The sequence below is a fragment of the Janibacter cremeus genome, assembly GCF_029395675.1.
Classification (GTDB): Bacteria; Actinomycetota; Actinomycetes; order Actinomycetales; family Dermatophilaceae; genus Janibacter; species Janibacter cremeus_A.
Map to the genome: position 1 here is coordinate 1,368,232 of NZ_CP115184.1, position 56,645 is coordinate 1,424,876.

Here is a 56,645-nt window from a genome sequence, read left to right on the forward strand (position 1 = left end):
CGTTGGATCCCGGGTCGAAGTCCATGTCCCAGACCATGCCGAGCAGCTGCTCACGGGAGAGGACCTGGTCGGCGTGCTCGACGAAGGCCTCCAGGAGGGAGAACTCCCGGGCGGTCAGCTCCACCTCACGGTCGGCCGCGCGGGCGGTGCGCCGCCGGATATCGAGGCTGAGGTCACCGGCGGTCAGGGTCGCCTCCTCGGCGGGTGCGGCGCCCCCTTCGCGCAGTCGCAGCCGGACCCGGGCGAGCAGCTCGGCGAACTGGAAGGGCTTGGTCATGTAGTCGTTGGCCCCGCCCTCGAGCCCGGTGACCGTGTCATCGACGCCGTCCCGGGCGGTGAGGATGATGACCGGGATCGCGACGCCGTCCGCGCGCAGGCGACGCAGCACCTCGAACCCGTCGAGCCCCGGCAGTCCCACGTCGAGGACGAGCAGGTCGAAGGCGCCGGTGGAGGCCAGCGCCCATGCCTGGCGACCGTCGGCCGTCAGCGTCGTGACGAACCCGCTCGCCCGCAGCCCCTTGTCGATGAAGCTGGAGATCTCCTCGTGGTCCTCCGCGATGAGGATGGCGCTCATCTAACCCTCCGCTGTGCTCGGCACCAGGCCGTCCTGGCTGCTGTGGTCGTGCTCGACCGGGATGAGGAGGGTGAAGACCGCACCCTGCCCCGGCGCGCCGCCCACCCGGACGCGGCCATCATGCCCCTCCGCGATGGCGCTGACGATGGCGAGGCCGAGCCCGGCACCGCTGTGGCGGCGCCCGTCGGGAGGTTCGCCGTGGGTGAACCGCTGGAAGATGCGCTCCCGGTCGGCGACGGCGACGCCGGGCCCGGTGTCGCCGATGCTGATGGCCAGGGCGTGGCCCAGCTGCGGGTCGTCGATGAACTCCGACGTCAGGGTGATCGCGTCACCCTCGGTGGTGTGCTGGACGGCGTTCTGCGCGAGCTGGAGCACGGCCTGGGTCACCCGCTCGGAGTCCAGCCGGGCCTCGCCCTCGGCGATCTGGTCCACCCGCCAGCGGCGGTCGGCCAGCGCCGAGATCTTGGCCTCGAGGGCGACGGTGAGCATGGAGACGTCGACGCCCGCGACCGGGCGGATGAAGTCGGGACGGTCGGCCTTGGCGAGGGCGAGCAGGTCGGTGACGATCCGGCTCATCCGGTCCAGCTCCTGGGTGACGACGCGCATCGTCCTCTCCCGGGAGACGGGGTCGTCGTCCATGAGCTCGAGGTGACCGCGGATGACCGTGATCGGGGTGCGCAGCTCGTGGCCGGCGTCGTCGACGAAGCGCTGCTCCGCCCGGAAGGCCTCCTCCAGTCGGTCGAGCATCCGGTTGAAGGTCGAGGCCAGTCCCGACACGTCGTCGTCCCCGACGTCGATGCGCCGGGTGAGGTCCTGCTCGGTGATCTCCTCGGCCGCCGCGTGGACGAGCCGCACCGGACGCAGCAGTCGGCCGGCGACGACCCAGGAGACCACGCCCGCGAGGAGGAGGGCGAACACCGAGGCCATCACGAGCATGCGGACGGTCTGGTCCGCCTCGGTCATCGCCGGCTCCGTGAAGAACGTCACCAGGAGCACGGCGTCCTCGCCGTCGGCGACCTCGACGATGGTCCGGGCCCACCGCATCTCACCGGCCGGGGTCTCGTGGGTGCCGGACGCGGAGCGTGTGGTCCGCTCGAGCAGCTCCTGGTCACGGGTGAGGTCGTACGCCTCGGCCGTGGGAGCCCTGGCCCCGCGGGAGATGGTCACGGTGCCCTCGGTGCCCACGTACCCGACGAGCATCTCGTCGGGGCTGGGCTGCTGCCGGGACAGATAGACCTGCAGGAGGCGCTCGGCCGAGGTGAAGGGACGCGAGGTCTCGGGGTCCACCCCCTCCTGGGTGAACGTGCGGAACTCCTGGATCTCCTGGGTGACATCGGCGTTGGCACTGTCGGTCACCGACAGGCGCAGGGTCTCGTGCACGACGATGACCACGGAGAGCAGGGTCACGAAGAGGATGAGCACCATCCAGCCCACGATGGTCTCGCGGGACAGCCGGGGACGGCGTCGCCGCGTGGGCGCCTCAGTACTCATCAGTCGTCGTCGTCATCATCATCGTCCCGGTCGTCATCGTCGTCATCGTCGTCATCATCATCGTCGTAGACCGGCGGGGGCGGCGCCTGTGTTCGCGTCACGGAGGGCTGCGGTGTCCAGGTGGGCCGGGTCGTGGAGGTGGGCCGGGGCGTCGTCCGGGTGGTCGAGGTCGGGGCCGGCGCGGGCTGCGAGGTGGACGAGGGCGTTGATGGTGACGTCGGTGTGGATGAGGAGGACGTCGAGGGGGACGTCGAGGACGTGCCGGACGTCGGCGAGGACGTCGAGGACGTGCCGGACGTCGGCGAGATCGTGCTCGTCGTCAGCCGCACCGGCCCCTCCTCGACGGGCGGGGGGTCGGCCGGTGCGGCAGCGACGCGGAAGCCGAGGAACACGAGCAGGGGCACGCTGAGCAGCGCGACGAGCAGCATGCCCTCCCGCCCGATGCGCCAGCGGCTCATGACGCGGCCACGGTGGTGGTGCGGTCTGGACGGATCGTCACGGCGGGCCCTCGGTCGGTGTGTCGGTGAACCCGACCGTAGGAAGGGGTCATGAGCCGTGCGTGAAGGTCACATGAGGAGATCTTCATCAACCGCGGTCGGGCGGCCCGTCGGCCACGGGCAGCATCGGGTCCGGCACGGCCCGGGTGAGGAGGTTGACCCCGCGCATGAGGTGGAAGCACACGAGCGCCGCCGCGGTGCCCAGCGCGATGCCGGCGAACTGCAGCTGGCCGATCTGCCACGTGTAGTCGGCGACGCCGATGATCAGCGCGAGCGCCCCGGTCATGAGGTTGATCGGGTTGCCGAAGTCGACCCGCGCCTCGATCCAGATCTTGGCGCCGAGGAGACCGATCATCCCGTAGAGGACGGTGCCCGCGCCGCCGAGCACGCCCTGGGGGACGGTGGCGATGGCCTCGCCGAACTTCGGCGAGAAGGACAGCAGCAGGGCGACGACGGCGGCCACCCAGTAGGCCGCCGTGGAGTAGACGCGGGTGGCCGCCATGACGCCGATGTTCTCCGCGTAGGTGGTGGTGCCCGAGCCGCCGCCGCTGCCGGCGAGGGTGGTCGCCAGGCCGTCGGCGATGAGCGCGCGGCCGGTCACCGGGTCGAGGTCCTCACCGGTCATGGACGCGACGGAGCGCACGTGCCCGACGTTCTCGGCGACGAGGACGAGGACGACGGGGACGAAGAGCCCGGCGACCGCGATGTCGAGGTCGGGTGCGGTGAAGGTCGGCAGGCCGACCCACCCGGCCGTCTCGACCTTCGCGAAGTCGACCTCGCCGCGCAGCACGGCCGTGAGGTAGCCGGCAGCGACACCGACGAGGATCGCGATGCGGGAGAAGAGCGTGCGGGTGGCCACCGTGACGAGCACGATCCCGGCGACGGTGACGAGGCCGGTCACCGGGGAGGCCATGAAGTTGTCCTTCGCGCTCGGGGCGAGGTTGAGGCCGATGAGCGCGACGATCGCACCCGTGACCATCGGCGGCATGATCGCCCGCAGCCACCGGTCGCCGGCCACCTGGACGAGCACACCGATGAGCGCCAGGGTCAGCCCGGCCATCATGACGCCGCCGAGGGCGGTCGGCAGGTCGTGGCTCTGCGTCGCCGCGGTCAGCGGCGCGATGAAGGCGAAGGAGCTGCCGAGATAGCTCGGCACCCGGCCGGCCGTGATGACCAGGAAGAGCATCGTGCCGATGCCGCTGAAGAAGAGCGTCGTCGCAGGAGGAAGGTTCGTCAGCAGCGGCACGAGGAAGGTCGCGCCGAACATCGCCACGACGTGCTGGGCGCCGAGCCCGATCGTGCGGCCCCACGAGAGCCGCTCGCCCGGCATGACCACCTCGCCGGGCCGGACCGCGCGGCCGTCTCCGTGGAGGGCCCAGCCGAGGCCGAAGGGGGAACGGGTTCCGGTGTCGGGGCGTCGCGGCATGGGCCGAATGCTAACCGTCGGTGCCGATGCCTCAGCGACCGAGGATGCGCGACCAGAAGCCGCGGCCCCGCGGCATGACCACCAGCTCGGGCTCGGTCTCCGGGGTGGGCGGCTCCGCACGCAGGGGCCCGACGACCAGGGCCGACCCGGGCGCCGGACCCTCCAGTGTCGTCGGATCGATGCTCCAGTCCGCCGCGACACCGGGCAGGTCGTCCCGGGCGAGGTCGACCTCGCGCTGGACGGTGCCGCGCTCGACGAGGAGGCCGTGTCGCGACCCGTCGTCGGCACGGCCGAAGAGCTGCACCCCGGTGCCGAGCATGGCCGACAGCGTCGTGATCCGTGCCGTGGACGGGTGGGCCACGTCCTGACCGAGGACGAGCGTCCACCTACCGCCGACCCCCGGCAGCGGGGGCAGCACGGCCGTCGCGTTGCCGAGGGCCTCGCGGACGGCCGCGTCGACCTCGGTCACCCGGCCGCCGGTGAGGCCGAGCGCCTCGAGGACGACGCCCTGCGCCCGGTCCCGGACGGCCAGCCAGCTCTGCTCCGTGCCGAAGGGCACCAGCGTGCTCACAGCGACCTCGCCATGATCACGCCGTCGCGGTCGTCCCCCGGCGCCACGCGGAGCGCGCCCGGGACCCGGCCGACCTCGGTGTAGCCGTACTGCGTGTAGAACTCCCCCAGTCCGGTGCCGCCCCGGTAGTCCAGGGTCACCAGCTCGACGCCGCGCTCCCGGGCCGCCCGGTGCACGCCCGCCATGAGGAGTGCGCCGTAGTTGGTGCCACGTCGGGCAGGGTCGGTCATGATCCGCTCGATGTTCGCCCCGTGGCGCGTGAGCGGCCCCGTGGAGCCGACGAGGAAGCCGAAGCCGAGCAGCTCGCCCAGCGGGGAGTTCAGCGACACGCACACGGTGTCGCCGCTCGCCATCCCTGCCGAGTACCCGTCGAGCACCGGCGCGACGTCCTCCTCGGAGGCGCCGGGCAGGAAGCCCACCGACCCACCGGCCTCGGTGACCTCGAGCCACATGGCGAGCATCGCCTCCCGGGCCCGCGGCGGGGTGCGCTCGGCGACCCGCACGTACGGCAGCTCCAGGACGTGCCAGTCGCCCTCCTCGGAGGTGTGGTCGAGCTCCGGCACCCGCACCAGGCCCGCGGACCGGACGGCAGAGAGGGTCGCGGCGTCCTCCGGGGCGATCCGGATGCGCACCGGGAGGTCGGGCAGCCACTCGATCGCGTGTGCGGTGGCCAGGCGCAGGGCCCGCGCGCCGAGGTCCTCGCTGCCGGGCCCTTCGAGCATGCGCAGGGTGAGCCGGATGAACTCCGCGTGCCCACGCAGGCCGACGAATCCGGCGCTGCTGCCGTGGGCGTCCCGCACGATCCAGGTCCCGTAGCCGTGCTCGTCCCAGTGCTCCCGCCAGGTGGCGACGATCTGCGCCGGTCGCTCCGCATCGTCGGGGACATCCATCATCCGCGCCACGAGCGTGACGTCCTCGTCCACCGGAGCGTGCAGCGCGAGCGCGTCGGTGGTGACGGCGCGGGGCACCGCACGTCGGGCCTCGTTCGTCGTTAACTGCGAGTAACTCACGGGCCCATGGTGCCTCAGCGCCTCGTCGATGGCCACGGTGAGGTACTCGCCCTGTTGCGCCGGGATGATCGGGAGCACAATGGCAGGGGGGTCCGACACGGAGGTCTGACCATGACCGAGCACACCCTGACAGCGGATGCCCTCGCGGAGCGCTTCTTCGGCTCCGCCCTGGGAGCGGTCGAGCTGATGTCCGTCTACGTGGGAGACCGCTTGGGGTGGTACCGCACCCTCGCCGACGACGGTCCCGCGACGGCACCACGTCTCGCCGAACGCACGGGCACCCACCCCCGCTATGCCCGGGAATGGCTGGAGCAGCAGGCCGTCTCCGGTTTCCTGACCGTCACGTCCGACGCGAGCGTGGCGGACGGTGACGCACGCATCTACTCCATCCCGCCTGCGACGGTCGAGGTCATGACCGATGAAGGAAGCGTCAACTACCTCGCGCCCCTGGCCCGCATGTTCGGCGGGGTCGCGCCGCTCATGCCGGACCTGCTCGGGGCCTACCGCGACGGCGGCGGCGTGAGCTGGGCCAGCATGGGCGTGGACGCGCGTGAGTCGCAGTCCGACATGAACCGTCCGTGGTTCGAGAACCGCCTCGCCGACGCGCTCAGCCGGGCCGATGGCCTCCACGCGACACTCTCACGACCCGGGGCCGCCGTCCTCGACGTCGGGTGCGGCGGTGGTTGGTCGACGATCGCCCTGGCGAGGGCCTACCCGTCAGCGACCTTCCACGGCATCGACATCGATGAGGCGACCGTGGCCATGGCCAGGGACAACGTCACCCGAGCGGGCCTGGCGGACCGGATCCACGTCACCTGCGCAGATGCGGCCGAGCCCCTGCCCGGGCCGTTCACCGCGGCGTTCGCCTTCGAGTGCGTGCACGACATGCCCCAGCCGGTGGGGGTCCTCTCCTCGGTGCGCGACGCGCTCGCGCCGGGCGCACCGGTGGTGGTCATGGACGAGGCGGCGGCCGAGACCTTCGCCCCGGACGGTGACGAGGTCGAGCGCCTGCTCTACGGTTTCAGCCTCTTCGTCTGCCTCCCCGACAGCATGTCCCACGACCCGTCGGTGGCGACGGGGACCGTCATCCGCGAGGCGACGGTGCGCCAGATCGCCTCCGATGCCGGGTACGCATCCGTCGACGTGCTGCCGATCGACGACTTCGGCTTCTGGCGCTTCTACCGCCTCGGTACCGGGACCCCGGTGGTGCAGACCTGACCGGGACGTGACCGACCCGTGGTGGCCCCCCGACCACACCGCCTGCCACGATGAGGCCACGATGACGTCCACAGACACCGCGCCCCAGCACCTCACCATCCCGACCGGGACGGACCCCGACGACGTCTTCGAGCGCTTCTCGCGGTGGTCGACCGATCGGGGACTCAACCTCTACCCGCACCAGGAGGAGGCGCTCCTCGCACTGCTGGGTGACGACCACGTCGTGCTGGCGACGCCGACCGGCTCCGGGAAGTCGCTCGTGGCCACCGGCGCCATCGCGCACGCCCTCGCGAAGGACCAGGTCGCCTTCTACACCGCCCCGATCAAGGCGCTCGTCAGCGAGAAGTTCTTCGACCTGTGCGCGATCTTCGGCGCCGACAACGTCGGCATGCTCACCGGTGACGCCTCGGTCAACGCCGACGCCCCGATCATCGTGTGCACCGCCGAGGTCCTGGCCAACCTCGCCCTGCGCGAGGGCAGCACCGCCGACGTCGGGCTCGTCGTCATGGACGAGTTCCACTACTACGCGGAGCCCGAGCGGGGCTGGGCGTGGCAGGTGCCGCTGCTCGAGCTGCCGCAGGCGCAGATGCTGCTGATGTCGGCCACCCTGGGCGACACCCGCGCGATCGAGGAGGACCTCGCCGAGCGCACCGGACGTGACGTCGTCGTGGTCGACGACGCCGAGCGTCCCGTGCCGCTGACCTTCTCGTGGGCGATGACGCCGCTGCAGGAGACGATCGAGGAGATCCTCGAGTGGCGGCGAGCGCCCGTCTACGTCGTCCACCAGACGCAGGCCAAGGCCGCGGAGCACGCCCGACTGCTGCAGACGATGCGGCTGCTGACCACGGACGAGAAGGAGGCCCTCGCCGCGCGGTTGTCGACCTTCCGCTTCTCCGCCGGTTTCGGCCGCACCCTGTCGGCGATGCTGCGCCGCGGCGTCGGGGTGCACCACGCCGGGATGCTCCCCCGCTACCGGCGCCTGGTCGAGCAGCTCGCCCAGGCCGGCCTGCTGAAGGTCATCTGCGGTACCGACACCCTCGGTGTCGGCATCAACGTGCCGATCCGCACCGTCCTGTTCACCTCGCTGACGAAGTTCGACGGCACCCGCCACCGCGTGCTGCGGGTGCGCGAGTTCCTCCAGATCGCCGGGCGCGCGGGTCGTGCCGGGTACGACACCGAGGGGTACGTCGTCGTCCAGGCGCCCGAGCACGTCATCGACAACCACCGCTCGCTGGCCAAGGCCGGCGACGACGAGAAGAAGCGCAAGAAGGTGCAGCGCAAGAAGGCACCCGAGGGCTTCGTCGTGTGGACCGAGGACACCTTCACCAAGCTGACGACGGCCGCCCCGGAGACGCTGCGCTCCCGGATGAAGGTCGACAACGCGATGATCCTCAACGTCGTCGCCCGACCCGGGGATCCCGTCGCCGCCCTCTCCCGCCTCACGAGGGACAACCACGAGGAGGCGAAGGGGAGGTCCCGCCTCGCCCGTCGCGCCATCCGCCTGGGGCGCAGCCTCCTCGACTCCGGGGTCCTGGAGCGTCTCGACGAGCCGGACGGGACGGGCCGGACGGTGGAGCTGACCGTCGACCTCCCCCGGGACTTCGCGCTCAACCAGCCGCTCGCCCCCTTCGCCCTGGCCGCCCTCGACCTGCTCGACCCGGACGACCCGGCCCACGCCCTCGACGTCGTCTCGACGATCGAGGCCGTCCTCGAGGCTCCGCGAGCAGTCCTCATGGCCCAGCAGCACGCGGCCCGCGGCGAGGCGATCGGCGAGATGAAGGCCGACGGCATCGAGTACGACGAGCGGATGCGCCTGCTCGACGAGATCACCTGGCCGCAGCCGCTCGCCGAGGAGCTCACCGCCGCCTTCGAGACCTACCGGCAGACCCACCCGTGGCTGCCCGAGGAGGCGCTGATCCCCAAGTCGGTCGTCCGGCTCATGTGGGAGGAGGGGATGTCCTTCGCGGACTTCGTGCGTCGCTTCGAGCTCGGGCCGCGCGAGGGGCTGGTGCTGCGCTACCTCACCGACGCCTACCGGACCCTCACCCGTACCGTGCCCGACGCCCACTCCTCCGCGGAGCTGGAGGAGATCGTCGAGTGGCTCGGCGAGACCGTCCGCCAGACCGACTCCTCGCTGCTGGACGAGTGGGAGGCCCTGACCAACCCGGACGAGCACACGCCCGGCCTCGTCAGCCACGAGGAGGCGGCTCCTCCGCCGCGCCCGCTGAGTGCCCGCAAGGGTCCCTTCCGGGCGATGGTCCGCGGTGCACTGTGGCAGCGGGTGGACAAGGCCTCCCGCGACGACCTCGACGCGCTGGCGGCGATCGAGACCGCGGCTGCCGAGCTCGCCGACGACGGTCGCTCCCCCGTGATGCGCCGCGACGACTGGGACGTGGCGCTGGGCGACTACTGGGACGAGCACGACCGGATCGGCACCGACCAGGACGCCCGCGGACCCCACCACCTGCACATCGAGGAGGCGACCGGGCCGCCCCCGGGGGTCGACGACGCGAAGGACCCGGCGGACGTGCGGCTGTGGCTCGTGCGGCAGACACTCGCCGACCCGGCCGGCGACCACGACTGGGTCATCGAGGCCACCGTCGACCTCGACGCCTCCGACCGGATCGGTGAGGCGGTCGTGCTGGCGACGGCGCTGAGGCAGCTGTGATCCTCATCGACCCGCCCACGTGGCCCGGCTGGGGCCGCACGTGGAGCCATCTCGTCTCCGACTCCTCGATCGAGGAGCTGCACGACTTCGCCGGTCGGCTCGGGCTCCCGGGCCGGCTCTTCGACGAGGACCACTACGACGTGCCGGTCGAGCGCTACGACGAGGCCGTCGCCGCCGGGGCGGTCGAGGTCAGCGGGGCGCAGCTGATCCGCCGGCTGCTCGCCAGCGGACTACGGGTCACTCAGGCGCAGCGAGCCGGTCGATCTCCCGGGCCAGGTTGACCCGCGCGCGCTCGGTCCACTCCAGGTGGGCGTGGTCGGTCAGGTACAGCCGCTCGCGGGTGAGGAAGGGGGTCAGGACCGCGGTCCTGCCCCGCGCGTAGTCGGCGGCCCGCACCTGCCGGTACTCCAGGCGCACCTGGTGGCAGTAGGAGTCGAAGCGCTCGGCCGGCGCGGAGAGGATCCACAGGTCCGCGTCGTGGAAGGCCTTGGTCGCCGGGTCGTCCGTGGTCATCTCGTGGGTCGCACTCTCGCGCACCAGCCTTGCGACCCGCAGGACGTCGTCTTCGGCGAGACCGAGCTGTCGCAGCCGGTCCTCGGCCAGCCGCGCGGAGGCCTCCTCGTTGGCCCCGGCCTCCACCCCGGCGTCGTAGACGGCGTCGTGGAACCACGCGGCCAACCCCGCCAGGTGACGGTCGCGTCCGGGCAGCTCGCCGCCGTCGGCCAGCTCCTCCAGCGCGGCGAGCACCTCCGCCAGGTGGACCGCGTCGTGGTATCGCCGATGGTCCTCCAACCAGCGATCCAGCAGATCGGTGCCCGCGGCGAGCACGACGTCCCTGCCCGCGCCGGCGCCCAAAGCGTCGACGTCGGTGAGCCACCGGCTGCGGAGGGTCTCCACGAGAGCCGCCGTCAGCCCTGCGTCGCGTCCCCGGCGATGTTGACCATCCACGGCGTGCCGAAACGGTCGGTGAGCATGCCGAACTCGTCGCCCCACATCTGCTTCGCCAACGGCATGACGACGTCAGCACCCTCGGCCAGGGCCTCCCAGTAGCCGCGCAGCCGCTCGGGCTCGTCGCCGCTGATGCTGATCGACATGCCAGCACCCTCGAGCTTCGGGGCACCGGGCGGCGAGTCGCTGGCGAAGATCGTGTAACCGGCGTCGGTCTCGAGGCTGGCGTGCATCACCTGGTCGGCGATGTCACCGGCGTCGGGCATCGCCTCGCCGAAGGTGTTGATGACCAGCTCACCCCCGAGCACCGATCGGTAGAACTCCATCGCCTCGCGGCAGGTGGCGTCGAAGGTCAGGTAAGGGTTCAGTCGAGTTGCCATGAGAACCATCCTCGGGTGCGGCCGCGGGACCGTGCGGGCCCCTCGTGACCAACGCTAGTCGGCTCCGGCGACAGTCGGTGGACCCGCGCCCCGACGCGCGGGTCGCAGCTGCCGGGCGGCGTCGTGGACCGCTTCGCCCAGACGGGTCATCCTCGGGGTCCCGAGGGTCCACACCTGCCAGTACAGGGGGACGTCGCGGTGGGCGCGTCGGCGCAGCAGGACGAGCGCGCCGGTCTCCAGGTCGTCGCCCAGCTGCGCCTCCGGCACCATCGCCCAGCCGAGCCCGGCGCGCGCGGCCGCGACGAATCCCTCGGACGATGGGACCTGCGAGGACGGCGGGGCGGTGGTGACGCCGAGGTCGCGCAGCACGCTGCGCTGCAGGTCGTCCTTGGCGTTGAAGTGCAGCACCGGCATCGACCCCCAGTCGACCCCCCTGCCCCGGGCGAACCGCTGCGCCAGCCGGGGTGCGGCCACCGGCAGGTAGCGCATCGCTCCGAGCGGCTCGGTGCGGCAGCCCGCGACCGGGGTCGGGTCGGCCGTGACGGCCCCGACGACGGACCCGCGGCGCAGGTGGTCGGCGCTGTACTCCTCGTCCTCGACCTCCAGCTGGAGCCGGACGTCGTCCCACCCGGCGGCGACCCCGAGGACCGGCTCGAACCACGTGGCCAGCGAGTCGGCGTTGACGGCGACGGGAAGGTCGACGGCGGCGTCACCCCCTTCGCCCATCGCCGCGCGGGCGTCCTCCTCGAGGACGACCATCTGGCGGGCCGCTCGCATCAGCGCCTCACCCGCGGTCGTGGCGCGGCACGGCGTCGTCCGCTCGACGAGGACCCGGCCGGCGTCCCGCTCCAGTGCCTTGATCCGCTGGCTGACCGCGGACGGCGTGATGTGGAGGGTCCGGGCCGCGGCGTCGAAGGTGCCGTGGTCGACGACGGCCAGGAGGGCACGCAACTGATCGATCTGCATGAAGCAATGCTAATGATCGTGCAGAATCATTCGCTGGGCTGCATGCTCGGAACTGCTTAGCGTGGACCCGTGCTCACCACTGCCGTCGCCGGGACGCTCACCGGACTCGCCCTCATCATCGCCATCGGCGCGCAGAACGCCTTCGTCATGCGCCAGGGACTGCGTCGGGAGCACGTCCTTCCGGTGGTGCTCATCTGCATCGGCGCCGACGCGGCGCTCATCCTGCTCGGGACGGCCGGTGTCGGTGTCGTGGTCTCCTCCCACCCCGGGCTCGTGCGGGTGGTCACCTGGCTCGGGGCCGCCTACCTCGTCGGCTACGGCCTGCTCGCGCTGCGCCGGGCGGCCGCCCCCGAGGGCCTGTCGGTCGACGCCGCCCCGGCCTCGCGGGGGTCCGTCGTGCTGACGACGCTCGCGCTGACCTTCCTCAACCCGCACGTCTACCTCGACACGGTGCTCATGCTCGGGTCGATCGCCAACGGCTTCGGCGAGGAGCGGTGGGCCTTCGCCGGGGGCGCCGTGGTGGGCAGCGTCGTGTGGTTCACCGCTCTGGGCGTCGGCGCGCACGCGCTGGCCGGCCCCTTGGGCCGCCCCCGCACGTGGCGGGTCGTCGACGGCGTCATCGGGGTGATGATGATCGCCCTCGCGGTGCGGCTGACGACCGCCTGAGGTCAGGCGGTCGTGGCGACGAAGGGGGCCAGCTCGGCGGCGAGGTCGGGCATCACCTTCGCGCGCACCCGCGTGCCCTGGGCGATGTGCTCCTCGGAGACGAGGTCGGCCTCGTCGTGGAGCCGGCTGACGAGGTCCCCGCGTGAGTAGGGCAGGAGCACCTCGATGTCGATGTCCGGCCTGGGGAGCTCGGCGGAGACGAGCGCGAGCAGCTCATCGATGCCTTGCCCGGTGCGCGCGGACACGGCGATCGAGTACTTCTCGTGGCGCAGGATCCGGTCGACGACCTCCGGGTCGGCCAGGTCGGCCTTGTTGACGACGACGATCTCCTTGACGTCCGTGGCGTCGACGTCGGCGAGGACACCGCGCACGGCGGAGATCTGGCCCTCCGGGTCGGGGTGGGAGCCGTCGACGACGTGCAGGAGCAGGTCGGCGTCGGCCACCTCCTCGAGGGTGGAGCGGAAGGCCTCGACGAGCTGGTGCGGCAGGGCGCGCACGAAGCCGACGGTGTCGGTGAGCGTGTACTCGCGCCCGTCCTCGGTCTCGGCCCGGCGGACGGTGGTGTCCAGGGTCGCGAAGAGCTGGTTGTCGACGAGGACACCGGCGTGCGTGAGCCGGTTGAGCAGGGTCGACTTGCCCGCGTTGGTGTAGCCGGCGATGGCCACCGCGGGCACGGCGTGGCTGAGGCGCTGGGAGCGACGGGTGTCGCGGTGGGTCTTCATGCCCGCGAGGTCGCGCTTGAGCTTGGCGATGCGGGAGTTGATCCGACGACGGTCCAGCTCGATCTTCGTCTCACCGGGACCACGCGAGCCCATGCCGAGACCGCCGGCTGCCTGGCCACCGGCCTGCCGGGACATCGACTCACCCCAGCCACGCAGGCGCGGCAGGAGGTACTGCAGCTGGGCGAGCTCGACCTGGGCCTTGCCCTCACGGGACTTCGCGTGCTGGGCGAAGATGTCGAGGATCAGCGCCGTGCGGTCGATCACCTTGACCTTGACGACGTCCTCGAGGGCGCGCCGCTGGCTCGGCGCCAGCTCGGTGTCGCAGATCACGGTGTCGGCGCCCTCGGCGAGGACGATCTCGCGCAGCTCGGCGGCCTTGCCGGAGCCGAGGTAGGTGCTCGGGTCGGGGTTCTGCCGGCGCTGGAGGACGCCGTCGAGGACCTCCGAGCCCGCCGTCTCGGCGAGCGCGCCGAGCTCGCGGAGGGAGTTCTCCGCCTCCTCGACGGTGCCGTCGGTCCAGACGGCGGCCAGGACGACCCGCTCCAGGCGCAGCTGGCGGTACTCGACCTCGGTGATGTCCTCGAGCTCGGTCGACAGTCCCGCGACACGGCGCAGTGCGGTGCGCTCCTCGCGGTCGAGCTGGTCACCGTCGTACCCGCCGTCGACGAATCCGTCGGCGTCGTGGGTGGGGTCGGCGAGCGCGGAAGCCCGCCGGGAGAGGACCCGGTCGATGGTCGGGTCGGTGTCCGGGGCGACGGTGTCCGTGTCGTCGTCGCCGTACTGGTCGCTGCTCAGTGGTTCTGTCATGTTCTCCTCAGGGTCTCATCAGGGAACACCCCAGGGCCAGTGATTACTCCCGCGGCGGCCCCTCGACTACGTACTCTCGGCTCCCATGTCCGAGTCCCACGAGCTCTCTCGCGGCCTGAACCCGCGCCATGTGCAGTTCATCGCCATCGGCACGGCGATCGGCACCGGCCTGTTCTTCGGCTCCTCCGAGACGATCCAGGCCGCCGGACCCGCCGTGCTGCTGGCCTACCTCGTCGCCGGGTCCATGGTCTTCGTCGTCATGCGGGCCCTCGGCGAGATGGCGGTGCGCCACCCCGTCGCCGGGTCCTTCGCGCAATACGCAGGGTCCTTCCTCGGGCCCTTCGCCGGCTTCATCGTCGGGTGGGTCTTCTGGCTGGAGCTGGCGGTCGTCGCGATCGCCGACATGACGGCCGTGGCGACGTACATGGGGCTGTGGTTCCCCGGAGTGGCCGGGTGGGTCTGGATGGTCGCGGCGATCGCCGTCATCGGGGCGCTGAACCTCATGGCCGTCCGGGTCTTCGGCGAGATGGAGTTCTGGTTCTCGCTGATCAAGGTGGTCGCCATCCTCGCGCTCGTCGTCGGCGGGCTCGCGCTCATCCTCTGGGGGCGGGAGGTCGGCGGCACGACCCCGGACTTCGCGCACCTGTGGTCCCACGACGGCTTCGCCCCCTTCGGTCTGTGGGGCATCCTCATGAGCTTCAGCGTCGTCGTCTTCTCCTTCGGCGGCATCGAGACCCTCGGCATGACCGCGGGCGAGGCGGACGATCCCAGCCGCTCCATCTCCCGGGCGGTCAACACCGTGCCGTTCCGCATCCTGCTCTTCTACGTGGCCGCGCTGGCGATCATCATGTCGATCATGCCGTGGACCGAGGTCACCGGTGAGTCCTCGCCCTTCGTCGCGGTCTTCAGCGCCCTGCAGGTCCCGGCCGCGAAGCACGTGATGAACTTCGTCGTCCTCACCGCCGCGCTGTCGGCGATGAACGCGATCTTCTACGCCTGCTCGCGCACGATGTACGGCCTCGCCGAGCAGGGGCACGCACCGAGGTCCTTCCTGCACCTGTCCAAGCACGGGAACATCCCGGTCGTCCCGGTCCTGTCGATGTTCTTCACCGGGGCTGTCGGTCTCGTCCTCTTCCTCACGATCGACGAGCGGCTCTTCTTCTTCGTCGCGGCGATCGCAACCTTCGCGACGGTCTTCACCTGGCTGATGATCCTGCTCGCCCACTGGCGCATGCGGGTGCGGATGGCGCGGGAGGGCGCCGCGGACACCAGCTACCGGATGCCCCTCTTCCCCCTGCTCAACGCCGTCGCCACCGCGTTCATGGTCTTCGTCGTCGTGCTGCTGGCCACGACCGAGAGCGGCCGCGATGCCTTCCTCGTCGGGGCGGGGGCCCTGGCGTTGCTCACGCTGGCCTACGTCACCCTCGTGCGGGGCCGCGGGCGTGAGCGCATCGAGCTCCCTGGCCGCGAGACCAGTGAGGCGGCGACTCAGGCCTCGGGCGTCAGTTCCCGCGTGTAGAGCACCGTGCCCTCGCGGTCGCGCAGGGTAACGACGAGCACCCCGTCGACCGAGATGTCGGCGTGCCCGAAGAATTGGTTGCCGGCGCGCGGCGACTGGTTCGGGTAATCGGCGGCCTTGACGAAGTCGACCCTCGGCCCGAAGGTCCCGTCCATCTCGTTGGGCCCGAAGGTCCCGGCGTTGATCGGCCCGGCGACGAACTCCCAGAACGGGCTGAAATCGGTGAAGGCGGCGCGCTCGGGGCTGTAGTGGTGCGCCGCGCAGTAGTGGACGTCGGCGGTGATCCACACGACGCCGGGCACGTCCTTGATCTCCCGCAGCAGCCACGCCAGCTCGAGCTCGCGGCCGAGCGGGGCGCCGGGGTTGGCGTTGGCCAGTGACTCCTGCATGTCCCCGTCCGGGACGATGATGCCCAGCGGCAGGTCGGAGGAGATCACCTTCCAGGTGGCCCTCGAGCGCTGCAGCTCACGGGCCAGCCAGCGGACCTGCTCCCGCCCCATCAGGGGTGTGCGCTGCTGCTCGGTGCCGTCGGTGTTCTCCCCCTTGAACGTGCGCATGTCCAGGCAGAAGACGTCGAGGTGCCTGCCGCGCTCGATCTTGCGGTGGATGCGACCCTCCCGGTCGTGCTCGCTGCTGATCGGCTGCCACTCCCACCACGCCTGCTTGGCCCGGGCGGCCAGGACGTCGACGCGTCGCTCGAGGTCGTAGCGCGGGTCCTCGAGGACCTCGCCGGGCCACCAGTTGTTCGTCGTCTCGTGGTCGTCCCACTGGGCGAGGACGGGCACGTCGGCGTACATCGCGCGCAGGTTGTCGTCCATGTGGTTGTAGCGGTGACGTCCGCGGAACTGCGCGAGGGTCTGCGCGACGACCTCGACCTCGGGGATGAGCAGGTTGTGCCACACCTGCCCGTCGGGCTCGGTCACGCTCCGCTCCAACGGCCCGTCGGCATAGATCGTGTCGCCGCAGTGGACGAAGAAGTCCGGCCGCGTCTCGTGCATGGCCCGGTAGGCGAGGTACCCACCGATGTCGGGGTTGATCCCCCAGCCCTGACCCGCGGTGTCCCCGGTCCAGACGAAGGACTGCGCGGCCGGACGCTGGTCGGCGGTGGTGAAGCTCGCCGTGGCGGACTCGCCGATGTGCCCGTCCTCGGTCTCGAAGGCGAGGTCGACGGCGTAGTCACGACCGGGCGCCAGGCGGCACAGGTCGAGCGTGCCGGTGAGGTCGCTGGCCTCGTCGACCCATGGGCCGGTCACGACGTGGCGCGAGCGGCCGGGGCCGTGCACGGTGGCGACGAGGCGCGAAGGGCGGTCCGCCCGGGCCCACACGATCGCCCGGTCGGTCGTGACGTCACCGGAGGCGACGCCGCTGGTCAGCAACGGGCGACCGGACCTGGACTGGTACGGCAGGGCAACGGCCGTGGTCGGGACGGCGAGGGTCCCGGCTGCGGCGAGGGCGGACGTGACGACGGTGCGGCGGGTGGGATCGGCCATGAGCGGATGCTGACAGCGCCACATGGACTCCGGGTGTGACCGGGGTGACGCGCACGTGGCGGCGTGCTCACGCCTGGGTGGATGTGGGGCTGCTCACCCCTTCGCCAGCGTCCTGATGTCGGTGGCCTGGGCACGCTCGGCGTCGGCCCGCTCGTCCTCGCTCATCTGCTGCGAGTCGATCTCGGCCTCCACCCGCCGCAGGTAGTGGTCGATCTCGGAGCGGGTGCGATCGTCGTCCCACCCGAGCTCGTCGGCGAGGATGCGACCGGCGGACTCGGCCGCCTCGACGCCGCGGTCGGTGGTCTCGATGGAGATCCGGGTGCGGCGCGTGAGCAGGTCGTTGAGATGCAGCGTGGCCTCGTGGCGCGCGGCGTGGACGACCTCCACCGTGAGGTACTCCTCGGCACCGGGCAGCGGCGTGGCGAGGGACCGGTCCTCGTCGATGAGCGCGAAGAGGTCGACGGCGAGGGAGCCGTACCGATCGAGGAGGTGGGTGATCCGCCACGGCGGCAGGTCGTGGCGCCGGCTGAGGGTGTCGAGCTGGTTGACCAGCGCCTGGTAGCCCTCGGCGCCGACGAGGGGGATGTGCTCGGTGACGCTGTCGGGGACGCCTGCGGACAGGTCCTCGCGCGCGGCGTCGACGGCGTCGGCGGCCATGACGCGGTAGGTCGTGTACTTGCCGCCGGCGATGGAGATCAGGCCCGGCTGCGGGCGCGCCACCGCGTGCTCACGGCTCAGCTGCGAGGACTCCTCGCTCTCCCCCGCGAGCAGCGGCCGCAGGCCGGCGTAGACGCCCTGGATGTCATCTCGGGTCAGCGGGGTGAGCAGCACGCCGTTGATCTGGTCGAGCAGGTAGTCGATGTCCGCGGCGGTCGCGGACGGGTGGGCGCGGGAGAGGTTCCAGTCGGTGTCGGTCGTGCCGATGATCCAGTGGGTGTTCCACGGGATGCAGAAGAGGACCGAGGACTCCGTGCGCAGGATCAGCCCCGTCTCGGAGTTGATCCGGTCGCGCGCCACGACGAGGTGCACGCCCTTGCTCGCGCGGACGTGGAAGCGGCCGCGTCCACCGGCCATCCGCTGGATGTCGTCGGTCCACACGCCGGTGCAGTTGACGACGACGGAGGCGCGCACCTCGGTCTCCTTCCCGCTCTCCACGTCGAGGACGCTCGCCCCGACGACTCGCTCGCCGGCGTGGAGCAGGCCGGTGACCTTGGCCGAGTTGAGGACGGTCGCGCCGTAGGCCGCGGCCGTGCGGACCACGGTCAGCGTGTGGCGGGCATCGTCGCACTGGGCGTCGTGGTAGATCAGTCCGCCGTGGTGCGCGGAGGGTTTCAGGCCGGGCGCGATCCGGCGGACTCCCCCCTTCGTCAGCTGCTTGGTGCGCGGCACCGACCGGGCGCCCCCCATCGTGTCGTAGAGCGTGAGCCCGGCGGTGACGTACGGCCGCTCCCAGACCGGGTGCGAGAGGGGGTAGAGGAAGGAGACCGGCTTGACCAGGTGCGGCGCGATCCGGGTGAGCATCAGCTCCCGCTCCTGGAGGGCCTCGCGCACGAGCCCGAAGTTCAGCTGCTCGAGGTAGCGCAGGCCGCCGTGGAAGAGCTTGCTCGAGCGCGAGGAGGTCCCGGAGGCGAAGTCGCGCTGCTCCACGAGCGCGACCTTCAGGCCCCGGGTGGCGGCGTCGAGGGCCACACCGGCGCCGGTGACGCCCCCGCCGACGACCAGGACGTCGAGATCCTCCTCCGCGAGGCGGTGCCAGGCCGATGCGCGCTGCGCGGCGTCCAGGGGGGTGGCGACGGGCATGGTTCCTCCGATGGTCCGGGGCGAAGGGGGCGGCTCCCCTTGTCCGCCAACGGTACGTGCCGATCCACCCGGCCCGGGTGGGTGACCTGCGAGGATGCCGAGCATGAGCACCTCCACGACGTACGTGCTGGCCATAGACCAGGGCACCACGAGCACCCGCGCCATCGTCTTCGACCGCGACGGGGGCGTCGTCGCGACCGACCAGATCGAGCACGAGCAGATCTTCCCCCGGGCCGGATGGGTGGAGCACGACGCGCTGGAGATCTGGGAGAACACGCGCCGCGTCATCGGCGGCGCGCTCGGGAAGGCCAACCTCAGCAGCGGCCACATCGAGGCGATGGGCATCACCAACCAGCGCGAGACGACGGTCGTGTGGGAGAAGGCGACGGGACAGCCCATTTACAACGCCCTGGTGTGGCAGGACACGCGGACGCAGGCGCTCGTGGACTCGTTGGCGCAGGACGGGGGGACCGAGCGCTTCAAGGACGTGTGCGGGCTGCCGCTCGCGACGTACTTCGCCGGGCCGAAGATCTCCTGGATCCTCGACCACGTCGACGGCGCCCGGGCGCGGGCCGAGTCCGGCGAGCTGCTCGCGGGCACCATGGACACGTGGGTGCTGTGGAACCTCACCGGTGGCGCGGAGAACGAGGGCGTGCACGTCACCGATGTGACCAACGCGTCCCGCACGATGCTGATGGACCTGCGCACCCTCGCGTGGGACGAGGAGCTCTGCGCGGCCATCGGGGTGCCGATGCAGCTGCTGCCGCAGATCCGGTCCTCGTCAGAGGTCTATGGGGAGTGCCGGCCGGGCGTGCTCAACGGGACACCGGTCGCGGGGATCCTCGGTGACCAGCACGCGGCGACCTTCGGGCAGGCGTGCTTGGAGCCGGGGACGGCGAAGAACACCTACGGCACGGGCAACTTCATGCTGCTCAACACCGGCTCCGAGATCGTCACGAGCGACACCGGGCTGCTGACCACGGTCTGTTACAAGCTCGGCGACGCGGACCCGGTCTACGCGCTCGAGGGGTCCATCGCGGTCACCGGGTCACTCATCCAGTGGCTGCGCGACAACCTCGGGCTCATCTCCTCCGCACCTGAGGTCGAGGACCTCGCGACGAGTGTCGAGGACAACGGCGGGGTGTACTTCGTGCCGGCCTTCTCCGGTCTCTTCGCACCGCACTGGCGTCCCGATGCGCGCGGCGCGATCGTCGGGCTGACGCGGTTCGCGAACAAGGGGCACATCGCCCGGGCCGCGCTGGAGTCGACGGCGTACCAGACGCGCGACGTGCTCGACGCGATGCAGGGCGACGCCGAGCGGGCAGGCGGGCGCCTGACCGAGCTCAAGGTCGACGGCGGGATGGTGGCCAACGAGACGCTCATGCAGTTCCAGGCCGACATCCTCGGGGTGGACGTGGTCCGCCCGAAGATCGCGGAGACGACGGCCCTCGGCGCGGCCTACGCCGCCGGCCTGGCCGTCGGGTACTGGGAGTCGACGGACGAGATCACCGCGAACTGGCAGGAGGACGTGCGCTGGAGCCCGCAGATGGACTCCGACGAGGTGGCGCGACTGATGCGCAACTGGGCCAAGGCCATCACCAAGACCCTTGACTGGGTGGACGAGGACGTGGTCTGACGCGGCCGACACCCGGCCGAAGGGTCAGGCCGCCAACAGCTCCTCGTAATGGATCTCCATCGGAGACCGGGCATGTCCCACCGCAGCCCGGCCATGACCGAGCAGTGGAGCTGCCACGGAGGTGAACTGCGACCCCGTCGGCGTGGTGACTCTGACCGTGTGCGGCGTGCCGGCGCCGGGGTCCAGGCCGGTCGAGATGACCTCTGCCCTCCAGCCGGGTTCCTCCTTGACCAGGTTGTGCCGCTGGCAGCCGCCCATGGCGTTGGCCGCGGATGTGCCTCCGCCGCGAGCGAAGGACACGACGTGGTCGACCTGTCGGGCCGGGGCGTCGCACCAGGGCACCCGACAGGTCGCGTCTCGCAACCCGATCAGCTGCCTCAGCACGCCGCTGAAGAGTCGGCGGCTGGAGTCCATCGCCACGAGGTCGCGACCACCCGGAGCGGTCCACAACCGACGCAGCCACGTCTCGGTCCCGGTGTCGCACAGGCGAAGGAGGTGCTCGCGAGCCATGTCACCGGGGACGGCGCCCCAGCCGGGGATCTCGACCTCGTCCGCCAGCTCCTCGGCGTCACCCGGCCGACCAGTGCGCGCCCCTGCCCTCGGCACGACCGCGTCCTCGCGCATGACGAGCCCGACCTCGACCGGCTGGACCTGCCCCTCGTCCCGACCGGACAACAGCTCCAGCGCCGTGTCGGCCAGCCAGGCACCACGCCCCCGCTCATCAGCGGCTCGGGCGGCGTCGGCTTCGGGGTCTCCGGTGGCGACGTAGCGAGCCTGCTCGGCGGACGTGAGGGCCGCGTACGCGCCCACGACATCAGCGAGCGGCCCCAGGATGCTCAGTCGGGCCATGCCGTCCGGGGCCGGCCGGACACCGACATGGCGCGAGGCGGCAGCCCGGCGACGCCGCTCGACGATGGCCTCCTGATCGAGGTCGATGCACACGCGCTGGGCCGCGGCGGCGAGCGCTCGGTCACCCATGGTCGACAGGTCCCCCGCTAGACGCCGATCGGCCTCCGTCCGGTCCGCCCGCGAGAGGCAGGACGTCTCTCGCGCCACGATCAGAGCCCGTGACTCGCTGATGTCACCTGCCGTCAGCGCCGACATCGTCATCGGCAGGTCATGAACGAGGGCCTTGGCCGCTCCCACGTGCCGGTCCGCCTGCCACGGCGAGCACCGGCGGGCCAGGGCGACCTCCGCGCGGGTGGCGCTGCGTCGACACGAGGCGTCGCGCCGGGAGATCTCCTCCCGCACCAGAGCCTGCTGCGTGAGGGAGTCCCGGTCCTCGACGAAGCGCGCGGTGGCACGCGCCTGCAGCGCGGCAGCGGCGCCCTTCGTCGCCTCGAGAGTGGTGACGACGTGCAGGAGATCGGCCTCGGAGAGCCCGTCGACAGCGGCCCCGCTCAGCGCTCCGAGCAGGTCGTCGAGCTGGTCCGGCAGCACGGCAGAACCCTCGCCCTCGGGTGCTGCCTCTGGCGTCTGCTCGATCATCGCGTGGCCTCCTGTCACTCCATACTCGAACACCTGTTCGAACAAGTCAAGAGCTCGGCGCGAGCTTTTCCCGTCCTCTGGGGGGATTCGCTGCCCACCCCGAGCAGCGACGGGGCATCACCGACCACCACGCCTAGGGTGTCCTCGTGACCGAGCCGACCAACCACTACTTCACGGACTCCCCCGCTGCGGCGGATGCCGAGCGGCGGCAGCTGCACACCCACCTCGCGGGACGTGACGTGACGGTCGAGACGGCCGGCGGGATCTTCTCCCCAGGAGGTCTGGACAAGGCGACGGCGATCCTCCTCGACGAGGTGCCGGACCCCCCTTCGTCAGGGGACCTGCTGGACCTCGGCTGCGGGTGGGGCCCGATCGCGCTCACCCTGGCCATGCGATCCCCCGAGGCCACCGTGTGGGCCGTCGACGTCACCGAGCGCGCCCTCGACCTCACCCGCCGCAACGCGCAGGCCCTCGGCCTGGACAACGTGCGCGCGGTGCGGCCGGACGAGGTGCCGAGCAGCACTCCCTTCGCCGCGATCTGGTCCAACCCGCCGATCCGCATCGGCAAGCCGGCCGTCCACGAGCTGATGCGCACCTGGCTGCCCCGCCTGGCGAAGGGGGCCGACGCCCACCTGGTCGTCGGCAAGAACCTCGGTGCCGACAGCCTGCAGCGCTGGATCACCAACGAGCTCGGCCTGCCGACCGAGCGCACGGCCTCGAGCAAGGGCTTCCGGGTCCTCCGCGTCAGCCGCCCCGTCTGATCGGTCAGACGAGCGTCGTCGTCCCGTCCGCCACGAGCTCCGCCGGCCCGGCGAGCTCGACCTCGCGGCCGGGCAGCAACCGCACCTGCAACGTGCCACCGGGCACCTCGACCCTCACCCGCCCGGGAGCATCGACGTCCCCGGACCAGAACGCCATGCCGATCGCGGCGGCACACACACCGGTACCGCAGGAGCGGGTCTCCCCCACCCCGCGCTCGTGCACGCGCATGGAGATGTGCCCGGGGCCGAGCACGCGGACGAACTCGACGTTGCTCCCCTCCGGCGGCGTCGGGTTGACGACCGGCGGAGTGAGCAGCCGAAGACCGTTGAGCGAGACCGTCTCCGGGAGCGCGACGACGGTGTGCGGGTTGCCCAGGTCGAGCGAGAGCGCCGAGTACGGCTCGGTGACCGCCTCGGCCTCCTGGACGTGCACGAGGGCGTCGAAGCCGTCTGCGTGGGCCGTCGCCTCGTCGACGAACCGCCACGTCCCCATGTGCGTGACGACGTGGTCGCCCTCGAAGCGGATGCGCTTGAGCCCGGCCCGCGTGGCGAGGGCGAACTCGTCCCCGACCAGCCCCTCGCGCCGCAACCAGGTGGCGAGGACGCGCGTGCCGTTGCCGCACATCTGGGCCAGCGACCCGTCGGCGTTGCGGTAGTCCATGAACCACTCGGCCTCACCGGCCAGCGCGCGCACGGACTCCTCCGCGGCGGCGGCCGTCGGCACGATCCGGATGACGCCGTCACCACCGATGCCGGCGTGCCGGTTGGCGAGCAGGGCGGCCTGCTCCGACGTGAGCTCGAGCTCGGCGGAGAGGTCGGGGACGAGGACGAAGTCGTTCTCCGTGCCGTGGCCCTTGGTGAAGCGCAGCGTCATGGCGTCCATTCTGCAGGAGGATGCCGGGTCGGCCGTCCGGCGAGGGCGGTGGCCGTCTCCGCCAGGCCCGGGTCCGCGGCGTCGCGCCACTCGACCCGGTGGTCGGGCCGCCACCACGACTCCTGCCGTCGGGCATAACGGCGGGTGGCCTGCGCGGTCTGCGCGATCGCCTCCTCGCGGGTGATCCGGCCGTCGAGCTCGGCCAGCGCCTGCGAGTAGCCGATGGCCCGCGACGCCGTGCGCCCGCGACGCAACCCGGCGGCATCGAGCGCGCTCACCTCCTCGAGCAACCCGTCCGCCCACATCCGTGCGGCGCGGCGCTCGATCCGCGTGGTCAGCGCGTCCCAGTCGTCGCGCAGACCGATGACGAGCGAAGGGCGTCGGTAGCGCTTCGTCGGTGCCGTCGCCGAGAAGGGACGGCCGGTGATCTCCACGACCTCGAGGGCACGGATGATCCGGCGGATGTTGTTGGCCTGGATCGCCTCGGCGGCGGCCGGGTCCACGGAGCGCAGCCGGGCGCGCAGTGCGGCCACGCCCCCTTCGCCCTCCGCCTCGGCCTCGAGCCGGGCCCGCACGGTCGGGTCCGTCGGCGGGATCTCCAAGTGGTCCAGCGCGGCGCGCACGTACAGACCCGACCCGCCGGCGAGCACGGGCAGCCGCCCACGGGCGAGCACCTCGGCGATGGCCGTCTCGGCCCGCTCCTGGTAGTCGGCGAGGGTGGCCTCGTCGGTGACCTCGAGGACGTCGAGGACGTGGTGGGCGATCCCGCGCCGCTCGTCGACGGGCAGTTTGTTCGTCCCGATGTCCATGCCCCGGTATAGCTGCATGGCATCGGCGTTGACGACCTCACCCCCGAGCGACTCGGCCAGGTCGAGCGCCAGGTCGGACTTGCCGGTGGCCGTGGCCCCGACGACGGCGATGACCTGCGGGATCACAGGCTCTCGTCGGACTCCTCGTCGTGGCCGAAGGGGTCCGGGCCCTCGCCGGGCGTCCACGTCAGCCCCGGGACGCCCCACTCCTCGGCCCTGACGATCTTCTTCGCCTTCTTCTTCCACTTCTCGTTCAGCCGGTCGACGTAGAGGAAGCCGTTGAGGTGGTCGTACTCGTGCTGCATGCACCGCGCGAACCATCCCGTCGCGGTGAAGGAGAGCTCGTTGCCGTCCACGTCGTAGCCGGTGACCTCGGCCCGCTCACCGCGGCGAAGGGGGAAGGAGTACCCGGGCACGGACAGGCAGCCCTCGGACTCGTGGTCGCGATCGGGCTCCCCCACGGCCGGCTTGGTGGGCTTCACGAAGGGGTTGATGATGTGACCGCGGCTCGGCACGCCGTCCTCGTTGGCCATGTCCCAGGTGAAGACGCGCAGGCCGACCCCGATCTGCGGGGCGGCCAGACCGACGCCGTGCGCCGCGTCCTGGGTCTCGTGCATGTCCGCGATGAGCGTGCGCAACGACTCGTCGTACTCGGTGATCGGCTCCGCCCGGGTGTGCAGGACCGGCTCACCGTAGATGGTGATGGGGTGGATGGTCATGAGCGGTATCTTCTCGCACTGCCCACCCATGACGAAGCCGGGGCCGGCTCAGGGGCGCCGGCCCCGGCTCCGCGGGGGTGTCGGGAACTCAGGCCTTGATGGCGGAGATCTCGAGGTTGAGGGTGATCTTCTTCGAGACGAGGACGCCGCCGGTCTCGAGCGCGGCGTTCCAGGTCAGGCCCCAGTCCTCACGGTCGACCGAGGTGACGGCGGTGAAGCCGGCGCGGACGTTGCCGAAGGGGTCCTGGGCGGTGCCGTCGTAGGTGGCCTGGAGGGCGACCTCCTTGGTGACACCCTTGATCGTCAGGTCGCCGACGAGGTCGAAGTTGCTGCCGGAGACGTCCTGGACGCGCTTGGCGACGAAGGTGATCTCCGGGTACTGCTCGACGTCGAAGAAGTCCTCCGACTTCAGGTGGCCGTCACGGTCCGCGGAGCCGGTGTCGACGGAGGCGGTCTTCATCGTGGCGTTGGCCGTCGAGTCGGCGAAGTTCTCGGCGATCTCGATGGTGCCCTCGAGGTCGCGGAAGTAGCCGCGGACCTTGGTGACCATGGCGTGGCGGGCGACGAAGCCGACCTCGGTGTGGCTCGGGTCGATCGTGTACGTGCCGGTGGCGAGGTCCTGCAGGGTGGTGGCGGTGCTGACGTCGGTCATGGGGAACTCCTTTGTGGGGGGTTGGACGGAGGCGGTTGGCCTGTCGTTGTGGGTACAACATTAGTGGATCATTGTTGAAACGTCAACTACTGCCTCGCGCCGAGCTCGCTCGGACTTCCGGTCGGTGCGGGGACACGGCGAAGGGGGTGGGTCACCCTTGACGGTGACCCACCCCCCTTCGTCGTGCGCGGCTGCGCCGAGCGGCTATGCGCCGCAGGCGGGCTCAGTGGCCGCGACGGGCTCGGGAGCACCGATGCGCGGCATCCCCAGGGAGACGCTCGGCTTGGCGACGGTCCCCTCGGCACCCTTGTCCTGCAGGGCCGCCCACGCGTCACCGCCCTTCGTCCGGCGCACGGAGAAGGCTCCGCCCTCGAGCGCGGAGTCCGCGACGAGGTGGTGCGGAGCGCCGTAGGTGACGCCGACGGTGACCATGTCGCCCGGACGCGGGCGCTCGGACTCGGGCAGGCCCTCCGGCAGGGCGAAGTGGACGAGCCGGTTGTCGCGGGCCCGGCCGCTCAGGCGGGCGGTCTCCCGGTCCTTGCGCCCCTCCCCCGTCGCGACGAGGACCTCGAGCTCGCGGCCCTCCTGCGCACGGTTGCCGGCCCAGGAGATCTCCTCCTGCACCTCGACCAGGCGCTCGTACCGGTCCTGCACGACCTCCTTGGGCACCTGGTCGGGCATCGTGGCCGCCGGCGTGCCGGGGCGGATGGAGTACTGGAAGGTGAAGGCGGAGGAGAAGCGGGACTCGCGCACCACGCGCAGCGTCTCGGCGAAGTCCTCCTCCGTCTCCCCCGGGAAGCCGACGATGATGTCGGTGGTGATCGCCGCGTCCGGGATCTGCTCGCGCACGCGGTCGAGGATCCCGAGGAACTTCGTGGAGCGGTAGCTGCGGCGCATCGCCTTGAGCACCCGGTCGGAGCCGGACTGCAGCGGCATGTGCAGGCTCGGCATGACGTTGGGCGTCTCGGCCATCGCGTCGATGACGTCGTCAGTGAAAGCGGCCGGGTGCGGGCTGGTGAAGCGCACCCGCTCCAGTCCCTCGATCTCGCCGCACGCGCGCAGCAGCTTGCCGAAGGCGTACCTGTCGCCGAACTCCACGCCGTAGCTGTTGACGTTCTGCCCCAGCAGCGTGACCTCGACGACGCCCTGGGCGACGAGCGCCTCGAGCTCGGCGAGGATCTCGCCGGGGCGGCGGTCCTTCTCCTTGCCGCGCAGGGCGGGGACGATGCAGAAGGTGCACGTGTTGTTGCAGCCCACCGAGATCGACGTCCAGCCCGAGTAGGCGGAGTCGCGGCGCGTCGGCAGCGTCGAGGGGAAGGTCTCGAGCGACTCGAGGATCTCGACCTGCGCCTCCTCGTTGTGGCGCGCGCGGTCGAGCAGCGCGGGCAGCGAGCCGATGTTGTGCGTGCCGAAGACGACGTCGACCCACGGGGCCTTCTCGACGATCGTCGCGCGGTCCTTCTGCGCCATGCAGCCACCGACGGCGATCTGCAGGTCGGGGTTGCGCTGCTTCAGGGGGCGGAGCATGCCGAGGTTGCCGTAGAGCTTGTTGTCGGCGTTCTCCCGCACCGCGCAGGTGTTGAAGACGACGACGTCGGCGACCTCGCCGCGGTCCTCGGTGGGCACGCTGGCGATGTCGGTGTACCCGGCGGTCTCGAGGAGGCCGGCGAGGCGTTCGGAGTCGTGGACGTTCATCTGGCACCCGTGGGTGCGCACGTCGTAGGTCTTGGGCGTTGCAGTCATGGCCCCACAAGGGTACGTCCGGGCGAAGGGGGGACCACACCCCTCCGGAGGATCCGGCCCGCAGGCAAAGGATTCATCACGAAGACGCGCCGGGACCCCACCGGTGTCCTGCGTCACGTTAGGTTTGCCCGCATGACCGTCACCCCACCCGAGAGCATGACCGCTGCCCGAGGCGAGCCACTCGTGGTGCTCGACGACGTGCAGAAGTGGTTCGGGGACCTCCACGTCCTGCAGGACATCGACCTCTCGATCAAGCGCGGCGAGGTCGTCGTCGTCATCGGCCCCTCCGGGTCGGGCAAGTCCACCCTGTGCCGCGCCATCAACCGTCTCGAGCCGATCGAGTCCGGCACCATCACCCTCGACGGGCAGGCGCTGCCCCAGGAGGGCAAGGCCCTGGCCCGGCTGCGTGCCGAGGTCGGCATGGTCTTCCAGAGCTTCAACCTCTTCGCCCACAAGACGATCCTGCAGAACGTCACCCTCGGACCGATCAAGGTCCTGGGCCAGAGCAAGGCGGACGCGGACAAGCGGGCCAAGGAGCTGCTCAACCGCGTCGGCATCGCCGAGCAGGCCGACAAGTACCCGGCCCAGCTCTCCGGCGGCCAGCAGCAACGCGTCGCCATCGCGCGGGCCCTGGCGATGGAGCCGAAGGTGATGCTCTTCGACGAGCCGACGTCCGCACTGGACCCGGAGATGATCAAGGAGGTCGTCGACGTCATGGTCGACCTCGCCGAGCTCGGCATGACCATGGTCGTCGTCACCCACGAGATGGGCTTCGCCCGCACCGCCGCCGACCGCGTCATCTTCATGGCCGACGGACGCATCGTCGAGGAGAACACCCCGACCGAGTTCTTCACCAACCCCCAGTCCGATCGCGCCAAGGACTTCCTCGGCAAGATCCTCGAGCACTGAGACCACCACCGCAACGCCACACAGCTCGAACGCGAGCACGGAGGGAAAGAGGAAGACCCATGGCACTGAAGAAGACCAAGGCCTTCGCCACGATGGCCGCCCTGGCACTGACACTGGCCGCCTGCGGCGGCGGGGGAGGCGACGACGTCGCCGTCGAGGACAGCCCCGAGTTCGACTCTGGCACCACCATGGCCGAGCTCGCCGACGCGGGGAAGGTCACCATCGGCGTGAAGTTCGACCAGCCCGGTATCGGCTACATGCCGCCCGGCGCCGACGTGCCCGAGGGCTTCGACATCGAGATGGCCAAGATCGTCGCCGGCAAGCTCGGCATCGCGCCCGAGGACATCACCTGGAAGGAGACGGTCTCCGACAACCGCGAGCCCTTCCTGGAGAACGGCACCGTCGACCTCGTCCTCGCCTCCTACTCGATCACCCCGGAGCGTCGCGAGGTCGTCGGCCAGGCAGGCCCCTACTACGTGACCGGGCAGCAGCTGCTCGTGCGCGAGGAGGACAAGGACAAGATCACCGGCCCCGATGACCTCGAGGGCGTCAAGACCTGCTCCGTGACGGGCTCGACGTCCATCAAGACCGTCGAGGAGGAGTTCGGGGCGGAGCCGGTGCCCTTCGACACCTACTCCGCGTGCGTGACGCAGCTGGAGAACGGCTCGGTCGACGTGGTCACCACCGATGGCGCGATCCTCCTCGGCTACGCCGCCGAGACCCCCGACGAGCTCGAGGTCGTCGGCGAGGCGTTCAGCGAGGAGCGCTACGGCATCGGGTTCCAGAAGGACGACGCCGAGATGTGCGAGTTCCTCACCACCACGCTGACCGACTCCTTCGAGGACGGCTCGTACGACGAGGCCTTCCAGAGCACGCTGGGCGAGTCCGGTGTCGAGACGCCGGAGCCCCCGGCCGTCGACGAGGGCTGCACGGCCTGACCGGAAAGGCTCCTCGCCGGGCCGGGGCCGACCGGACGCGTCATTCCCCGGCCCCGGCCCGACGAGGAGCCCTGACCCAGCCCATCCCGAGGCCGCGAGAGGACGTCCGTGGGTCCTGAATACTTCTCCGAGTTGATCTCCAGACTTGCTGATGGGTTCGTGGTGACCCTCCAGCTGCTCGGATGGTCGCTGCTCTTCTCGACGATCATCGGCACGGCGCTCGGCGCCATGCGGGTCTCGCCCCTCGCGCCGTTGCGAGCGTTCGGCACCGCCTACGTCAACATCTTCCGGAACACGCCGCTCGTGGTGCTCTTCCTCATCGTGGTCGTGGGCCTGCCCGGCATCGGCTTCCTGCCCAGCTTCTTCTGGCGCGCGGTGATGGCGCTGTCCCTCTACACCGCGGCCTTCGTGTGCGAGTGCGTGCGCTCGGGAGTGAACACGGTCGAAGCCGGGCAGGCCGAGGCCGCCCGATCGATCGGGATGGACTTCGGGCAGTCGCTGCGCTTCGTCGTCCTCCCCCAGGCCTTCCGCGCGGTCATCCCGCCACTGGCCAGCGTCTACATCGCCCTGACGAAGAACACCTCGGTGGCGGCCGTCTTCGGCATCACCGAGGCGACCTACCAGCTGAGCAACCTCATCCGGGACTTCCCGGGGTCTCTGTGGGTCAACTTCATCGGTATCGCACTGGGCTACATCCTCATCGTGGCGGTGATCTCGGCGATCGCCAACATGTTCGAGCGCCGAGTGGGGGTGGCGGCATGAGTACCGTCCTCTTCGACACTCCCGGCCCGCGCGCCCTCGCCCGACAGCGGATCTACACGGTCATCACAGCCGTGGTCCTGGGCGCTCTGCTGGCCGCGGCACTGTGGCAGCTGTGGACCAAGGAGATGATCACTCCCGACCAGTGGGTGGCCTTCACCGAGCCCCGGATCCTCGTGGCCCTCCTCGAGGAACTGGTCGTCGCTACCCTCGCCGGCGCTGCCGTCGCGATCGTGCTCGCCGTCGCCTTCGGGGCGGTCTTCGCCGCGGGGCGTCTCGCCGACCCGGCGTGGATCCGCCTCCCGTGCTGGGCCGTCATCGAGTTCTTCCGGGCTGTGCCACTCCTTCTGATGATCTACGTTCTGTTCTACGGGTTCGGCAGCACCCTGGGCACCTTCTGGTCGCTCGTCCTCGCCCTCATGCTCTACAACGGGTCGGTCCTCGCGGAGATCTTCCGTGCCGGGATCCAGGCCGTCCCCAAGGGGCAGAGCGAGGCCGCATATGCCATCGGGATGACGAAGTCCCAGGTCTTGGTCCAGATCCTCGCGCCCCAGGCCCTGCGCTCGATGCTGCCGGCCATCATCAGCCAGTGCGTCGTCGCGCTGAAGGACACGACCCTCGGCTTCGCCATCGGTGCATCCGGGATCGTCGACGTCGGGGAGCGGATCTACCTCGCCAGGGTGTACGACAACCCGTTTGCGGTGGGCATCGTGCTCGCCGCGGTCTTCATCGTCATCAACTACAGCCTCTCGAGGCTGGCGGTCTACCTCGAGAGCCGGATGCGTCAACAGGGCACGCAAGCCGTCCACGTGAACGAGGCGGAGGAAGCACAACCGGCCTGATCGGGTCGCTCCTGCTCCCCGTCCACCGCCGCCACTGCCCGGGCTCGTGCGGCGGCCATGGTGGTCAGCCCAGGCGCGTGTAGGTGATCTCGAGGTCGAGCTCCTCCAGCGGCGGCCCGACGAACATGCCGCGGAAGGGCGAGACGTCGTCGTAGTCCCGGCCCCGGCCGAGGATCACGTGGTTGAGCCCCACCGAGCCCGGGTTGGTCGGGTCGATCGGGCGCCAGGCGCCGTCCCAGAACTCGACCCACGCATGGTTGCGGGCGACGACGCTCGTCCCCCGCGGGATCTCCCCGGCCTCGTCGGTGACGTAGCCGCTGACGTAGCGGGACGGGATACCGATCGAGCGCAGTCCACCGAGGGTGATGTGCGCGAAGTCCTGGCAGACACCACGCCGCTGCTCCCACACCTCGGCCGCCGTCGACTGCCAGCCGGTGATGCCCGGCTCGTAGGTGAGGGCCTGGTACACCCGATCGGCCAAGGCCAGGGCCGCCGCTCGCGGCGTGGCCTCGTCGGCGACCTGCGCGGCGAGCTCGGCCACCTCTGCGGGAGGCGCGGTGCGCGGGGTCTGTGCCAGGAACTCGCTGAGCCGGTCCTGGGTGTCCGCGGAGCGCACCACCTCCCAGCCGCCGGCGTCCGACGCCTCCTCCGCGACGTCCGAGCGCTCGACGAGGCTGATGGCCTCGATCTCGAGGACGTCGTGCGGGGACTGGGCCTCCATGGCCATGACCTGGGTGCCCCAGTGGTCCTCGTAGACATTGCTCCACGTGAGGGGGCGCACGCGGATGCGCGCCTCGAGGGCCACCTGGCCCGGCTCGTCGACCGGGGTCATGCGCAGCTCGTTGTGCGAGGTGGAGACCTCGCCCTCGTAGCGCATCGTCGTGTGGTGGACGATGCGGTAGCGCCTGCTGCTCATACGATCTCTCCCGTCCACTCCTGGACCGGCGCGGACATGAAGTACCGCGCGCCGACCGCGTCCGATGCCGCCATGACGGCCTCCTGGACCTCCTGCATCCGCTCCGGCAGGTCGCGCAGGACGACCTCCGGGTTGCTGAACTCGAGGGAGGTGCGGATGTGCCCGAGGATGCGGCGGGCCTCGTCGGAGAAGCCGACCCGGTCCTTGTCCGGGGAGAGGACGATCAACCGGTCCTCGGCCTCCTTCAGCGCCGCGATGACCGAGCGTGGGAAGCGTCGGTCGAGGGTGAGGAAGGCCGCAGCCGTGCGGTCGGTGACGACCCCACGCATCGTGCGCAACATCGCCTGCTGCGCACCGCAGCTGGCCAGCACCGATCCCCAGCCCGGACCGAAGTCGCTCGCACCCGTGGCGACCAGCCGTGCGGTCATGTCCGCCCGCTCGAGCGCCCGACCGAGGACGAGGAAGTCCCAGGCGTCGTCGTGGCTCATCGTCGTGTCCGCGAGGCCTCCGACGAGCGCCGCCCGCTCGCGCACCCACCCGAGGTGGTGCTGGGTCGCCCGGCCCGGCGTGAAGACGTTCCACCGGTGGTAGGTCGTGTTGACCGTCTCCCACATCTCCGTGGACACCGTCTCGCGGGCCCGGCGGGCGTTCTCCCTGGCCGAGTGCCACGACCCGGAGATCGCGTTGGGGTTGGTCGCGTCGAAGACGAGCATCCGGCTGGTGCCGGTGTAGTCGACCTCGCCGACGTCGTCGTACCCCATGATCCCGCGCAGCACCATCGTGCAGGCCGTCTGCTCGTCGGTCGCGGGATCGTCGAGGAGCTGCAGGCGCAGCGTGTCGACGATGCGAGCGGTGCCGTCGGCCCGCTCGACGTAGCGGCCGATCCAGAAGAGGGCATCGGCGATCCGGCTGAGCATCAGCGGTCCTCCTCGGTCGAGCGGGTCTCGTTGGGTGCACCGGAGCCGAGGAAGATGACCTCGCCCTCGTCGGACTCCTGCGAGAGGCGGTTGTACCGACCCGCGAGCACCCAGGTGTCCTTGGATCCGCCACCCTGGCTGGAGTTGACGACGAGCTGCCCCTCGGGCAGGGCGACCCGGGTCAGGCCCCCGGGCAGCACCGAGACGTCGTCGCCGTCGTTGACCGCGAAGGGCCGCAGGTCCACGTGCCGCGGCTGCAGCGTCCCGTCGATGAGCGTCGGGACCGTCGAGAGCTGGACGACCGGCTGGGCGATCCATCCGCGCGGGTCGTCGAGCAGCTTGGTCCGTAGCTCGTCCAGCTCGCCGGGCGAGGCGACGGGACCGACGACCAGGCCCTTGCCGCCGGAGCCGTCGACCGGCTTGACCACCATCTCGTCCAGGCGCCCGATGACGTCCTTGAGCGCCCCGGGCTCGTTGAGCCGGTAGGTGTCGACGTTCGGGAGGATCGGCTCCTCCTCGAGGTAGTACCGCGTCAGCTCCGGGACGTAGGAGTAGACGAGCTTGTCGTCGGCCACGCCGTTGCCGATGGCATTGGCCAGGGTCACGCGCCCGGCCCGGATGGCCGAGACCAGCCCCGGGACGCCGAGCATCGAGTCGCGGCGGAAGTGCACCGGGTCGAGGAAGTCGTCGTCGATGCGGCGGTAGATCACATCGACCCGCTCCTCGCCGTGGGTCGTGCGCATGCGCACCTCTCCCCCGCGCACGACGAGGTCGCGCCCCTCGACGAGCTCGACGCCCATCATCCGCGCGAGGAGCGTGTGCTCGAAGTAGGCGCTGTTGTAGACGCCGGGGGTGAGGACGACGACCGTCGGCTCGGCCCTCCCTTCGGGTGCCGAGGCCCGCAACGCCTGGAGGAGCATCCGCGGGTAGTCGTGCACCGGGCGGATGCGCATCGTCGCGAAGGCCTCGGGGAAGACGTTGGTCATCGCCCGGCGGTTGGCGATGACGTAGGAGACCCCGGACGGGACCCGGACGTTGTCCTCGAGCACCCGGAAGGTGCCCTCCTCGTCCCGGATGAGGTCGATGCCGCTGACGTGGGCGCGCACGCCGTTCGGCGGTCGCAGTCCGGCGACGGCGCGGTGGTAGTGCGCCGAGGTCGCGATGAGCTTCCACGGGATGATGCCGTCCTCGACGGCCCTGGGCAGCCCGTGGGGGCGCGAGTAGATGTCGTCGAGGAAGGCCTCGAGCACCTTCACCCGCTGCGCGACGCCCTGCTCCACGGTCTGCCAGGCGTCGGCGTCGATGACGCGCGGCACGGCGTCCAGGGGGAAGGGACGCTCCTCGCCCGCGTGGTCGAAGGTGACGCCCTGCTCGAAGAACATCCGGGCCAGCGCATCGGCGCGTTCCTTCAGCGCCTCGGGCTCCATCAGGCGCAGGGTGTGGTGGATCGGCTTGTAGGGCGGTCGCGGCTCACCCGACTCGTCGAGCATCTCGTCCCACGCCGCACTGGGCGAGTACGTCCCGAAGAGAGAGTCCAGTGCATCAGTCACGCAGCCCACACTAACCGCGGGGGCAGCGGTGGGGTGCGGGGACGAAGGGCGTTCTCCTCGGCCCCTCTCAGGTCGGCGCGGTGACGACCTGCACGGAGGTGGCCCCGCGCAGGGTGCCAGCGCCTCGGCCTCGGTCCGCACCTGCTCCGTCTGTCGCCGCGTCAGCGGGACGAAGGGGGTGACCGTGACCGTCAGCCCGTGGCCGGCCGTGCGGGACCGCCATGTGCCGGCGATGCTCCCGTCGACGAGCACGGAGCCGGGCTCGCCGGCGCCCTTCCACACACTCCGGTGGTGCTCCGGGGCCAGGATGCTGGGGCGGTCACGCGACTGGGTGTAGGGATCGCGGGGCGGCAGCAGTCGCACCCCCTGGGGCCGGGGAGCCGACCCGAGGGCCACGGCGTCCTCGGTGAGCAGCCATGCCCGACGGCCGGTGTCGACCTCGGTCAGCTCGTCGCGGACGAGGGCCCACCAGTCCGCGGCGTCACCGGACCGCACTCCCAACCACGCGGCCAGCTCTGCACGGGTGGACGGGCCGTGGCACCGCAGGTATCGGCGGACGAGCTCCGCCCACGCCTGACCCGGTGGCACCTGCGGGACGGCACCGCCGAGCCACTCGCCAACGAGGACGAAGGGGTACGAGGTGCCCTCCCGCGGCGCGAAGCACACCACCTGCTCCAGGGTGAGGATGCGGACGCAGAAGTGGACGACGGCCTCCCCGAGCGGTTGTCCCTCGGCATACGGCCCCTCGGCCCGCCACCGCTCACGTTGTCGTGGCGCGAGGGTGGCCGCGATCCGGGCCGAGATCTCGGCCCCGAGCGCTCCGATGGGCAGGTGCCGCCCGGACAGCACCGTGACGATCTCGGCACGTGTCGCCGTGACGGCCTCGTCCAGCCCCATCCCGAGGGAGCGCAGCGCCTGCCGCACCCCGACGACGAGGTGCTCCCTGCCCCGCTCGGTAGGCGGGAGCACGCCGGTCGTGAAGACGGCCGCGTCGGCGCTCGGGACGAGGAAGGGCGCCCCACGCATCGCCCAGGTCCGCACCAGGACCTTGTCCTCGGTGATCGCCCGGTCGAGGTGCTCCGGTGTGAGCCCCTCCACCCGGGCGTGGAGGGCGAGCAGCGCCGCCCCGGGCGGGCTGTCCTGCACGCCGCACGCACCGACGACCTCGGCGAGCCGGTCCACCGGCACCCGCTCGCCCAGCCCGTGCGCCCGCATCCGACGTGCGATGACGTCCTCCACGGGCACACGATCGACCATCAGTCGCGCTGGTGCTCGGGCTGGGCGTCGAGCGCCTCGTTGATGACGAGACGGGCCACCTCCGGGCCGTACCCCTTGCGGGCGAGCATGCCGGCCAGGCGCCGCGTCTGGACGGCCCGGTCCAGGCCGTGCATCGAGCGCAGCTTCTTCTCCACCAGCTCGTGGGCGCGGGCACGCTCGTCCTCGGGATCGATCTCGTCGAGGACCGCCCGGGCGAGCTCCTCGTCGACGCCCTTCTTCCGCAGCTCGTGCGACAGGGCCCGTCGTGCCAACCCCCGACCGGCCTGCTTGGACCGCACGAACGTCTGGGCGTAGGCCTCGTCGTCGACCAGGCCGACCTCCTCGTAGCGGTCGAGGACCTCGGCCGCGACGTCGTCGGGGCATCCCTTGCGGCGCAGCGCCTTCTCCAGCTCGGAGCGCGACTTCGGCGCCCCGGTGAGCAGTCGCAGCACGACGGCGCGGGCGACCGCGTACGGGTCCGCGTCCTCGTCCGTGGCCTTCGGGTCGGGTGGGGGGATCCTCGGCGACTCGCCTGCGGGGGGCTTCGAGGCTCCGGCCGCGGGCGGCCTGCGCACCTCAGCCGGCGTGGGCTCGCCGGGTGCGTCAGCGGATCCGTCCTCGATGGCGGAGACCGCCGCGCGCAGGCCCTCGAGCGTGCGCGGGGCGGTCTCCGTGGTGTCGTGATCGCTCATGACCAGCTCAGAAGTCGACGGGGACCTCGGCCGGCTCCTTGGCCTCGTCCTCGACGGGGGCGACACCGATACCGAGCTTGTTCTTGATCTTCAGCTCGATCTCGTCGGAGAGCTGCGGGTTGTCCTTGAGGAACTTGCGCGCGTTCTCCTTGCCCTGACCCAGCTGGTCGCCCTCGTAGGTGTACCAGGCGCCGGCCTTGCGGACGAAGCCGTGCTCGACGCCCATGTCGATCAGGCCGCCCTCACGGGAGATGCCCTGGCCGTAGAGGATGTCGAACTCGGCCTGCTTGAACGGCGGCGAGACCTTGTTCTTCACGACCTTGCACCGGGTGCGGTTGCCGACCGGGTCGGTCCCGTCCTTGAGGGTCTCGATGCGCCGGACGTCCAGGCGCACCGAGGCGTAGAACTTCAGCGCCTTGCCACCCGTGGTCGTCTCGGGTGAGCCGAACATCACGCCGATCTTCTCGCGGAGCTGGTTGATGAAGATGGCCGTCGTCCCGGACGTGCTGAGCGCACCGGTGATCTTGCGCAGCGCCTGGCTCATCAGGCGGGCCTGCAGACCGACGTGGCTGTCACCCATCTCGCCCTCGATCTCGGCACGGGGCACGAGCGCGGCGACGGAGTCGACGACGATGATGTCGAGCGCACCGGAGCGGATCAGCATGTCGGCGATCTCCAGGGCCTGCTCACCGGTGTCCGGCTGGCTGACCAGGAGGGCGTCGGTGTCGACACCGAGCTTCTTCGCGTACTCGGGGTCGAGCGCGTGCTCGGCGTCGATGAAGGCCGCGATGCCGCCGGCCTTCTGCGCGTTGGCCACGGCGTGCAGGGCCACGGTCGTCTTGCCGGAGGACTCGGGACCGTAGATCTCGACGACACGACCGCGGGGCAGGCCGCCGATGCCGAGGGCGACGTCGAGGGAGATCGACCCCGTCGGGATGGTCGCGATCGGAGGGCGCACGTCATCGCCGAGGCGCATGACCGCGCCCTTGCCGTGTGCCTTCTCGATCTGCCCCATGACGCTGTCGAGGGACTTGAGCTTCTGCTCGTGGAGCTTGCTGTCGATGGTCGTGACCTCAGCCATGCCACACCTTCCTTGTCATCGTGTCGGGCGCGCCCACCGGCGACCGGATCCGCACTGTCGGACGTCTCGTGCTTGTCTGGTCAGACGCTAGGAGCCACCACCGACAACGGTCCGCAGCTGCCGTGGGGCTGTGGACACCAGTGCTGTCGGATGGGCACCTGTGGACGACGCTACCCGAACACGTGTTCGAGGTCAGCATCCGACGCGCCGACACGCCGCACTGCGTGCCCCGAGTGCCCCGATTGCCCCGAGCGCCCGATCACTCCCCCGACAGGGCCGGCCGGGCGACCGTCTCGTGACGTGGCCGACGCCGTGGCCCCTCCCCCAGGTGGGAGGCGACGAGCTCGATCTCGCGCACCCGCCACGGCGAGGAGCGGAAGGTGTCCAGCACCCGCAACCACTTCGTCGCCTCGATCGGCCTCTTGAGCCGGGCCAGGGACAGGTGCGGCACGAAGGCCTTGCCGTCCGGCGTCGCCCCGGAGACGTTCGCAGCGGCCCTCGCCCCGGTCGCCAGCCTCGCGAGCGGCTCCTCCGCCGCGGCGTCGACCCCGAGCCACAGCACCTTCGCCCGGGTCGGGTCGGGGAAGCACCCGGCTCCCCCGAGCTGCACGTCGAAGGGGGCGACCCGCGCCGCCGCCGAGTCGAGGTGCTCGACGAGCTCGTCCTCCCGGGCATCGGGCACCGAGGGCATGAAGGCCAGCGTCAGGTGCCACTGCGAGGGATCGATCCACGGCATCCCCTCCCGGGGCGCCAGGAAGTCGGCCAGCTCCTCGAGCACGGCCTGCGGCGGCACGACCGCGACGAACATCCGCTGTGGCACGGTCCCACCGTCCCACGCGAGGATGGGTCCGTGCAGACCGTCGACACTCCCGCCCTCGCCACCGCCTTCCGCGCCCTGCCCGCGACGCCCCGGGTCGTCGTCTCCGGCAACCACAGCGTGCCGTGGGAGGCCGTGCGCGTGCTCGACGAGCACGTGCAGTCCTACGTCCTCAACGTGCTCAACGGGCCCCCCGGCCTGCCCGACCGCGAGGGAGTCGTCCTCGAGACGAGCTTCGTCGGGCCCGGCCAGCGTCGACGGCCGGGCCTGAGCTACGTGCCCAGCCGCCTGTCCCTGGTCCCGGTCCTCTTCCGCGAGCGCCTGCCGGTCGACGCGGTCGTCCTGCACTGTGCACCGCCGCGCGAGGGGTACCTCTCCCTCGGTCTGGAGGTCAACATCCTGCCCGCGGCGCTCGAGGCCTGCCGCGCCCGTGGCGGTCTCGTCGTGGCCGTCGTCAACAACCGCATGCCGTACACGCACGGGGACGCCCTGGTGCCGCTCGAGGACGTCGACCTGGCCGTCGAGTGCGACGAGCCGCTCCCCTCCCCGGGTGCCCCGCCACCCCTTGGCGAGGACGCGCAGACCATCGGGCGCAGTGTCGCCGCGAGGGTCCCCGACGGCGCCACCCTGCAGATGGGGATCGGGGCCGTCCCGGACGCCGCCCTGGCCGCCTTGACGGAGCACCGCGGGCTGCGCCTGTGGACCGAGATGTTCTCCGACGGGGTGCTCGCCCTCGACGCGGCCGGCGCCCTGGACCCCGAGCATCCCTTGACCACGTCCTTCCTCTTCGGGTCGCCGGAGCTCTACGCCTGGGTCGACGACAACCCTCGCGTCAGGATGGCCCGGACCGAGCACACGAACGATCCGGGGCTCATCGCCGAGCAGCGCCTGATGACCTCGATCAACACGGCGCTGGAGGTCGACCTCTTCGGGCAGGCCAACGCCTCGCGCATCGGTGCCCGCATCCACAGCGGATTCGGGGGCCAGACGGACTTCATCGTCGGCGCCCTGCACTCCCCCGGGGGCCAGGCGATCCTGGCCCTGCGCTCCTGGCACCCCCGCGCCGACCTCTCCACGATCGTGCCGCTCGTCGACGAGCCGGTGACCTCGTTCCAGGCCAGTGCCATCGTGACCGAGCAGGGCACCGCCCCGCTCTTCGGGTCGACCGAGCGGGAGCAGGCGCGCGCGCTCATCGAGGAGGCGGCCCACCCCCGCGTCCGGGACGAGCTGTGGGAGGAGGCCGTGGCCCTGGGCCTGGCCTGACCCCCTTCGCTCAGGCCCGCAGCAGGGTCTCGATCCGTCGGGAGGTCGCCCGGATCCCGACCACACCGAGGACGAGCAGGTAGGCGACGTGCCACAGCAGCCCCCAGCCGACCTCGCCGAGCATGAGCCCGCGCTCGAGCGCGACCCCGTGGTACAGCGGCGTGGCCATGACGAGCGGCTGCGCCCAGCCCGGGTAGGTCCCCAGCGGGAAGAAGGTCGCCGAGAGCAGGAAGAGCGGCTGGATGACGAGCACGACCCAGTCGAAGTCCACCCACGAGCGCATGAAGGTCGTCGCGAACATGCCGACGGCGGAGAAGGCGAGCCCGATGAAGACCGCCGCCGGGACCGCGAGCACCGACCACCACGAGTCGACCACACCGACGGCCAGGGCCACGAGGTAGAAGACGAGCGCGTAGACCCCGCCCCGGATGAGCGACCAGACCACCTCGCCCACGGCGATGTCGCGGGGACCGAGCGGCGTCGCCAGCATGGCGTCGTAGATCTTGGCGTACTTCAGCTTGAAGAAGACGTTGAACGTCGAGTCCATGACCGCGCCGTTCATCGCGGACGCGGCGAGCATGGCCGGGGCGACGAAGGCCGCGTAGGTGACCGTCGACCCGCCGTCGGTCACGACGAAGGGGACGAGCGAGCCGACCCCGATGCCGAGCGAGAAGAGGTAGAAGACCGGCTCGGCGAAGCCGGTGACGAAGGCCGCCCACTGCCGCCGGAAGCTGACGACGTTGCGCTCGACGACCGAGCGCCACATCGCCAGGCCCGGGGTCAGCACGCCGGGAGACAGGGAGGTCACGACACCAACCTCCGCGTCATCCCCGCGTGGGCGTACACCCAGCCGACGCCGATGAAGAGCAGCAGCACCACCAGGTGCACGAGGTCGAGGACGGCGAGACCGCCCGTGGCGGCGCCCCGAATCAGCTCCACGCCGTGCCACAGCGGAGTGAGCCAGGCGAGGACCTCGAGGACGAACGGCAGCCGGTCGACGGGGAAGAAGACCCCGGAGAAGAGCATCAGCGGGGTGATGACCAACCGGTAGACGACGTTGAAGGAGGAGTCCCCCTTCGCCCGGGCGGTGAACCCGAAGAGGGGGACGGCGAAGGCGAGCGTCACGAGCAGCCCGATCGGGACGGCGAGCACCACCCAGGCCGAGGAGAAGCTGCCGAAGAGCGCGGCCACCAGGACGAAGGCGGCTGCGGCGACGGTCCCCTGGGCGGCGACGACCGTGAGGTGACCGAGCAGCAGGTCGCTGACGCGCAGGGGCGTGGCGAGCATCGAGTGGTACATCCGGTTCCACGTGAAGAGGCCGTACACCGGGTAGGTGGACTCGCTGACGGCGGTCATCATCGCCTGGACGGCCACCATGCCCGGGGCGACGAAGGCCAGGTACGGGACGCCGTCGACCCCGCCGGACGACGCGTCGACCAGGGAGCCCAGTCCGAGCCCCATCGCGAGCAGGAAGAGCAGCGGGGAGACGAAGCGGCTGAACAGCGAGCCCTGCCACGTGCGTCGGTAGACCACGAGGAAGTACGCCGCGACGGCCCCGATCCGCTCGGTCGGGCGAAGGGGGCTGCGCACCCCGTGCAGGTGCCGTGCGTCGGTCGGTGGTGCCGCGGACGAAGGGAGGGCCATCAGTCGACCAGCGTGCGTCCGGTGAGGTGGAGGAAGACGTCCTCGAGCGTCGAGCGGCGCACGATGGAGCTGATCGGGTCGATGCCCCGGGCGTGGACCGCCTCGAGCGCGCCGTCGCCGTGGTCGGTGTAGAGCAGGAGGCGGTCGGGCAGCGCCTCGACCCGCTCGCCGATGCCCTCGACGAGGTGCACCGCGTCGGTGTGGTCCGCCGGCTCGGCCAGGGGCAGGCGCAGCTCGAGGACCTCCCGGGTGGCGTGGGCCCGGATGAGCGAGCGGGGCGACCCCTCGGCGACGATCCGGCCGTGGTCCATGACGACGAGCCGGTCGCACAGCTGCTCGGCCTCGTCCATGTAGTGCGTGGTGATGATCAGCGTCACGCCGCGGCGCTTGAGGCGGAAGAGGCGGTCCCACAGCACGTGCCGCGCCTGCGGGTCGAGACCCGTCGTGGGCTCGTCCAGCAGGAGGATCTCGGGGTTGTTGACCAGGCTGCGGGCGATGGTCAGGCGGCGCTTCATGCCGCCCGAGAGCGGCTCGACGGTGTCCTTGCGGCGCTCGGTCAGCTGGGCGAAGTCGAGCAGCTCGTCGGTGCGCTCGCGGATGACCTTGCGGGACAGGCCGAAGTAGCGCCCGTACACGTGGAGGTTCTCCTCGACGGTGATCTCCTCGTCGAGGTTGTCCTGCTGGGGGCAGTTGCCCAGGCGGGCCCGGATGGCCGGCCCGTCGACGAGCGGGTCGAGGCCGAAGATCCGCAGGTCACCGCTGCTCGGCGGAGAGGTCGCGGCGACCATCTTCATCGTCGAGGACTTGCCGGCGCCGTTGGGCCCGAGGAAGCCGAAGGACTCCCCCCGGACGACCTCGACGTCGATGCCGTCGACGGCGGTGAAGTCGCCGAAGGTCTTGGTCAGGCCCCGGGCCCGCAGGAGCACCTCGGCCCGACGGCCGTCCTCCCGCGGGTCGGGGTGCGACGCAGGAGCCCGGGAACCACTCACTCGGGCCGCTCGAGGGCGATCTCGGGCGGCACCGGCACCGGCTCCCGGTCGACGCCCAGGCGCCGGTCCTCAGGGATCCCGAGGTCCTCGCACAGGTGCTCCCAGACCGTGCGCGGCGGGACCCCCGCGTCGAGCGCGGCGGCCGCGGTGCGGTCCCCGAGCGCCTGCACGACGTGGCCCCGGGCGAGCGTGTCGGCATAGGCCTGACCGAACTCGTCCGTCATGAGGGTCCAGAAGCGACTCAAACGCACCCGCACAGGCTAGTTGCTTGCGACGGTGTCGGAGGCAGGCGGCATACTGCAGCCACGACGACGAAGGAGGACGCCGGATGGGGCGCCCGACGACCCGGTGGCACATGCCCGCCGAGTGGTACACGCACGAGCAGACGTGGATGGCCTGGCCGAGCCACGGCTACACCCTCGGGGACACCGAGGAGGAGGCGGAGGTGGCACGACGCACCTGGGCGGCCGTCGCCCGCGCGATCGCCACCTTCGAGCCGGTGACGCTCGTCGTCCAGCCGCGGGACATCCACCTGTGCCGCGAGTACCTCCGCAACGACACCGCCCACCCGATCGACATCGTCCTCGCCGACCTCGACGACGCGTGGATGCGCGACATCGGCCCGACCTTCGTCCTCGACCCCGAGGGCGGGCTCGGCGGCGTCGACTGGATCTTCAACGGGTGGGGCGCGCAGTCCTGGGCCAGCTGGGAGCACGACGCCCGGATCGCCGGGCACGTGGCCGACGCCGCGGGAGCCCACCACCTCCCTTCGTCCATCGTCAACGAGGGCGGCGGGCTGCACGTCGACGGCGAGGGGACGGTCCTGCTCACCGAGACCGTCCAGCTCGACCCCGGCCGCAACCCCGGTGCGACGCGGGCGGACATCGAGGCGGAGGTCGGCCCGCTCCTGGGGGTCGATACCTTCATCTGGCTCCCGCGCGGGCTGACGCGCGACTACGACGAGTTCGGTACCCGCGGGCACGTCGACATCGTCGCGACCTTCACCGCGCCGGGGCGCGTCCTGCTGCACTGGCAGGAGGACGAGTCGCACCCCGACCACGCGGTCTGCCGCGAGGTCGAGCAGGTGCTGCTCGCCGCGACCGACTCGGCCGGTCGTTCGCTCGAGGTCACCCGCGTCCCCGCGCCCCGGACGCTGACCGACGACGAGGGCCCCGTCGACTGGTCCTACGTGAACCACCTCGTGTGCAACGGCGGCGTCGTGGCGTGCGTCTTCGACGACCCGAACGACGAGCGCGCGCTGCAGGTCCTGCGCGAGGTCTACCCCGGACGCGAGGTCGTGGGCGTCGACGCCCGCCCCCTCTTCGACCGTGGTGGGGGCATCCACTGCATCACCCAGCAGGAGCCGTTGTCCGCGTGAGCCTCCCTGCCCTCCTGCGCACCCGAGCCGACCTCCTCGCCTATGTGCCCGCTGCCGTGACGACGACCGCGGCGGCGATGGCCGGACGCGACCGCATCCACTTGGCGAGCAAGCTGGCCCTCGCCCCGACGCTCGCGACCGGTGTCGCGGCGAGCCGGTCGGCCCGCTCCCGCGGACGCACCACCACACTGCTCGTCGCACTCACCGGGTCGCTCGTCGGCGACTGGTTCATGTACCGCTCCGGCCGGACCGAGGGGGCGGCGTCCCGGCAGCACATGCGACTGGGCGCGAGCGCCTTCGCCGTGCAGCAGCTCGGCCTGATCCGCACCCTGCTGCGTGACGGCGCCCGCCCGCGGCCGGTCCCGACCGCGGCCGCGGCCGGCGTCATGGCGGTCCTCGCGGCGCTCGACTCCGACGGCGGCCCGCCCGACCCGGTCCTGGGTGGGTACGGCGTGCTCCTCGGGGCCATGTCGGCGCTGGCCATGGGCGAAGGGGGCTCCCCGCGGGCTCGTCGCGGGGTCGCCCTGGGCGGGGCCCTCTTCCTGCTCTCCGACGCGGCGATCATCATCGGGCAGCAGTACGCGACGACACCCGCGCGGCGGGCCGTCGCAGACGGTGTCGTCCTGTCGACGTACACGACGGCGCTGGGCCTGCTCGTGCACGGTCTCCGGGACGAGACCCGTCAGGGTGTCGCGACGTAGGGCTCACGCAGGCCCTCCCGCACGACCCCCTTGAGGCGCTCTGCCCGCGCGGGGTTCCAGTCCGTCGGCCGCATGAGGACCGCCCACGCGTCCACGTGCTCCCCCGAGAAGTTGTGCCCGTGCCCGGGCCCGGGCTCCATGCTCAGGGCCATGTCGGCAGTGAGCTGCCAGAACGTGACGAAGGGGATCCACCGGGTCGCCCCGAGGACGTCCCGACCGCGCGGCTCCTCGAGCCAGTCGGGGCGCTGGAGGATCAGGTCGGGACTCCACCACGTGATCGGGTCCGAGGCGTGCTGAAGGTACAGCACCCGGGATCGGCCCCATGGGCTCACGACCGGCCGGGCCGCATCCGCGGGTGAGGTCGTGAAGCGCACGATGCTCCCGCGGCCGTACACGGGCTCCACCTCCGGGGAGCGGGCGTCGCGTCGGTCGACGAAGCGGCGGTAGAGCGGGTTGAAGTTCGGCGGCCCCACGAAGAGCGCTCCGCTCGTGCGGTTGGCCAGGTCGTACTCCCCGCTGAACGCGGTCTCCCCACCGAACGACCCGAGGCTCTCGCCGAAGACGAAGAGACGCGGGCGCTCGTCCGCGGGGAGCGCCGACCACGTCTCGTAGACCGCATCGAACAGGGCGCGCCCTGCGTCGCGCGCCCGCTCCTGGTCGACCAGGAAGGAGACGGGCGAGGGCAGGTAGGAGTACTGCATGGACACGATGGCCGAGTCCCCGTCGCTGAGGTACTCGAACGAGCTCGCCGCACTGGGCTCGACCCAGCCGGTGCCCGTCGTGGTGGCGACGAGGAGGTTGGCCCGCTCGAATCCACCGGCCCGCTCGAGGTCCCGTACGGCCAGTGCCGCGCGGGTCATCTCGTCCTCGGCGCCGGCGAGCCCGCTGTAGGCGCGGATCGGGTTCACCGCCGGCTCGCCGTTGACGGCTGCGATGCCTTCTGCGTTCGGGCCACGAGCGACGAAGGTGCGCCCCTCGAGTCCGAGCTCCTCCCACTCGACCACCGACCCCGGCCCCCCGGAGCGACCGGTGCTGGTCGGTCTGGTCACCCCGGCAGCGGTCGTGGTGTCCCGTACCGAGAAGGCGGAGTCGGCCGCGCCGATGACCACCCGGCTGACCACGCCGTTGACCGTGAGCAACACCATCGCCACCACGAGCACGACGCCCGTCGCCCGGGCCGCGCGGGCCCCCATGTGGGCGGCAAGGCGGCGGGAGAGCCGTCGGGTGCCTGACGCGAGGAGCCGACCGGCGCCGATGAGCAGGACGTAGACCACGGCAGCGACCGGCGGGATGAGCAGCGCGGCGAAGGTCGACTGCGGATCGAGCCCGACCAGCGCGGCGACCTGGCGCTGCCACCAGAGGCCGAGCAGGATGCTTCCGAGCAGTCCCACGACGGCCACGACGCCGAAGGCGCGCCATGCTCCGGGCCGCGGCCTGCGCGGTGGGCGGTCCGCGAACTCACGCCAGACGCGGGCACCGAGGACGCCGAGCCCGTACCCGATCGCCGCACTGATGGCCGCAAGGATCGCTTGGAAGATCGCGGGGCGGGGGATCAACGACGGCGTGAAGGAGAGGGCCGCCAGTACCAGCGCCGTCCAGCTGCCGGGCAGCGAGTACCCCCGCGCGCGCGACCACGCCACCAGGCCGCCCCACCACGGGCCGCGGCCCGCCGTCTCGTCCACAGGTCAAGGGTTTCCCGCGACACCCGTCGGGGTATTCCCGAGATGGCCCCACAACACGACGAGTGGCGCCCGGCTGGGCCCGCCCGGTGGTCCCCCTTCGCCACCTCGCGCAGCGGGTCATCGAGCTCAAGCCGCTGCCCGACCTGGCGGAGTCCCTCGAGATCGCCCGCACGGAGCAGGTCGGCTACACCACCGAGCAGCCGGGCTCGACGCCCGCGACGCTCGGGTCGGGCGAGTCGGGCGAGTCGGGCGAGTCGGCATGACGGCGCGGATCGCTCCCGGGGCCTGAAGGACCTCGGCCCGCTGCGGTGGGGCTTCGCCCGGGCGGCGGGCAGGGTCACCGGGACGGAGCCACCCGCCGTCTTCACCACCCTCGGCCGCACGAAGGGCCTGTTCACCGGGTGGCTGCACTTCGCGGGCCGGCTGATGCCCTTCGGCGGCTCCCTGGCGCGTCGGGAGTCGGAGCTGGTCATCCTCACCGTCGCGACGGAGCGGCGGTGCGAGTACGAGCGGGAGCACCACCGCCTGCTCGGCCGGCGCGCCGGGCTGACCCCCGCGGAGATCGAGGGGATCCTCGCCGACGAGACCGTCGCGTCGCTGAGCCCGCGCGAGCAGGTGCTGCGCGAGAGCGCGCGGGTCCTCGTGCGGACCAAGGACCTCGACGACGTGCAGTGGGCGGCGTTGCGGCGGATGACGACCGAGCGGGAGGCGATCGAGCTGCTCCTGCTCGTCGGCCACTACGACGTGCTCGCGACGACGCTGACGACCCTGCGGCTGGAGCCCGACAAGCACCGCTGACCGCTCGTCGACAGATACTTGCGCATGTAATTTACGTACGTAAGTATATGTCCATGAGCTCCCTCGCCCACGACCTCCACGTCCTCGTCCGCGCGCTGGACCGGTCCGCGGAGACGCGGCTGGCCCCCTTCGGCATCAGCTACGCGCGGTACCTGGCCATGGTCCTCGTGGCCGACCACGACGGGCTCACCCAACGCGACCTGGCGACCGCACTCGGCCAGAGCGAGCCCACCGCCAGCCGCACCGTCTCGACGCTCGTCGACGCCGGCTGGCTCGCGGCCGAGCGCACCCCCGGGGCCGGCAACCGTCGCGTCCTCACCCTCACCGATCCCGGACGTGAGCTGCTCCGGCGCGCGAGCGCCGCGCTCGGGTCCGCCTTCGACGAGGTCGTCCGAAGCGTCGGGCACGACCCCGCGGCCCTGGCCACGGACATCCGGCGCATGACCGCGATCATCGAGGACCCGCCATGACACCACTGCTCGTCAGCCACCTGCTCGCCGCGCTCATCGCCCTGCCGTTGGGCGGGTACCAGCTCTTCCGCCCGACGAAGGGGGATCCCCGCCACGTCCTCCTCGGTCACCTCTGGGTCGCACTCATGGTGTGGGTCGCCATCAGCTCCTTCTGGCTGCGCGACCTCAACCACGGCGAGTTCTCGCTGCTGCACATCCTCTCCGTGGTCACCCTCGTCTCCGTCGCCCTCGGTGTCCTCGCGGCCCGACGGGGCAACATCCCGGCACACAAGGGCAGCATGCGCGGCAGCTGGCTGGGCCTGTGCGGCGCCTTCGTCGGGGCGGTCGCCGTCCCGGACCGCACGATCCCGACCTTCGTCGTCACCCGACCCGTCGACGCAGTCATCGCCTCCGTCCTGCTCGTCGCGACCACGGTGCTGCTCATCCGCATCGGCGACCTGCTGACCCGCCGAGCCCCGCTCGATGTCGGCGAGCCCCGCGCAGCGCGCAGCGGTGCCCGCGGACACTGAACGGTGCCCAACGGACACTGAGCGGGGGTCGGCGCTGTCGGGGGCAGATGGCACGCTGGTCCCGACATGACCGACGACGTCCTCGAGCGCTTCTCCCCCGCCACGGCCGCGTGGTTCCGGGGCAACTTCGACGCGCCCACCGCGGCACAGGAGGGCGCCTGGCGTGCGGTCAGTGCCGGCGCCCACGCGCTCGTCGTCGCCCCGACCGGCTCCGGCAAGACCCTCTCGGCCTTCCTGTGGGCGCTGGACCGGCTCGCGTCGCAGCCGCGCCCGCAGGAGCCGCAGGAGCGTTGCCGCGTCCTCTACGTCTCCCCGCTCAAGGCGCTCGCGGTCGACGTCGAGCGCAACCTGCGCTCACCGCTCATCGGCATCGGCCACGCCGCCGACCGCCTCGGGCTGGAGGCGCCCGAGGTCAGCGTCTCGGTGCGCTCGGGTGACACCCCGGCGAGCGAGCGCCGGGCCTTTGCCAAGGCGCCCAGCGACGTCCTGATCACGACTCCCGAGTCCCTCTTCCTCATGCTCACGTCCGGGGTGCGCGACGCCCTGCGCGGCGTCGAGACCGTCATCGTCGACGAGATCCACGCCCTGGCCGGGACCAAGCGCGGCGCGCACCTTGCCCTCTCGCTCGAGCGGCTCGACGCCCGGCTGGCCCGCCCCGCCCAGCGGATCGGGCTGTCGGCGACGGTCCGACCGGTCGACGAGGTCGGCCGATTCCTCACCGGTGGTCGTCCCGTCGAGGTCGTGCAGCCGGCCTCGCACAAGCAGTGGCAGCTCGACGTCGTCGTCCCCGTCGCCGACCTCACCGAGCTCGGTGAGCCCACCGGGGACCTCAGCGGCGCCGCCGCAGGCGAGCCGCAGCGCGCCTCGATCTGGCCGCACGTCGAGGAGCGGGTCGTCGACCTCGTCAGCGAGCACCGCACGACGCTCGTCTTCGTCAACTCCCGTCGCATCGCCGAGCGCCTCACCGGACGGCTGAACGAGATCTGGCACGAGCGCACGGCTCCGGGCGAGGACGCCCCTGCGCCCGCCCACACGCCGGCGGAGGTGATGGCCCAGGCCGGGACCGGCGCCGGCGCGCCCCCCGTCCTCGCCCGCGCGCACCACGGCTCGGTCAGCAAGGAGGGACGTGCGGACATCGAGGAGGACCTGAAGTCCGGTCGCCTGCCCTGCGTCGTCGCCACGTCCAGCCTCGAGCTCGGCATCGACATGGGCGCGATCGACCTCGTCATCCAGATCGAGTCACCCCCCTCGGTCGCCTCCGGCCTGCAGCGCGTCGGCCGCGCCGGGCACCAGGTCGGCGCCGTCAGCCACGGCGTCGTCGTGCCGAAGTTCCGCGGCGACCTCGTCCAGTCCGCCGTCGTCGTCGAGCGCATGCGCGAGGGCGCCATCGAGTCCCTCCACGTCCCGGCCAACCCGCTCGACGTCCTCGCCCAGCAGGTCGTGGCGATGTGCGCCCTCGACGACTGGCAGGTCGAGGAGGTGGGCGAGCTGGTGCGGCGGGCGGCCCCCTTCGCCTCCCTGCCGCAGACCCTGCTGCACGCGACCCTCGACATGCTCGCCGGACGCTACCCGTCGGAGGACTTCGCCGAGCTGCGCCCGCGGATCACCTGGGACCGGGTCGCCGGCACCCTCGTCGGCCGGCGCGGCGCACAGCGGCTGGCGGTGACCAGCGGCGGGACGATCCCCGACCGCGGCCTGTACGGCGTCTTCCTCGCCGGCGGCGACGGCCCGGGCCGTCGGGTGGGTGAGCTCGACGAGGAGATGGTGTACGAGTCCCGCGTCGGCGACGTCTTCACCCTCGGCACGAGCAGCTGGCGGATCGAGGACATCACCCACGACCAGGTCCTCGTCACCCCCGCCCCGGGCCAGCCGGGCAAGCTGCCGTTCTGGCACGGCGACCAGATCGGGCGTCCGGCCGAGCTGGGCACCGCCGTGGGCGCCTTCGTCCGCGAGCTCTCCGGCCTGGACGCGAAGGGGGCGACCGCCCGCCTCACCGACGCCGGCCTGGACCCGTGGGCCGCGGACAACCTCCTGCAGTACCTCGGCGAGCAGCGCGCGGCGACCGGCCACCTGCCCGACGACCGCACGATCGTCGTCGAGCGCTTCCGCGACGAGATCGGCGACTGGCGGGTGGCGATCCACTCCCCCTTCGGCGCGCAGGTGCACGCACCGTGGGCGCTGGCGATCTCCGCGAGGATGCGGGAGCGGTTCGGCGTCGACGTGCAGGCGATGCACGGTGACGACGGGATCGTGCTGCGGCTGCCGGACATCGAGATGGGTGACGTGCGGGACGACGTCAGCGTCAGCAGCAGCGAGCTGCTCGACCTGATCACCCTCGACCCGGACGACGTCGACGCCCTCGTCACCGACGAGGTCGGGGGGTCGGCCCTCTTCGCGGCGCGGTTCCGCGAGTGCGCCGCCCGCGCCCTCCTGCTCCCCCGCCGACGACCCGACAAGCGGCAGCCGCTGTGGCAGCAGCGCCAGCGGGCCGCCTCCCTGCTCCAGGTCGCCAGCGGGCACTCCGACTTCCCGATCGTGCTCGAAGCGGTCCGTGAGTGCGTCCAGGACGTCTTCGACGTGCCCTCGCTGACCGAGCTGATGACCGCCGTCGCGCGCCGCCGGGTCACGCTCGTCGACGTCGAGAGCCCGCGCCCCTCCCCCTTCGCCGCGTCGTTGATGTTCGGCTACGTCGCGCAGTTCCTCTACGAGGGCGACTCACCACTGGCCGAGCGTCGCGCGGCCGCTCTCACGCTCGACCCGACGCTGCTGGCCGACCTGCTCGGGCGCGGTGAGCAGCTCTCCCTGGCCGACCTGCTCGACCCGGCGGCCGTGGAGCGCACCGCCGCCGAGCTGCAGCACCTCGTGCCCGCGCGTGCCGCGCGGGACGCCGACGACCTCGCGGACCTCCTGCGGGTCCTCGGGCCGCTGGACGTCGCCGGTCTCGTGCGACGCAGCGTCCCCGAGCTCGACGAGGCCGGCGTGCGAGGGGCACTGGACCGGCTCGAGACGGCCCGGCAGGTCATCCGGGTCCCGGTGGCCGGCCGGGAGACGTGGGCGAGCACCGATGACGCCGCGCGCCTGCGCGACGCCCTCGGTGCCTCCCTTCCCCCGGGACTGCCGGCGACCGCCCTCGAGCCGGTCACCGACCCGCTCGGCGACCTCGTCACCCGCTATGCCCGCACACACGTCCCCTTCGCCGCCACCGACCTCGCCGAGCACTACGGCATCGGGCGGGCCGTGGCCGTGGACGCACTGCGTCGCCTCGTCCAGACGGGCCGGCTCGCCGAGGGCGACCTGCTGCCGGTGGAGTGCGGAGGTCGTGGTGGCGAGTTCTGCGATGCCGAAGTGCTGCGGACCCTGCGCCGGCGCTCCCTGGCCGCGCTGCGCCACGAGGTGGAGCCGGTCGAGCCGCGTCAGTACGCGCGCTTCCTGCCGGCCTGGCAGGGCGTGGGCCGGCGGATGCGCGGGCGCGACGGCGTGCTGCGCGCCGTCGAGCAGCTGAGCGGCGTCCAGCTGCCGGCCAGTGCCCTCGAGACGCTCGTGCTGCCCGCGCGCATCGACGAGCCGGTCGCGCCGCTGCTGGACGACCTCATGGCCAGCGGCCTCGTGCTGTGGGCCGGGCACGGACGACTGCCCGGTGACGACGCCTGGGTCAGCCTCCACCTGGCCGATGGCGCGCCGGCCACCCTGCCCGTCCCCGCCACCGACGACCTGACCGAGCTGGAGCGGGCCGTGCACGCGGCGCTCGCGGGCGGCGGCGCGTACTTCTTCCGGGACGTGGCCGATGCGGTTGCGCAAGCGCGCATCGACCACGAGGGGGAGGGTCGGCCGGAGCCGGCGAGCGATGACGAGCTCGCCGACGCGCTGTGGTCGCTCGCCCACCGCGGTCTGGTCACCGGCGACACCCTGGCGCCGGTCCGCGGGCTGCTCGCCGGCGGTCGCTCGGCGCACCGGACCCCCCGCCGTGCGACGAGCCGCAGCCGTTACGGGGGCCGTCCCCGGCTGGGTCGGACCGCCGTGCCGCAACGCACCGGACCACCGCGCGTGGCGGGCCGCTGGTCGCTGCTGCCGCCCGCGGAGTCGGACCCGACGATCCGGGTGCACGCCGCCGCCGAGGGGTTGCTCGACCGGCACGGCGTCGTCACCCGGGGAGCCGTCGTCGCCGAGGAGGTCACCGGTGGCTTCGCGGCGATCCACCGTGTCCTCGGGGCCGCGGAGGAGGCCGGTCAGGTGCGCCGCGGGTACTTCGTCGAGGGACTGGGCGCCTCCCAGTTCGCCGTCCCGGGCGCGGTGGACGAGGTCCGCTCGGCGCGTGCCGGTGAGGAGGCGGTCGTGCTCGCCGCCACGGATCCCGCGAGCCCGTGGGGGGCCGCCCTGCGGTGGCCGGAGCGCGCCGCGGACCGGTCCGGGCACCAGCCCGGCCGCAAGGCCGGCGCCCTCGTCGTCGCGGTCGACGGGGAGCTCGTCCTCTACGTCGAGCGCGGTGGCCGCACGCTGTTGACCTGGGGCGAGGATCCAGAGGTCCTGCGCACCGCAGCGCGAGGGCTCGCCGACGCCGTGCGCCGTGGCGCCCTCGGGCGACTCACCGTGCAGAAGGCCGACGGTGCTCCCGTGCTCGGCTCCACCGACCCGCTCGCGCTCGCGCTGACCGACGCCGGCTTCACCATGACCCCCCGCGGGCTGCGCCTGCGGCCGACCGGGAGTCGCTGAGCGTGCCCGAGGGTGACACCGTCCGGCGCGCGGCCGACCGCCTGGGGCAGGCCCTGACCGGGCGGCGCCTGACCCTCGTCGACATCCGGTGGGGCACCGTGGGCGAGGACCCGATCCGCGACGCCCTGGTCGAGGAGATCGTCCCCCGCGGCAAGCACCTGCTGCACCGCTTCGACACCGGGTGGACCCTGCACACGCACCTGCGGATGGAGGGATCCTGGCGGATCGAAGGGGGTGGCTCACCGGCGGCGGCGCGTGCCCTGCGTCGTCGCGACCTGCGGGTCGCCCTCGGGACCGCGGAGTGGACGACCCTGGGCCTGCGCCTCGGGGAGGTCGACCTCGTTCGCCGTCGGGACGAGCACCGTCTCGTCGGCCATCTCGGCCCCGACGTACTCGGTGCGGACTGGGACGCGGCGACCGCGGTGGCGCGCCTGGCCGGCGCGCCGGGCACGACCGTGGCCGCGGCACTGCTGGACCAGCGCAACCTCGCGGGGGTCGGGACGTTCTGGGCGAGCGAGGCCCTCTTCCTCCAGCGCCTGGACCCGTGGCGCCCCGTGGCCGAGCTGCGGGAGGAGGATCTCGCCGCGCTGGTGGAGCGGGTGCACGCCCTGATGGTGCGTAGCCACGTGCTGGGGGTGCAGTCCTCGACCGGGCAGCGTCGCGCCGACCGACGGGGCTTCGTCCACGGTCGTGCCCGTCACCCCTGCCGCCGGTGCGGCACGACGATCCAGGTGGCGCCACTGGACGTGGGGACGAACGAGCGCGTCTTCTTCTCCTGCCCGGTGTGCCAGGGCGGGTAGCCGGTCAGGCCGCGGGGACGACCGTCTCGTCGCGGTTGGCCACGGGCAGCGCGACCGGGGCACTCGCGCGCTCGGCGCGATCGGCCCGGTGGGCGATCTCGGTGAAGACGACCGACATCGGCAGGTCGAGCGCCTGGCAGATGGAGGCGACGAGCTCCGAGCTCGCTTCCTTCTCACCGCGCTCGATCTCGCTGAGATAGCCGAGGGAGACCGATGCCCGGGCGGAGATGTCCCGCAGGGTGCTCCCCCGGGCGCGCCGCGCACTGCGGAGCACGTCACCGAGCTCTTCTCTCAGCAGCACCATCGGTCCACCTCCTCATGTCCTTCGTCACGCTCCACCGTACATCGGCGCCCCGTCAGCCGGACAGGGTGACCTCGTGGCCGAGGTCGAGCGCGGCCTCCACGGCTGCGCCGCGCACCCGCGCCCGGTCTCCGGTCAACGCCAGCAGGCGTGCCGTCACTCCCGTCGGGGTCGCGCACGCCAGCCAGACGGTCCCGGCCGGGTGCCCCTCGCTCGGTCCGGGGCCCGCGACACCGGTCGTCGCGATCGCGACGTCCACACCGAGCACGCGGCACGCCCCGAGGGCCATCTGCGAGGCGACCTCCCGATGGACCGTGCCGACGCGATCCACCAGGTCCGCCTCGACCCCCAGCACCTCGATCTTCAGGCCCGGGTCGTAGGCGACCACGGAGCCGTGGAAGACCCGCGAGGCGCCCGGCACCGCGACGAGCGTCGCCGCCAGCAGGCCCCCGGTCAGTGACTCGGCGGTGCCGAGCGACCAGCCCCGGGCCGCCAGGGACTCGAGGAGACCGCCGGCCCCGGGGGGCGGGTCAGCGCCCACCGGCCGCCTTGCGGTCGCGCTTCATCCGCGCCCGGTCGCTCGTCGTGCGCAGCTTCAGTGCCTTGACGACGTAGTCGACTCCGGTCGCGATCGTCACGAGCAGCGCGGCGAGGAGGACGCCCCCGGCCAGGAGCCGGAAGAGGTCCTCCAGCGGGAAGGTGTGCAGCGGCATGACGAAGAGGCCGATCGCCAGGGCCTGCAGGAAGGTCTTGATCTTGCCGCCGCGGCTGGCCGGCATGACCCCGTGACGGATGACCCAGAAGCGCACTGCGGTGATCCCCAGCTCCCGGGCGAGGATGATGACGGTGACCCACCACGGGATCTCGTCGATCATCGCCAGGGTGATGAAGCCGGCGCCCGTGAGCGCCTTGTCGGCGATCGGGTCGGCGACCTTGCCGAAGGTGGTGACGAGCCCCTTGGCGCGGGCCAGGTCACCGTCGATCCGGTCGGTGATGATCGCGACGGCGAAGACGCCCCAGGCCCACCACCGTGAGGCCGTGTCGTCACCACCGTGGCGCAGGACCAGCCACACGAAGACGGGCACGAGCAGGATGCGCAGGACCGTCAGGGCGTTGGGGAGGTTCCACGGGCTCGGCTCGGCGGCCGTGGTCCCCGCCTCGGTCGACGGCGTCCGGTCGTTGGTCACGCCGCCACCTCCGCCACGAGGTCGATCCCCTCGGTGCCGACGACCGTGGCCGTGACGATCGTGCCCGGGAGGAGGCCCTCGAGCGACCCGGTGAGCAGGGTCGCCCCGTCGATGTCCGGACCCTGGTGGTCCGCACGCCCGGAGACCTCACCGGTGTCCGCGTCGACCTCCTCGACGAGCACCGTCACCGTCTCCCCGATGCGCTCCTCCGCCCGCTGGGCGGTCAGCTCCTCGACGAGACGCGTGACCCGGTCGACGCGCTCGGCGATGACGTCGGGCTCGACCTTGCCGGTCAGGCCCTCGCCCTCGGTCCCGTCCTCGTCGGAGTAGCCGAAGACGCCGACGACGTCGAGGCGCGCCTGGACGAGGAAGCGCTCGAGCTCGGCCACGTCCTCCTCGGTCTCACCGGGGAAGCCGACGATGACGTTGGACCGGATCCCGGCCTCCGGCTGGCGCTCGCGCACCGAGCGGATCAGCCCGAGGAAGGAGTCCGTGTCCCCGAACCGGCGCATCCGGCGCAGCAACGGGCCGGAGGCGTGCTGGAAGGAGATGTCGTACCAGGGCACGACGCCCGGGATGCTGGCCATCGCCCGCAGCAGACCGGGACGGATCTCGGCGGGCTGCAGGTAGGACACGCGGACCCGGTCGACGCCGTCGATCGCGACGAGCTCGGGAAGCAGCTGCTCGAGCAGGTCGAGGTCGCCGAGGTCCTTGCCGTAGGACGTGGAGTTCTCGCTGACGAGGAAGAGCTCGCGCACCCCCTGGGAGGCCAGCCACCGCGCCTCGCCCACGACGTCGTTCGGTCGGCGGGAGACGAAGGCCCCGCGGAAGGTCGGGATGGCGCAGAAGGAGCAGCGGCGGTCGCAACCCGAGGCGATCTTCAGCGGCGCCCACGGTCGGTCGTCGAGACGTGCCCGGGGCAGGTCGCTCGCGCCGTGCCCGGGCATGGCCACGTCCTGGGCCGCGGCCTCACGCTCGACCGGTGAGATCGGCAGCAGGGTCCGGCGGTCGCCGGGCGTGTGCGCCTCGGGGGCGTGCCCGTCCAGGACCGCGCGCAGGTGGGTGGACATGTCGGCGTAGGAGTCGAAGCCGAGGACCGCGTCCGCCTCCGGCAGCTCGTCGGCGAGCTCCTTGCCGTAGCGCTCGGCCAGGCACCCGACGGCCACGACCTTCTGGGTGCGGCCGTGCTCACGCAGGTCGTTCGCCTCGAGGATCGCGTCGATCGAGTCCTTCTTGGCCTGCTCGATGAAGCCGCAGGTGTTGACCACGGCCACGTCGGCCGCCGCAGCATCCTCGACGAGGGTCCAGCCTCCGGCGGAGAGTCGGCCGGCGAGCTCCTCGGAGTCGACGTCGTTACGGGTGCACCCCAGGGTGACGAGGGCAACGCTTCGGGGCACGGACATGCCCCCTACTCTAGGCGGCCCGGGCCCGTGCTCCGTCCCGAACCCGCCGTCAGGAGCGCGAACGCATCACCGTCAGGGCCACCAGGCGGGAGATGACCATGGCCACGTAGAGCACGCCGGTGAGCTGCTCGATCATCGTCGCGGCGCGCGCATGGGGCTTGACCGGGATGACGTCGGACAGGCCGACGCTCGTGAGGTTCGCCCCGGAGAAGTACAGCAGCTCCAGGAAGGAGCGTCGGCCGCCGCTGCCTCCCCCGGCGAAGGAGTCCGGGACGAGGGTCTGGACAGCCACATAGAGGTAGGCGAAGGCGAAGAGGAGCACGGTGAACGCGGCCGCGACCGCGAAGAACTCGTCCTTGGTCACCCAGGTGTCGGCGAAGACGTACGCGATGAGTCCGTAGGCGATGTAGAAGTAGAAGACCGACAGGAGCAGGTGCGCGGAGAAGGTCACCGGGACGTTCTCGACGTCCATCACCGACCACACCTCGAGCAGGAAGGCGGGGAACCCGATGAGCAGGGCCAGCCACGTCAGGGCCGGTGTGGACCGGACCGTCCAGATACCGAAGGTCACGGCGATCAGCGAGATGCCGGCGATGGCCGCCCGGCCCCACGACTCGGACTCCACCCACGGCAGGAGGACGATGGCGAGGAGCTGGATGGCGACGAGGATCGCGGACGGTTGCTTCCGCACGACGGC

At 71.8% G+C, this 56,645-nt stretch carries 53 protein-coding genes and 2 pseudogenes (2 of these 55 only partly in view); 21 read left to right on the top strand and 34 right to left on the bottom strand.

From position 1 onward, the window contains the following. Both O9K63_RS06330 and O9K63_RS06335 read right to left on the bottom strand, forming a co-directional pair. Positions 1–574, bottom strand: partial view of a response regulator transcription factor gene (locus tag O9K63_RS06330; protein WP_277241580.1) — the 5' portion only. Its footprint begins 101 nt before the window's first position; only the first 574 of its 675 coding nucleotides appear in the window; its start codon is at positions 572–574; its stop codon lies off the left edge, out of view. After that, positions 575–2,065, bottom strand: a complete 1,491-nt coding sequence (locus tag O9K63_RS06335; protein ID WP_277241582.1) for a sensor histidine kinase — start codon at positions 2,063–2,065, stop codon at positions 575–577. A 120-nt stretch (positions 2,066–2,185) separates the two neighbouring features. Between O9K63_RS06335 and O9K63_RS06340 the strand changes: the two genes are divergently transcribed. Then, entirely contained in the window at positions 2,186–2,617 is a 432-nt protein-coding gene (locus tag O9K63_RS06340; protein ID WP_277241584.1) for a hypothetical protein, read from the top strand. Positions 2,618–2,650: 33 nt separating this feature from the next. On the opposite strand, the gene O9K63_RS06345 is transcribed toward O9K63_RS06340, so the two are convergent. From O9K63_RS06345 to O9K63_RS06355, 3 genes are read right to left on the bottom strand one after another with little or no spacing between them, the layout of a single operon-like run. Continuing rightward, complete coding sequence (locus tag O9K63_RS06345) at positions 2,651–3,988, bottom strand: uracil-xanthine permease family protein (RefSeq protein WP_277241586.1); 1,338 nt, start codon at positions 3,986–3,988, stop codon at positions 2,651–2,653. Positions 3,989–4,019: 31 nt separating this feature from the next. Beyond that, on the bottom strand, positions 4,020–4,559 hold the full coding sequence (locus O9K63_RS06350) for a hypothetical protein (RefSeq protein ID WP_277241588.1): 540 nt from the start codon (positions 4,557–4,559) through the stop codon (positions 4,020–4,022). Further along, on the bottom strand, positions 4,556–5,668 hold the full coding sequence (locus O9K63_RS06355) for a GNAT family N-acetyltransferase (RefSeq protein ID WP_277241590.1): 1,113 nt from the start codon (positions 5,666–5,668) through the stop codon (positions 4,556–4,558). Before O9K63_RS06355 ends, O9K63_RS06350 begins: the two co-directional genes overlap by 4 nt. 12 nt (positions 5,669–5,680) lie before the next feature. Here O9K63_RS06355 and O9K63_RS06360 point away from each other — a divergent pair, with 12 nt between their 5' ends. From O9K63_RS06360 to O9K63_RS06370, 3 genes are all read left to right on the top strand, one after another. Further along, positions 5,681–6,787 carry a class I SAM-dependent methyltransferase gene (locus tag O9K63_RS06360; RefSeq protein WP_277241592.1) on the top strand — a complete coding sequence of 369 codons (1,107 nt, stop codon included), beginning with the start codon at positions 5,681–5,683 and terminating at the stop codon, positions 6,785–6,787. Between the two features lie 61 nt (positions 6,788–6,848). Beyond that, positions 6,849–9,455, top strand: coding sequence for a DEAD/DEAH box helicase (locus O9K63_RS06365; RefSeq protein WP_277241593.1), 2,607 nt, complete (start codon positions 6,849–6,851; stop codon positions 9,453–9,455). After that, positions 9,452–9,736, top strand: a complete 285-nt coding sequence (locus O9K63_RS06370) for a DUF4031 domain-containing protein (protein ID WP_277241595.1) — start codon at positions 9,452–9,454, stop codon at positions 9,734–9,736. The genes O9K63_RS06365 and O9K63_RS06370 overlap by 4 nt, the downstream gene beginning before the upstream one ends. Here the strand turns inward: O9K63_RS06370 and O9K63_RS06375 are convergent. From O9K63_RS06375 to O9K63_RS06385, 3 genes are read right to left on the bottom strand one after another with little or no spacing between them, the layout of a single operon-like run. Beyond that, positions 9,693–10,352: an HD domain-containing protein gene (locus O9K63_RS06375; protein ID WP_277241596.1), complete on the bottom strand. Its 660-nt coding sequence runs from the start codon at positions 10,350–10,352 to the stop codon at positions 9,693–9,695. The genes O9K63_RS06370 and O9K63_RS06375 overlap by 44 nt on opposite strands. 11 nt (positions 10,353–10,363) lie before the next feature. Continuing rightward, entirely contained in the window at positions 10,364–10,783 is a 420-nt protein-coding gene (locus O9K63_RS06380) for a VOC family protein (protein ID WP_277241598.1), read from the bottom strand. 54 nt (positions 10,784–10,837) lie between these two features. Beyond that, a complete protein-coding gene (locus O9K63_RS06385; RefSeq protein WP_277241600.1) occupies positions 10,838–11,749 on the bottom strand; it encodes a LysR family transcriptional regulator ArgP in 912 nt (303 codons plus the stop codon). Positions 11,750–11,818: 69 nt separating this feature from the next. Between O9K63_RS06385 and O9K63_RS06390 the strand changes: the two genes are divergently transcribed. Continuing rightward, entirely contained in the window at positions 11,819–12,415 is a 597-nt protein-coding gene (locus tag O9K63_RS06390; RefSeq protein WP_277241602.1) for a LysE/ArgO family amino acid transporter, read from the top strand. A 2-nt stretch (positions 12,416–12,417) separates the two neighbouring features. On the opposite strand, the gene hflX is transcribed toward O9K63_RS06390, so the two are convergent. After that, complete coding sequence (gene hflX / locus O9K63_RS06395; RefSeq protein WP_277241604.1) at positions 12,418–13,944, bottom strand: GTPase HflX; 1,527 nt, start codon at positions 13,942–13,944, stop codon at positions 12,418–12,420. 85 nt (positions 13,945–14,029) lie between these two features. On the opposite strand from hflX, the gene O9K63_RS06400 reads away from it, so the two are divergent. Beyond that, a complete protein-coding gene (locus O9K63_RS06400; RefSeq protein WP_277241606.1) occupies positions 14,030–15,463 on the top strand; it encodes an amino acid permease in 1,434 nt (477 codons plus the stop codon). Here the strand turns inward: O9K63_RS06400 and O9K63_RS06405 are convergent. Both O9K63_RS06405 and O9K63_RS06410 read right to left on the bottom strand, forming a co-directional pair. Beyond that, positions 15,433–16,953, bottom strand: a complete 1,521-nt coding sequence (locus O9K63_RS06405; protein WP_277241608.1) for an alkaline phosphatase D family protein — start codon at positions 16,951–16,953, stop codon at positions 15,433–15,435. The two genes, O9K63_RS06400 and O9K63_RS06405, sit on opposite strands and share 31 nt — an antisense overlap. Before the next feature lie 93 nt (positions 16,954–17,046). Next, positions 17,047–18,753, bottom strand: a complete 1,707-nt coding sequence (locus O9K63_RS06410) for a glycerol-3-phosphate dehydrogenase/oxidase (RefSeq protein ID WP_277241610.1) — start codon at positions 18,751–18,753, stop codon at positions 17,047–17,049. A 103-nt stretch (positions 18,754–18,856) separates the two neighbouring features. On the opposite strand from O9K63_RS06410, the gene glpK reads away from it, so the two are divergent. Then, positions 18,857–20,389, top strand: coding sequence for a glycerol kinase GlpK (glpK, locus tag O9K63_RS06415; protein ID WP_277241612.1), 1,533 nt, complete (start codon positions 18,857–18,859; stop codon positions 20,387–20,389). 24 nt (positions 20,390–20,413) lie between these two features. Here glpK and O9K63_RS06420 read toward each other — a convergent pair whose 3' ends face one another. Next, on the bottom strand, positions 20,414–21,877 hold the full coding sequence (locus tag O9K63_RS06420; RefSeq protein ID WP_277241614.1) for an HNH endonuclease signature motif containing protein: 1,464 nt from the start codon (positions 21,875–21,877) through the stop codon (positions 20,414–20,416). A gap of 146 nt (positions 21,878–22,023) precedes the next feature. Here O9K63_RS06420 and O9K63_RS06425 point away from each other — a divergent pair, with 146 nt between their 5' ends. Further along, positions 22,024–22,638 carry a class I SAM-dependent methyltransferase gene (locus O9K63_RS06425; RefSeq protein ID WP_277241615.1) on the top strand — a complete coding sequence of 205 codons (615 nt, stop codon included), beginning with the start codon at positions 22,024–22,026 and terminating at the stop codon, positions 22,636–22,638. 4 nt (positions 22,639–22,642) lie between these two features. Here O9K63_RS06425 and dapF read toward each other — a convergent pair whose 3' ends face one another. The 5 genes from dapF to miaB form a co-directional block, all read right to left on the bottom strand. Continuing rightward, entirely contained in the window at positions 22,643–23,512 is an 870-nt protein-coding gene (dapF, locus tag O9K63_RS06430) for a diaminopimelate epimerase (RefSeq protein ID WP_277241616.1), read from the bottom strand. Then, positions 23,509–24,447: a tRNA (adenosine(37)-N6)-dimethylallyltransferase MiaA gene (gene miaA / locus O9K63_RS06435; protein WP_277241618.1), complete on the bottom strand. Its 939-nt coding sequence runs from the start codon at positions 24,445–24,447 to the stop codon at positions 23,509–23,511. Before miaA ends, dapF begins: the two co-directional genes overlap by 4 nt. Then, the gene (def, locus tag O9K63_RS06440) at positions 24,444–25,040 is read right to left on the bottom strand and encodes a peptide deformylase (RefSeq protein WP_277241620.1); all 597 of its coding nucleotides are present in this window, start codon (positions 25,038–25,040) and stop codon (positions 24,444–24,446) included. The genes miaA and def overlap by 4 nt, the downstream gene beginning before the upstream one ends. A gap of 88 nt (positions 25,041–25,128) precedes the next feature. Further along, positions 25,129–25,692, bottom strand: a complete 564-nt coding sequence (locus O9K63_RS06445) for a YceI family protein (protein ID WP_277241622.1) — start codon at positions 25,690–25,692, stop codon at positions 25,129–25,131. 204 nt (positions 25,693–25,896) lie between these two features. Further along, a complete protein-coding gene (miaB, locus tag O9K63_RS06450; protein WP_277241623.1) occupies positions 25,897–27,435 on the bottom strand; it encodes a tRNA (N6-isopentenyl adenosine(37)-C2)-methylthiotransferase MiaB in 1,539 nt (512 codons plus the stop codon). Positions 27,436–27,591: 156 nt separating this feature from the next. Here miaB and O9K63_RS06455 point away from each other — a divergent pair, with 156 nt between their 5' ends. The 4 genes from O9K63_RS06455 to O9K63_RS06470 all read left to right on the top strand — a co-directional run bounded on the left by O9K63_RS06455 (position 27,592) and on the right by O9K63_RS06470 (position 30,883). Next, complete coding sequence (locus O9K63_RS06455) at positions 27,592–28,344, top strand: amino acid ABC transporter ATP-binding protein (RefSeq protein WP_277242277.1); 753 nt, start codon at positions 27,592–27,594, stop codon at positions 28,342–28,344. Positions 28,345–28,403: 59 nt separating this feature from the next. Further along, the gene (locus tag O9K63_RS06460) at positions 28,404–29,282 is read left to right on the top strand and encodes a glutamate ABC transporter substrate-binding protein (protein WP_277241624.1); all 879 of its coding nucleotides are present in this window, start codon (positions 28,404–28,406) and stop codon (positions 29,280–29,282) included. Between the two features lie 108 nt (positions 29,283–29,390). Further along, on the top strand, positions 29,391–30,044 hold the full coding sequence (locus O9K63_RS06465; protein ID WP_431190367.1) for an amino acid ABC transporter permease: 654 nt from the start codon (positions 29,391–29,393) through the stop codon (positions 30,042–30,044). Beyond that, complete coding sequence (locus tag O9K63_RS06470; RefSeq protein ID WP_277241628.1) at positions 30,041–30,883, top strand: amino acid ABC transporter permease; 843 nt, start codon at positions 30,041–30,043, stop codon at positions 30,881–30,883. Before O9K63_RS06465 ends, O9K63_RS06470 begins: the two co-directional genes overlap by 4 nt. Positions 30,884–30,947: 64 nt before the next feature. Here the strand turns inward: O9K63_RS06470 and O9K63_RS06475 are convergent, their stop codons facing one another. The 7 genes and pseudogenes from O9K63_RS06475 to thpR all read right to left on the bottom strand — a co-directional run bounded on the left by O9K63_RS06475 (position 30,948) and on the right by thpR (position 38,116). Then, entirely contained in the window at positions 30,948–31,799 is an 852-nt protein-coding gene (locus tag O9K63_RS06475) for a transglutaminase family protein (RefSeq protein ID WP_277241629.1), read from the bottom strand. Next, complete coding sequence (locus O9K63_RS06480; RefSeq protein WP_277241631.1) at positions 31,796–32,716, bottom strand: alpha-E domain-containing protein; 921 nt, start codon at positions 32,714–32,716, stop codon at positions 31,796–31,798. Before O9K63_RS06480 ends, O9K63_RS06475 begins: the two co-directional genes overlap by 4 nt. 98 nt (positions 32,717–32,814) lie before the next feature. Beyond that, positions 32,815–34,254 (bottom strand): annotated as a pseudogene (locus O9K63_RS06485) (circularly permuted type 2 ATP-grasp protein); the annotation flags it as partial. Between the two features lie 186 nt (positions 34,255–34,440). Continuing rightward, a pseudogene (locus tag O9K63_RS06490) lies at positions 34,441–35,523 on the bottom strand (winged helix DNA-binding domain-containing protein); the annotation flags it as partial. Then, a complete protein-coding gene (locus O9K63_RS06495; protein ID WP_277241633.1) occupies positions 35,523–36,215 on the bottom strand; it encodes a regulatory protein RecX in 693 nt (230 codons plus the stop codon). The pseudogene O9K63_RS06490 and the gene O9K63_RS06495, both read right to left, overlap by 1 nt. Before the next feature lie 7 nt (positions 36,216–36,222). Then, on the bottom strand, positions 36,223–37,296 hold the full coding sequence (gene recA / locus O9K63_RS06500) for a recombinase RecA (protein ID WP_277241635.1): 1,074 nt from the start codon (positions 37,294–37,296) through the stop codon (positions 36,223–36,225). Positions 37,297–37,555: 259 nt separating this feature from the next. Beyond that, on the bottom strand, positions 37,556–38,116 hold the full coding sequence (thpR, locus tag O9K63_RS06505; protein ID WP_277241637.1) for an RNA 2',3'-cyclic phosphodiesterase: 561 nt from the start codon (positions 38,114–38,116) through the stop codon (positions 37,556–37,558). 30 nt (positions 38,117–38,146) lie between these two features. Here thpR and O9K63_RS06510 point away from each other — a divergent pair, with 30 nt between their 5' ends. Next, a complete protein-coding gene (locus O9K63_RS06510; protein WP_277241639.1) occupies positions 38,147–39,376 on the top strand; it encodes an acetyl-CoA hydrolase/transferase family protein in 1,230 nt (409 codons plus the stop codon). A 10-nt stretch (positions 39,377–39,386) separates the two neighbouring features. On the opposite strand, the gene O9K63_RS06515 is transcribed toward O9K63_RS06510, so the two are convergent. From O9K63_RS06515 to O9K63_RS06530, 4 genes are read right to left on the bottom strand one after another with little or no spacing between them, the layout of a single operon-like run. Further along, positions 39,387–40,184, bottom strand: a complete 798-nt coding sequence (locus O9K63_RS06515; protein ID WP_277241641.1) for an ABC transporter permease — start codon at positions 40,182–40,184, stop codon at positions 39,387–39,389. Then, on the bottom strand, positions 40,181–41,020 hold the full coding sequence (locus O9K63_RS06520; protein WP_277241643.1) for an ABC transporter permease: 840 nt from the start codon (positions 41,018–41,020) through the stop codon (positions 40,181–40,183). The genes O9K63_RS06515 and O9K63_RS06520 overlap by 4 nt, the downstream gene beginning before the upstream one ends. After that, positions 41,020–42,009 (bottom strand): ABC transporter ATP-binding protein, encoded by a 990-nt coding sequence (locus O9K63_RS06525; protein WP_431190368.1) that lies wholly within the window; start codon positions 42,007–42,009, stop codon positions 41,020–41,022. Before O9K63_RS06525 ends, O9K63_RS06520 begins: the two co-directional genes overlap by 1 nt. Next, positions 42,006–42,260, bottom strand: coding sequence for a DUF3046 domain-containing protein (locus O9K63_RS06530; protein ID WP_277241645.1), 255 nt, complete (start codon positions 42,258–42,260; stop codon positions 42,006–42,008). Before O9K63_RS06530 ends, O9K63_RS06525 begins: the two co-directional genes overlap by 4 nt. A gap of 77 nt (positions 42,261–42,337) precedes the next feature. Between O9K63_RS06530 and O9K63_RS06535 the strand changes: the two genes are divergently transcribed. Together O9K63_RS06535 and O9K63_RS06540 are read left to right on the top strand one after the other, a co-directional pair. Continuing rightward, the gene (locus tag O9K63_RS06535; protein WP_277241647.1) at positions 42,338–43,387 is read left to right on the top strand and encodes an agmatine deiminase family protein; all 1,050 of its coding nucleotides are present in this window, start codon (positions 42,338–42,340) and stop codon (positions 43,385–43,387) included. Further along, positions 43,384–44,088 carry a lysoplasmalogenase family protein gene (locus O9K63_RS06540; RefSeq protein WP_277241649.1) on the top strand — a complete coding sequence of 235 codons (705 nt, stop codon included), beginning with the start codon at positions 43,384–43,386 and terminating at the stop codon, positions 44,086–44,088. Before O9K63_RS06535 ends, O9K63_RS06540 begins: the two co-directional genes overlap by 4 nt. Here the strand turns inward: O9K63_RS06540 and O9K63_RS06545 are convergent. Further along, positions 44,070–45,770, bottom strand: coding sequence for an alpha/beta hydrolase (locus tag O9K63_RS06545; RefSeq protein WP_277241651.1), 1,701 nt, complete (start codon positions 45,768–45,770; stop codon positions 44,070–44,072). The genes O9K63_RS06540 and O9K63_RS06545 overlap by 19 nt on opposite strands. Positions 45,771–45,832: 62 nt before the next feature. Between O9K63_RS06545 and O9K63_RS06550 the strand changes: the two genes are divergently transcribed. From O9K63_RS06550 to O9K63_RS06575, 6 genes are all read left to right on the top strand, one after another. Beyond that, positions 45,833–46,033, top strand: a complete 201-nt coding sequence (locus O9K63_RS06550; RefSeq protein ID WP_277241653.1) for a hypothetical protein — start codon at positions 45,833–45,835, stop codon at positions 46,031–46,033. Positions 46,034–46,196: 163 nt separating this feature from the next. Then, on the top strand, positions 46,197–46,568 hold the full coding sequence (locus O9K63_RS06555) for a carboxymuconolactone decarboxylase family protein (protein WP_277241655.1): 372 nt from the start codon (positions 46,197–46,199) through the stop codon (positions 46,566–46,568). A gap of 53 nt (positions 46,569–46,621) precedes the next feature. Further along, positions 46,622–47,038, top strand: coding sequence for a MarR family winged helix-turn-helix transcriptional regulator (locus O9K63_RS06560; RefSeq protein WP_277241657.1), 417 nt, complete (start codon positions 46,622–46,624; stop codon positions 47,036–47,038). After that, positions 47,035–47,547, top strand: coding sequence for a DUF2306 domain-containing protein (locus tag O9K63_RS06565; RefSeq protein ID WP_277241659.1), 513 nt, complete (start codon positions 47,035–47,037; stop codon positions 47,545–47,547). The genes O9K63_RS06560 and O9K63_RS06565 overlap by 4 nt, the downstream gene beginning before the upstream one ends. Before the next feature lie 66 nt (positions 47,548–47,613). Further along, on the top strand, positions 47,614–52,257 hold the full coding sequence (locus O9K63_RS06570) for an ATP-dependent helicase (protein WP_277241661.1): 4,644 nt from the start codon (positions 47,614–47,616) through the stop codon (positions 52,255–52,257). Positions 52,258–52,259: 2 nt separating this feature from the next. Next, positions 52,260–53,057 (top strand): DNA-formamidopyrimidine glycosylase family protein, encoded by a 798-nt coding sequence (locus O9K63_RS06575; RefSeq protein ID WP_277241663.1) that lies wholly within the window; start codon positions 52,260–52,262, stop codon positions 53,055–53,057. 4 nt (positions 53,058–53,061) lie between these two features. Here the strand turns inward: O9K63_RS06575 and O9K63_RS06580 are convergent, their stop codons facing one another. The 5 genes in view from O9K63_RS06580 to O9K63_RS06600 are tightly spaced (at most 52 nt apart) and all read right to left on the bottom strand, a layout consistent with a single transcriptional unit that may run on beyond the window. Then, positions 53,062–53,361, bottom strand: a complete 300-nt coding sequence (locus O9K63_RS06580; protein ID WP_277241665.1) for a helix-turn-helix domain-containing protein — start codon at positions 53,359–53,361, stop codon at positions 53,062–53,064. 52 nt (positions 53,362–53,413) lie between these two features. Further along, on the bottom strand, positions 53,414–53,899 hold the full coding sequence (locus O9K63_RS06585; protein ID WP_277241667.1) for a CinA family protein: 486 nt from the start codon (positions 53,897–53,899) through the stop codon (positions 53,414–53,416). Then, complete coding sequence (gene pgsA / locus O9K63_RS06590; protein ID WP_277241669.1) at positions 53,889–54,545, bottom strand: CDP-diacylglycerol--glycerol-3-phosphate 3-phosphatidyltransferase; 657 nt, start codon at positions 54,543–54,545, stop codon at positions 53,889–53,891. Before pgsA ends, O9K63_RS06585 begins: the two co-directional genes overlap by 11 nt. After that, on the bottom strand, positions 54,542–55,948 hold the full coding sequence (gene rimO / locus O9K63_RS06595; protein ID WP_277241671.1) for a 30S ribosomal protein S12 methylthiotransferase RimO: 1,407 nt from the start codon (positions 55,946–55,948) through the stop codon (positions 54,542–54,544). Before rimO ends, pgsA begins: the two co-directional genes overlap by 4 nt. 49 nt (positions 55,949–55,997) lie before the next feature. Beyond that, on the bottom strand, positions 55,998–56,645 hold the 3' portion of the coding sequence (locus O9K63_RS06600) for an ion channel (RefSeq protein WP_277241672.1). Its footprint extends 57 nt past the window's final position; the window shows 648 of its 705 coding nt (coding positions 58–705); its start codon lies off the right edge, out of view; its stop codon occupies positions 55,998–56,000.

Bases quoted from the DNA above. Each gene is read 5' to 3' on its own strand.
- O9K63_RS06405 (WP_277241608.1), bottom strand. From the start codon at position 16,953: ATGGCCGATCCCACCCGCCGCACCGTCGTCACGTCCGCCCTCGCCGCA.
- O9K63_RS06560 (WP_277241657.1), top strand. From the start codon at position 46,622: ATGAGCTCCCTCGCCCACGACCTCCACGTCCTCGTCCGCGCGCTGGAC.
- O9K63_RS06385 (WP_277241600.1), bottom strand. From the start codon at position 11,749: ATGCAGATCGATCAGTTGCGTGCCCTCCTGGCCGTCGTCGACCACGGC.
- O9K63_RS06345 (WP_277241586.1), bottom strand. From the start codon at position 3,988: ATGCCGCGACGCCCCGACACCGGAACCCGTTCCCCCTTCGGCCTCGGC.
- O9K63_RS06580 (WP_277241665.1), bottom strand. From the start codon at position 53,361: ATGGTGCTGCTGAGAGAAGAGCTCGGTGACGTGCTCCGCAGTGCGCGG.
- O9K63_RS06400 (WP_277241606.1), top strand. From the start codon at position 14,030: ATGTCCGAGTCCCACGAGCTCTCTCGCGGCCTGAACCCGCGCCATGTG.
- recA (WP_277241635.1), bottom strand. From the start codon at position 37,296: ATGGCTGAGGTCACGACCATCGACAGCAAGCTCCACGAGCAGAAGCTC.
- O9K63_RS06535 (WP_277241647.1), top strand. From the start codon at position 42,338: ATGGGGCGCCCGACGACCCGGTGGCACATGCCCGCCGAGTGGTACACG.
- O9K63_RS06420 (WP_277241614.1), bottom strand. From the start codon at position 21,877: ATGATCGAGCAGACGCCAGAGGCAGCACCCGAGGGCGAGGGTTCTGCC.
- O9K63_RS06360 (WP_277241592.1), top strand. From the start codon at position 5,681: ATGACCGAGCACACCCTGACAGCGGATGCCCTCGCGGAGCGCTTCTTC.
- O9K63_RS06495 (WP_277241633.1), bottom strand. From the start codon at position 36,215: ATGAGCGATCACGACACCACGGAGACCGCCCCGCGCACGCTCGAGGGC.
- O9K63_RS06365 (WP_277241593.1), top strand. From the start codon at position 6,849: ATGACGTCCACAGACACCGCGCCCCAGCACCTCACCATCCCGACCGGG.
- O9K63_RS06460 (WP_277241624.1), top strand. From the start codon at position 28,404: ATGGCACTGAAGAAGACCAAGGCCTTCGCCACGATGGCCGCCCTGGCA.
- O9K63_RS06555 (WP_277241655.1), top strand. From the start codon at position 46,197: ATGCCCTTCGGCGGCTCCCTGGCGCGTCGGGAGTCGGAGCTGGTCATC.
- O9K63_RS06380 (WP_277241598.1), bottom strand. From the start codon at position 10,783: ATGGCAACTCGACTGAACCCTTACCTGACCTTCGACGCCACCTGCCGC.
- miaB (WP_277241623.1), bottom strand. From the start codon at position 27,435: ATGACTGCAACGCCCAAGACCTACGACGTGCGCACCCACGGGTGCCAG.
- O9K63_RS06470 (WP_277241628.1), top strand. From the start codon at position 30,041: ATGAGTACCGTCCTCTTCGACACTCCCGGCCCGCGCGCCCTCGCCCGA.
- O9K63_RS06445 (WP_277241622.1), bottom strand. From the start codon at position 25,692: ATGACCGACGTCAGCACCGCCACCACCCTGCAGGACCTCGCCACCGGC.
- O9K63_RS06520 (WP_277241643.1), bottom strand. From the start codon at position 41,020: ATGGCCCTCCCTTCGTCCGCGGCACCACCGACCGACGCACGGCACCTG.
- O9K63_RS06570 (WP_277241661.1), top strand. From the start codon at position 47,614: ATGACCGACGACGTCCTCGAGCGCTTCTCCCCCGCCACGGCCGCGTGG.
- def (WP_277241620.1), bottom strand. From the start codon at position 25,040: ATGACCATCCACCCCATCACCATCTACGGTGAGCCGGTCCTGCACACC.
- hflX (WP_277241604.1), bottom strand. From the start codon at position 13,944: ATGACAGAACCACTGAGCAGCGACCAGTACGGCGACGACGACACGGAC.
- O9K63_RS06335 (WP_277241582.1), bottom strand. From the start codon at position 2,065: ATGAGTACTGAGGCGCCCACGCGGCGACGCCGTCCCCGGCTGTCCCGC.
- O9K63_RS06475 (WP_277241629.1), bottom strand. From the start codon at position 31,799: ATGAGCAGCAGGCGCTACCGCATCGTCCACCACACGACGATGCGCTAC.
- dapF (WP_277241616.1), bottom strand. From the start codon at position 23,512: ATGACGCTGCGCTTCACCAAGGGCCACGGCACGGAGAACGACTTCGTC.
- O9K63_RS06480 (WP_277241631.1), bottom strand. From the start codon at position 32,716: ATGCTCAGCCGGATCGCCGATGCCCTCTTCTGGATCGGCCGCTACGTC.
- glpK (WP_277241612.1), top strand. From the start codon at position 18,857: ATGAGCACCTCCACGACGTACGTGCTGGCCATAGACCAGGGCACCACG.
- O9K63_RS06565 (WP_277241659.1), top strand. From the start codon at position 47,035: ATGACACCACTGCTCGTCAGCCACCTGCTCGCCGCGCTCATCGCCCTG.
- O9K63_RS06410 (WP_277241610.1), bottom strand. From the start codon at position 18,753: ATGCCCGTCGCCACCCCCCTGGACGCCGCGCAGCGCGCATCGGCCTGG.
- rimO (WP_277241671.1), bottom strand. From the start codon at position 55,948: ATGTCCGTGCCCCGAAGCGTTGCCCTCGTCACCCTGGGGTGCACCCGT.
- O9K63_RS06455 (WP_277242277.1), top strand. From the start codon at position 27,592: ATGACCGCTGCCCGAGGCGAGCCACTCGTGGTGCTCGACGACGTGCAG.